General features: G+C 71.2%; 52 protein-coding genes, 2 rRNA genes, 4 pseudogenes and 1 riboswitch (1 of these 59 running past the window's edge). Of the genes and pseudogenes, 35 read left to right on the top strand and 23 right to left on the bottom strand.

The annotated features are described in order from the left end of the window. The 12 genes and pseudogenes from AC5L3C_RS31965 to AC5L3C_RS32020 all read left to right on the top strand — a co-directional run. Positions 1–2,510: ribosomal RNA gene (locus AC5L3C_RS31965) — 23S ribosomal RNA — on the top strand (it extends 614 nt beyond the left edge of the window). Positions 2,511–2,603: 93 nt separating this feature from the next. After that, positions 2,604–2,720, top strand: a 5S ribosomal RNA gene (rrf, locus tag AC5L3C_RS31970). A gap of 108 nt (positions 2,721–2,828) precedes the next feature. Next, positions 2,829–3,437, top strand: coding sequence for a cardiolipin synthase ClsA (gene clsA / locus AC5L3C_RS31975; RefSeq protein ID WP_125508345.1), 609 nt, complete (start codon positions 2,829–2,831; stop codon positions 3,435–3,437). 114 nt (positions 3,438–3,551) lie between these two features. Beyond that, positions 3,552–6,047, top strand: coding sequence for a sugar phosphate nucleotidyltransferase (locus AC5L3C_RS31980; RefSeq protein WP_493652577.1), 2,496 nt, complete (start codon positions 3,552–3,554; stop codon positions 6,045–6,047). 129 nt (positions 6,048–6,176) lie between these two features. Beyond that, positions 6,177–7,073: a DUF881 domain-containing protein gene (locus tag AC5L3C_RS31985; protein ID WP_493652578.1), complete on the top strand. Its 897-nt coding sequence runs from the start codon at positions 6,177–6,179 to the stop codon at positions 7,071–7,073. Beyond that, positions 7,070–7,402, top strand: a complete 333-nt coding sequence (locus AC5L3C_RS31990) for a small basic family protein (protein WP_003988855.1) — start codon at positions 7,070–7,072, stop codon at positions 7,400–7,402. The genes AC5L3C_RS31985 and AC5L3C_RS31990 overlap by 4 nt, the downstream gene beginning before the upstream one ends. Before the next feature lie 5 nt (positions 7,403–7,407). After that, positions 7,408–8,313: a DUF881 domain-containing protein gene (locus AC5L3C_RS31995; protein WP_493652579.1), complete on the top strand. Its 906-nt coding sequence runs from the start codon at positions 7,408–7,410 to the stop codon at positions 8,311–8,313. A gap of 61 nt (positions 8,314–8,374) precedes the next feature. Continuing rightward, positions 8,375–9,307: a double zinc ribbon and FHA domain-containing protein gene (locus AC5L3C_RS32000; RefSeq protein WP_493652580.1), complete on the top strand. Its 933-nt coding sequence runs from the start codon at positions 8,375–8,377 to the stop codon at positions 9,305–9,307. Between the two features lie 38 nt (positions 9,308–9,345). Continuing rightward, a complete protein-coding gene (gene ftsR / locus AC5L3C_RS32005) occupies positions 9,346–10,095 on the top strand; it encodes a transcriptional regulator FtsR (protein WP_493652581.1) in 750 nt (249 codons plus the stop codon). An 83-nt stretch (positions 10,096–10,178) separates the two neighbouring features. Continuing rightward, positions 10,179–10,652 (top strand): bifunctional nuclease family protein, encoded by a 474-nt coding sequence (locus AC5L3C_RS32010; RefSeq protein ID WP_004934251.1) that lies wholly within the window; start codon positions 10,179–10,181, stop codon positions 10,650–10,652. Positions 10,653–10,845: 193 nt separating this feature from the next. After that, positions 10,846–11,529, top strand: a complete 684-nt coding sequence (locus AC5L3C_RS32015) for a MerR family transcriptional regulator (protein WP_493652583.1) — start codon at positions 10,846–10,848, stop codon at positions 11,527–11,529. A 62-nt stretch (positions 11,530–11,591) separates the two neighbouring features. Further along, positions 11,592–13,081, top strand: a pseudogene (locus tag AC5L3C_RS32020) (DNA polymerase IV). Here the strand turns inward: AC5L3C_RS32020 and AC5L3C_RS32025 are convergent. After that, a complete protein-coding gene (locus tag AC5L3C_RS32025; protein ID WP_493652584.1) occupies positions 12,994–13,374 on the bottom strand; it encodes a PRC-barrel domain-containing protein in 381 nt (126 codons plus the stop codon). The pseudogene AC5L3C_RS32020 and the gene AC5L3C_RS32025 overlap by 88 nt on opposite strands. Positions 13,375–13,487: 113 nt before the next feature. Continuing rightward, positions 13,488–13,582, top strand: a riboswitch (glycine riboswitch). A 174-nt stretch (positions 13,583–13,756) separates the two neighbouring features. On the opposite strand from AC5L3C_RS32025, the gene gcvP reads away from it, so the two are divergent. Next, positions 13,757–16,642, top strand: a complete 2,886-nt coding sequence (gene gcvP / locus AC5L3C_RS32030) for an aminomethyl-transferring glycine dehydrogenase (protein WP_493652585.1) — start codon at positions 13,757–13,759, stop codon at positions 16,640–16,642. Between the two features lie 131 nt (positions 16,643–16,773). Here gcvP and AC5L3C_RS32035 read toward each other — a convergent pair whose 3' ends face one another. The 7 genes from AC5L3C_RS32035 to AC5L3C_RS32065 all read right to left on the bottom strand — a co-directional run bounded on the left by AC5L3C_RS32035 (position 16,774) and on the right by AC5L3C_RS32065 (position 22,497). After that, the gene (locus tag AC5L3C_RS32035) at positions 16,774–17,862 is read right to left on the bottom strand and encodes an ABC transporter ATP-binding protein (protein ID WP_493652587.1); all 1,089 of its coding nucleotides are present in this window, start codon (positions 17,860–17,862) and stop codon (positions 16,774–16,776) included. A 4-nt stretch (positions 17,863–17,866) separates the two neighbouring features. After that, positions 17,867–18,694, bottom strand: a complete 828-nt coding sequence (modB, locus tag AC5L3C_RS32040; protein WP_125508367.1) for a molybdate ABC transporter permease subunit — start codon at positions 18,692–18,694, stop codon at positions 17,867–17,869. Beyond that, a complete protein-coding gene (modA, locus tag AC5L3C_RS32045; RefSeq protein ID WP_493652588.1) occupies positions 18,691–19,503 on the bottom strand; it encodes a molybdate ABC transporter substrate-binding protein in 813 nt (270 codons plus the stop codon). The genes modB and modA overlap by 4 nt, the downstream gene beginning before the upstream one ends. Before the next feature lie 165 nt (positions 19,504–19,668). Continuing rightward, a complete protein-coding gene (locus tag AC5L3C_RS32050; protein WP_125508370.1) occupies positions 19,669–20,064 on the bottom strand; it encodes a TOBE domain-containing protein in 396 nt (131 codons plus the stop codon). A 47-nt stretch (positions 20,065–20,111) separates the two neighbouring features. Beyond that, entirely contained in the window at positions 20,112–21,143 is a 1,032-nt protein-coding gene (locus tag AC5L3C_RS32055; RefSeq protein WP_493652589.1) for a LacI family DNA-binding transcriptional regulator, read from the bottom strand. Positions 21,144–21,381: 238 nt separating this feature from the next. Next, the gene (locus tag AC5L3C_RS32060; RefSeq protein WP_125508374.1) at positions 21,382–21,582 is read right to left on the bottom strand and encodes a DUF5999 family protein; all 201 of its coding nucleotides are present in this window, start codon (positions 21,580–21,582) and stop codon (positions 21,382–21,384) included. 330 nt (positions 21,583–21,912) lie between these two features. Further along, a complete protein-coding gene (locus AC5L3C_RS32065; RefSeq protein ID WP_493652590.1) occupies positions 21,913–22,497 on the bottom strand; it encodes a hypothetical protein in 585 nt (194 codons plus the stop codon). A gap of 568 nt (positions 22,498–23,065) precedes the next feature. Here AC5L3C_RS32065 and AC5L3C_RS32070 point away from each other — a divergent pair. Then, the gene (locus AC5L3C_RS32070) at positions 23,066–24,583 is read left to right on the top strand and encodes a glutamate-cysteine ligase family protein (RefSeq protein WP_493652592.1); all 1,518 of its coding nucleotides are present in this window, start codon (positions 23,066–23,068) and stop codon (positions 24,581–24,583) included. An 80-nt stretch (positions 24,584–24,663) separates the two neighbouring features. Continuing rightward, positions 24,664–25,464 carry a CPBP family intramembrane glutamic endopeptidase gene (locus AC5L3C_RS32075; protein ID WP_493652593.1) on the top strand — a complete coding sequence of 267 codons (801 nt, stop codon included), beginning with the start codon at positions 24,664–24,666 and terminating at the stop codon, positions 25,462–25,464. Between the two features lie 59 nt (positions 25,465–25,523). On the opposite strand, the gene AC5L3C_RS32080 is transcribed toward AC5L3C_RS32075, so the two are convergent. Continuing rightward, positions 25,524–26,333 (bottom strand): PhzF family phenazine biosynthesis protein, encoded by an 810-nt coding sequence (locus AC5L3C_RS32080; RefSeq protein WP_493652594.1) that lies wholly within the window; start codon positions 26,331–26,333, stop codon positions 25,524–25,526. 244 nt (positions 26,334–26,577) lie between these two features. Between AC5L3C_RS32080 and AC5L3C_RS32085 the strand changes: the two genes are divergently transcribed. The 4 genes from AC5L3C_RS32085 to AC5L3C_RS32100 all read left to right on the top strand — a co-directional run bounded on the left by AC5L3C_RS32085 (position 26,578) and on the right by AC5L3C_RS32100 (position 30,181). Then, positions 26,578–27,210: a PadR family transcriptional regulator gene (locus tag AC5L3C_RS32085; protein ID WP_493652596.1), complete on the top strand. Its 633-nt coding sequence runs from the start codon at positions 26,578–26,580 to the stop codon at positions 27,208–27,210. Positions 27,211–27,418: 208 nt separating this feature from the next. Beyond that, on the top strand, positions 27,419–27,952 hold the full coding sequence (locus tag AC5L3C_RS32090; protein ID WP_493652597.1) for a Clp protease N-terminal domain-containing protein: 534 nt from the start codon (positions 27,419–27,421) through the stop codon (positions 27,950–27,952). Between the two features lie 46 nt (positions 27,953–27,998). Then, positions 27,999–29,000, top strand: coding sequence for an EamA family transporter (locus AC5L3C_RS32095; protein ID WP_493652599.1), 1,002 nt, complete (start codon positions 27,999–28,001; stop codon positions 28,998–29,000). Positions 29,001–29,224: 224 nt separating this feature from the next. Further along, on the top strand, positions 29,225–30,181 hold the full coding sequence (locus AC5L3C_RS32100) for a DMT family transporter (protein WP_493652601.1): 957 nt from the start codon (positions 29,225–29,227) through the stop codon (positions 30,179–30,181). Positions 30,182–30,223: 42 nt separating this feature from the next. Here AC5L3C_RS32100 and AC5L3C_RS32105 read toward each other — a convergent pair whose 3' ends face one another. Together AC5L3C_RS32105 and AC5L3C_RS32110 are read right to left on the bottom strand one after the other, a co-directional pair. Beyond that, the gene (locus AC5L3C_RS32105) at positions 30,224–30,856 is read right to left on the bottom strand and encodes an FMN-binding negative transcriptional regulator (RefSeq protein WP_493652603.1); all 633 of its coding nucleotides are present in this window, start codon (positions 30,854–30,856) and stop codon (positions 30,224–30,226) included. Then, positions 30,856–31,545 (bottom strand): pyridoxamine 5'-phosphate oxidase family protein, encoded by a 690-nt coding sequence (locus AC5L3C_RS32110; protein ID WP_493652604.1) that lies wholly within the window; start codon positions 31,543–31,545, stop codon positions 30,856–30,858. The genes AC5L3C_RS32105 and AC5L3C_RS32110 overlap by 1 nt, the downstream gene beginning before the upstream one ends. A 35-nt stretch (positions 31,546–31,580) precedes the next feature. Here AC5L3C_RS32110 and AC5L3C_RS32115 point away from each other — a divergent pair, with 35 nt between their 5' ends. Continuing rightward, positions 31,581–32,915: an aminotransferase class I/II-fold pyridoxal phosphate-dependent enzyme gene (locus AC5L3C_RS32115; RefSeq protein ID WP_493652606.1), complete on the top strand. Its 1,335-nt coding sequence runs from the start codon at positions 31,581–31,583 to the stop codon at positions 32,913–32,915. 46 nt (positions 32,916–32,961) lie between these two features. On the opposite strand, the gene AC5L3C_RS32120 is transcribed toward AC5L3C_RS32115, so the two are convergent. Further along, positions 32,962–33,906, bottom strand: a complete 945-nt coding sequence (locus AC5L3C_RS32120) for a DMT family transporter (protein WP_493652608.1) — start codon at positions 33,904–33,906, stop codon at positions 32,962–32,964. Between the two features lie 75 nt (positions 33,907–33,981). Between AC5L3C_RS32120 and AC5L3C_RS32125 the strand changes: the two genes are divergently transcribed. Further along, positions 33,982–34,899 carry a LysR family transcriptional regulator gene (locus tag AC5L3C_RS32125; protein WP_493652609.1) on the top strand — a complete coding sequence of 306 codons (918 nt, stop codon included), beginning with the start codon at positions 33,982–33,984 and terminating at the stop codon, positions 34,897–34,899. A 19-nt stretch (positions 34,900–34,918) separates the two neighbouring features. Here AC5L3C_RS32125 and AC5L3C_RS32130 read toward each other — a convergent pair whose 3' ends face one another. Further along, a complete protein-coding gene (locus tag AC5L3C_RS32130) occupies positions 34,919–35,389 on the bottom strand; it encodes a pyridoxamine 5'-phosphate oxidase family protein (RefSeq protein ID WP_125508403.1) in 471 nt (156 codons plus the stop codon). A 41-nt stretch (positions 35,390–35,430) separates the two neighbouring features. Then, positions 35,431–35,928, bottom strand: coding sequence for a Rieske (2Fe-2S) protein (locus tag AC5L3C_RS32135; RefSeq protein WP_493652611.1), 498 nt, complete (start codon positions 35,926–35,928; stop codon positions 35,431–35,433). A 199-nt stretch (positions 35,929–36,127) separates the two neighbouring features. Here AC5L3C_RS32135 and AC5L3C_RS32140 point away from each other — a divergent pair, with 199 nt between their 5' ends. Continuing rightward, the gene (locus AC5L3C_RS32140; protein WP_493652612.1) at positions 36,128–36,892 is read left to right on the top strand and encodes a HipA family kinase; all 765 of its coding nucleotides are present in this window, start codon (positions 36,128–36,130) and stop codon (positions 36,890–36,892) included. Further along, on the top strand, positions 36,889–37,272 hold the full coding sequence (locus AC5L3C_RS32145; protein ID WP_493652614.1) for a DUF3037 domain-containing protein: 384 nt from the start codon (positions 36,889–36,891) through the stop codon (positions 37,270–37,272). Before AC5L3C_RS32140 ends, AC5L3C_RS32145 begins: the two co-directional genes overlap by 4 nt. 53 nt (positions 37,273–37,325) lie before the next feature. On the opposite strand, the gene AC5L3C_RS32150 is transcribed toward AC5L3C_RS32145, so the two are convergent. Beyond that, a complete protein-coding gene (locus AC5L3C_RS32150) occupies positions 37,326–37,865 on the bottom strand; it encodes an excalibur calcium-binding protein (protein WP_493652616.1) in 540 nt (179 codons plus the stop codon). A 291-nt stretch (positions 37,866–38,156) separates the two neighbouring features. Here AC5L3C_RS32150 and fabG point away from each other — a divergent pair, with 291 nt between their 5' ends. From fabG to AC5L3C_RS32165, 3 genes are all read left to right on the top strand, one after another. Beyond that, a complete protein-coding gene (gene fabG, locus AC5L3C_RS32155; protein ID WP_125508413.1) occupies positions 38,157–38,918 on the top strand; it encodes a 3-oxoacyl-ACP reductase FabG in 762 nt (253 codons plus the stop codon). A 13-nt stretch (positions 38,919–38,931) separates the two neighbouring features. Next, complete coding sequence (locus tag AC5L3C_RS32160; RefSeq protein WP_493652617.1) at positions 38,932–39,690, top strand: SDR family oxidoreductase; 759 nt, start codon at positions 38,932–38,934, stop codon at positions 39,688–39,690. Positions 39,691–39,923: 233 nt separating this feature from the next. Then, entirely contained in the window at positions 39,924–41,510 is a 1,587-nt protein-coding gene (locus AC5L3C_RS32165; RefSeq protein WP_493652619.1) for an ABC transporter substrate-binding protein, read from the top strand. 46 nt (positions 41,511–41,556) lie between these two features. Here AC5L3C_RS32165 and AC5L3C_RS32170 read toward each other — a convergent pair whose 3' ends face one another. Together AC5L3C_RS32170 and AC5L3C_RS32175 are read right to left on the bottom strand one after the other, a co-directional pair. Continuing rightward, positions 41,557–42,372 (bottom strand): transposase, encoded by an 816-nt coding sequence (locus AC5L3C_RS32170; RefSeq protein ID WP_493654110.1) that lies wholly within the window; start codon positions 42,370–42,372, stop codon positions 41,557–41,559. Between the two features lie 91 nt (positions 42,373–42,463). Continuing rightward, positions 42,464–42,772: pseudogene (locus AC5L3C_RS32175) on the bottom strand (IS110 family transposase); the annotation flags it as partial. 320 nt (positions 42,773–43,092) lie between these two features. Here AC5L3C_RS32175 and AC5L3C_RS32180 point away from each other — a divergent pair. The 5 genes and pseudogenes from AC5L3C_RS32180 to AC5L3C_RS32200 all read left to right on the top strand — a co-directional run bounded on the left by AC5L3C_RS32180 (position 43,093) and on the right by AC5L3C_RS32200 (position 46,741). After that, a complete protein-coding gene (locus AC5L3C_RS32180) occupies positions 43,093–44,127 on the top strand; it encodes an IS110 family RNA-guided transposase (RefSeq protein WP_493650086.1) in 1,035 nt (344 codons plus the stop codon). A 209-nt stretch (positions 44,128–44,336) separates the two neighbouring features. Further along, positions 44,337–45,020: a uracil-DNA glycosylase gene (gene ung / locus AC5L3C_RS32185; RefSeq protein WP_493652621.1), complete on the top strand. Its 684-nt coding sequence runs from the start codon at positions 44,337–44,339 to the stop codon at positions 45,018–45,020. A gap of 154 nt (positions 45,021–45,174) precedes the next feature. Further along, a complete protein-coding gene (locus AC5L3C_RS32190) occupies positions 45,175–45,690 on the top strand; it encodes a hypothetical protein (RefSeq protein WP_493652622.1) in 516 nt (171 codons plus the stop codon). Positions 45,691–45,700: 10 nt separating this feature from the next. Beyond that, positions 45,701–46,000, top strand: a pseudogene (locus tag AC5L3C_RS32195) (hypothetical protein); the annotation flags it as partial. A 276-nt stretch (positions 46,001–46,276) separates the two neighbouring features. Beyond that, a complete protein-coding gene (locus AC5L3C_RS32200) occupies positions 46,277–46,741 on the top strand; it encodes a cupin domain-containing protein (RefSeq protein WP_493652623.1) in 465 nt (154 codons plus the stop codon). A gap of 367 nt (positions 46,742–47,108) precedes the next feature. Here AC5L3C_RS32200 and AC5L3C_RS32205 read toward each other — a convergent pair whose 3' ends face one another. The 3 genes from AC5L3C_RS32205 to AC5L3C_RS32215 all read right to left on the bottom strand — a co-directional run bounded on the left by AC5L3C_RS32205 (position 47,109) and on the right by AC5L3C_RS32215 (position 48,842). Next, a complete protein-coding gene (locus AC5L3C_RS32205) occupies positions 47,109–47,594 on the bottom strand; it encodes a hypothetical protein (protein ID WP_493654111.1) in 486 nt (161 codons plus the stop codon). A 103-nt stretch (positions 47,595–47,697) separates the two neighbouring features. Further along, on the bottom strand, positions 47,698–48,210 hold the full coding sequence (locus AC5L3C_RS32210; RefSeq protein ID WP_493652624.1) for a DinB family protein: 513 nt from the start codon (positions 48,208–48,210) through the stop codon (positions 47,698–47,700). A gap of 29 nt (positions 48,211–48,239) precedes the next feature. Next, the gene (locus AC5L3C_RS32215) at positions 48,240–48,842 is read right to left on the bottom strand and encodes a TetR/AcrR family transcriptional regulator (protein ID WP_493652625.1); all 603 of its coding nucleotides are present in this window, start codon (positions 48,840–48,842) and stop codon (positions 48,240–48,242) included. A 102-nt stretch (positions 48,843–48,944) separates the two neighbouring features. Between AC5L3C_RS32215 and AC5L3C_RS32220 the strand changes: the two genes are divergently transcribed. Next, complete coding sequence (locus AC5L3C_RS32220) at positions 48,945–50,132, top strand: FAD-dependent monooxygenase (protein ID WP_493652626.1); 1,188 nt, start codon at positions 48,945–48,947, stop codon at positions 50,130–50,132. Positions 50,133–50,145: 13 nt separating this feature from the next. After that, positions 50,146–51,054: a Gfo/Idh/MocA family protein gene (locus AC5L3C_RS32225; RefSeq protein ID WP_493652627.1), complete on the top strand. Its 909-nt coding sequence runs from the start codon at positions 50,146–50,148 to the stop codon at positions 51,052–51,054. Here the strand turns inward: AC5L3C_RS32225 and lnt are convergent. After that, the gene (gene lnt, locus AC5L3C_RS32230) at positions 50,975–52,543 is read right to left on the bottom strand and encodes an apolipoprotein N-acyltransferase (RefSeq protein ID WP_493652629.1); all 1,569 of its coding nucleotides are present in this window, start codon (positions 52,541–52,543) and stop codon (positions 50,975–50,977) included. The genes AC5L3C_RS32225 and lnt overlap by 80 nt on opposite strands. Positions 52,544–52,611: 68 nt before the next feature. Next, a complete protein-coding gene (locus AC5L3C_RS32235; RefSeq protein WP_493652630.1) occupies positions 52,612–53,097 on the bottom strand; it encodes a nuclear transport factor 2 family protein in 486 nt (161 codons plus the stop codon). 16 nt (positions 53,098–53,113) lie between these two features. Here AC5L3C_RS32235 and AC5L3C_RS32240 point away from each other — a divergent pair. Further along, positions 53,114–53,353 (top strand): annotated as a pseudogene (locus AC5L3C_RS32240) (DUF4291 family protein); the annotation flags it as partial. 64 nt (positions 53,354–53,417) lie between these two features. Here the strand turns inward: AC5L3C_RS32240 and AC5L3C_RS32245 are convergent. Next, complete coding sequence (locus tag AC5L3C_RS32245) at positions 53,418–54,569, bottom strand: hypothetical protein (protein ID WP_493652631.1); 1,152 nt, start codon at positions 54,567–54,569, stop codon at positions 53,418–53,420. Positions 54,570–54,596: 27 nt separating this feature from the next. On the opposite strand from AC5L3C_RS32245, the gene AC5L3C_RS32250 reads away from it, so the two are divergent. Further along, positions 54,597–55,115 carry a DUF4291 domain-containing protein gene (locus tag AC5L3C_RS32250; protein ID WP_493654113.1) on the top strand — a complete coding sequence of 173 codons (519 nt, stop codon included), beginning with the start codon at positions 54,597–54,599 and terminating at the stop codon, positions 55,113–55,115. Positions 55,116–55,125 lie beyond the last annotated feature (10 nt).

The raw sequence follows: 55,125 nt of genomic DNA on the forward strand, positions 1-55,125 counted from the left end.
AGCCGTGGGAGCGTCGCTGATGGGCTTGCCCATCAGTCGTGACTGCGTGCCTTTTGAAGAATGAGCCTGCGAGTTTGCGGTGTGTTGCGAGGTTAACCCGGGTGGGGTAGCCGTAGCGAAAGCGAGTCCGAAGAGGGCGATCTGAGTAGCACGCTCAAGACCCGAAGCGGAGTGATCTAGCCATGGGCAGGTTGAAGCGGAGGTAAGACTTCGTGGAGGACCGAACCCACCAGGGTTGAAAACCTGGGGGATGACCTGTGGTTAGGGGTGAAAGGCCAATCAAACTCCGTGATAGCTGGTTCTCCCCGAAATGCATTTAGGTGCAGCGTCGTGTGTTTCTTGCCGGAGGTAGAGCACTGGATAGGCGATGGGCCCTACCGGGTTACTGACCTTAGCCAAACTCCGAATGCCGGTAAGTGAGAGCGCGGCAGTGAGACTGTGGGGGATAAGCTCCATGGTCGAGAGGGAAACAGCCCAGAGCATCGACTAAGGCCCCTAAGCGTACGCTAAGTGGGAAAGGATGTGGAGTCGCAGAGACAACCAGGAGGTTGGCTTAGAAGCAGCCATCCTTGAAAGAGTGCGTAATAGCTCACTGGTCTAGTGATTCCGCGCCGACAATGTAGCGGGGCTCAAGCGTACCGCCGAAGTCGTGTCATTGCGATATGTACCCCCAACGGGGATCGTGATGGGTAGGGGAGCGTCGTCTGCCGGGTGAAGCAGCCGCGTAAGCGAGTTGTGGACGGTTGACGAGTGAGAATGCAGGCATGAGTAGCGATTCACACGTGAGAAACGTGTGCGCCGATTGACTAAGGGTTCCTGGGTCAAGCTGATCTGCCCAGGGTAAGTCGGGACCTAAGGCGAGGCCGACAGGCGTAGTCGATGGATAACCGGTTGATATTCCGGTACCCGCTGTGGAGCGTCAAACATCGAATCCAGTGATGCTAAGCCCGTGAAGCCGTCGGCTGAGTCTTCGGACGAGGTCGGAGTGGTGGAGCCGGTGACCCGAGCTGGTAGTAGGTGAGTGATGGGGTGACGCAGGAAGGTAGTCCATCCCGGGCGGTGGTTGTCCCGGGGTAAGGGTGTAGGACGTCAGGTAGGTAAATCCGCCTGGCAATAGTCTGAGACCTGATGCCGAGCCGATTGTGGTGAAGTGGATGATCCTATGCTGTCGAGAAAAGCCTCTAGCGAGTTTCATGGCGGCCCGTACCCTAAACCGACTCAGGTGGTCAGGTAGAGAATACCGAGGCGTTCGGGTGAACTATGGTTAAGGAACTCGGCAAAATGCCCCCGTAACTTCGGGAGAAGGGGGGCCACGCTCGGTGATCCGATTTACTCGGTGAGCTGGGGGTGGCCGCAGAGACCAGCGAGAAGCGACTGTTTACTAAAAACACAGGTCCGTGCGAAGCCGTAAGGCGATGTATACGGACTGACGCCTGCCCGGTGCTGGAACGTTAAGGGGACCGGTTAGCTCACTTTCGGGTGGGCGAAGCTGAGAACTTAAGCGCCAGTAAACGGCGGTGGTAACTATAACCATCCTAAGGTAGCGAAATTCCTTGTCGGGTAAGTTCCGACCTGCACGAATGGCGTAACGACTTCTCGACTGTCTCAACCATAGGCCCGGTGAAATTGCACTACGAGTAAAGATGCTCGTTTCGCGCAGCAGGACGGAAAGACCCCGGGACCTTTACTACAGTTTGATATTGGTGTTCGGTTCGGCTTGTGTAGGATAGCTGGGAGACTGTGAAGCCTGGACGCCAGTTCGGGTGGAGTCGTCGTTGAAATACCAGTCTGGTCGTGCTGGATGTCTAACCTGGGTCCGTGATCCGGATCAGGGACAGTGTCTGATGGGTAGTTTAACTGGGGCGGTTGCCTCCTAAAGAGTAACGGAGGCGCCCAAAGGTTCCCTCAGCCTGGTTGGCAATCAGGTGTTGAGTGTAAGTGCACAAGGGAGCTTGACTGTGAGACCGACGGGTCGAGCAGGGACGAAAGTCGGGACTAGTGATCCGGCGGTGGCTTGTGGAAGCGCCGTCGCTCAACGGATAAAAGGTACCCCGGGGATAACAGGCTGATCTTCCCCAAGAGTCCATATCGACGGGATGGTTTGGCACCTCGATGTCGGCTCGTCGCATCCTGGGGCTGGAGTCGGTCCCAAGGGTTGGGCTGTTCGCCCATTAAAGCGGTACGCGAGCTGGGTTTAGAACGTCGTGAGACAGTTCGGTCCCTATCCGCTGTGCGCGTAGGAGTCTTGAGAAGGGCTGTCCCTAGTACGAGAGGACCGGGACGGACGAACCTCTGGTGTGCCAGTTGTTCTGCCAAGGGCATGGCTGGTTGGCTACGTTCGGGAGGGATAACCGCTGAAAGCATCTAAGCGGGAAGCCTGCTTCGAGATGAGGACTCCCACCCACTTGATGGGGTAAGGCTCCCAGTAGACGACTGGGTTGATAGGCCGGATATGGAAGCACGGTAACGTGTGGAGTTGACCGGTACTAATAGGCCGAGGGCTTGTCCTCAGTTGCTCGCGTCCACTGTGTTGGTTCTGAAACCACGAACAACCCCATGCCATGGTCACGGCGTGGTGCTGGTTGTTGATTGTTTCATAGTGTTTCGGTGGTCATAGCGTAGGGGAAACGCCCGGTTACATTCCGAACCCGGAAGCTAAGCCTTACAGCGCCGATGGTACTGCAGGGGGGACCCTGTGGGAGAGTAGGACGCCGCCGAACTTCTTTTGGAGCTCCGGCTCTTGGGCGTACAGCCCGAGAGCCGGAGCTTTTTTGCGTTGAGGTAAGGTCGGGGAGCATCGTCGACACGTTTCCACAGGAGGATCCCGGGTGGAGGTCCAGGAGACGCGGGTCCAGACAGACCGCGTCCTCACCATCCCGAACATGCTCAGCATGGCGCGGCTCGTTGGCGTACCCCTGTTCCTGTGGCTGATCCTCAGGCCGGAGTTCGGCGGCCCCAAGAGTGACGGCTGGGCGCTCCTGGTGCTGGCCTTCAGCGGCGTCAGCGACTACCTGGACGGCAAGCTCGCGCGACGATGGAACCAGATCAGCAGCCTCGGCCGGCTGCTCGACCCGGCCGCCGACCGGCTCTACATTCTTTCCACTCTTGTAGGTCTCACCTGGCGGGAGATTCTGCCGCTCTGGCTGACGATCGTGCTGCTCGCCCGCGAGCTCGTTCTGCTCGTCATGGTGGGCATCCTCAGACGGCACGGCTATCCGCCACCACAGGTGAACTTCCTGGGGAAGGCCGCCACGTTCAACCTGATGTATGCCTTCCCGCTGCTCCTGCTCAGTGACGGAAGTGGCTGGATCTCGTCACTCGCTGCTATTTTCGGCTGGGCGTTCGCCGGATGGGGTACAACCCTCTATTGGTGGGCAGGAGTGCTCTACGTGGTCCAAGTCCGCCGCTTGATCCGTGCGGACGCCATGGCCGATTGACCTCGCTGATTGTTTTGCGCATTGTGGCGCGATGCCCGCAGTGGAAATGTGCGGGACAACCAGGGCGGGTGAAGTCGGTCAGACCGTCGTCTCTTCGAGGAGGACGCTTCCGACATGAAGGCCGTCGTGATGGCCGGAGGCGAAGGCACCCGTCTTCGCCCCATGACCTCTAGCATGCCCAAGCCGCTCCTGCCGGTGGCCAACCGGCCGATCATGGAGCACGTACTGAGGCTGCTCAAAAGGCATGGGCTCAACGAAACCGTTGTGACTGTCCAGTTCCTTGCGTCACTCGTCAAGAACTACTTCGGTGATGGCGAAGAGCTCGGAATGGAGCTCACCTATGCCAACGAGGAGAAGCCGCTCGGTACCGCCGGGAGCGTGAAGAATGCCGAGGAGGCGCTCAAGGACGACGCCTTTCTCGTCATCTCCGGCGATGCCCTCACCGACTTCGACCTCACCGAGCTGGTCAATTTCCACAAGGAAAAGGGCGCCCTCGTCACGGTCTGCCTGACCCGGGTGCCCAATCCGCTGGAATTCGGCATCACCATCGTGGACGAGGAAGGAAAGGTCGAACGCTTCCTCGAGAAGCCGACCTGGGGGCAGGTCTTCTCCGACACCGTGAACACCGGCATCTACGTCATGGAGCCGGAAGTCTTCGACTACGTCGAGGCCGATGTGCCCGTCGACTGGTCCGGTGACGTCTTCCCGCAGCTGATGAAGGAAGGCAAGCCGATCTACGGCTATGTCGCCGAGGGCTACTGGGAGGACGTGGGCACCCACGAGAGCTATGTGAAGGCCCAGGCGGACGTCCTGGAAGGCAAGGTCGACGTCGACATCGACGGCTTCGAGATCTCCTCGGGCGTCTGGGTCGCCGAGGGCGCCGAGGTCCACCCCGACGCCGTACTGCGCGGACCGCTGTACATCGGGGACTACGCCAAGGTCGAGGCCGGGGCGGAGATCCGCGAGCACACGGTCGTCGGGTCCAACGTCGTCGTCAAGAGCGGTGCCTTCCTGCACAAGGCCGTCGTCCACGACAACGTCTACGTCGGACCGCACAGCAACCTGCGCGGCTGTGTCGTCGGCAAGAACACCGACATCATGCGGGCCGCGCGGATCGAGGACGGCGCCGTCATCGGCGACGAGTGTCTCATCGGTGAAGAATCGATCGTCCAGGGCAACGTGCGGGTGTACCCGTTCAAGACGATCGAGGCCGGTGCCTTCGTCAACACCTCGGTGATCTGGGAGTCCCGGGGCCAGGCGCACCTTTTCGGTGCCCGCGGGGTCTCCGGGATCCTGAACGTCGAGATCACGCCCGAACTCGCGGTGCGGCTGGCAGGCGCCTACGCCACGACCCTGAAGAAGGGCTCGACCGTCACCACGGCCCGCGACCACTCCCGAGGCGCCCGCGCGCTGAAGCGGGCGGTCATCTCCGCCCTCCAGGCCAGCGCCATCGACGTACGGGACCTGGAGAACGTGCCGCTGCCCGTGGCGCGGCAGCAGACCGCGCGGGGCAGCGCCGGCGGCATCATGATCCGCACCACCCCCGGGGTGCCGGACTCCGTCGACATCATGTTCTTCGACGGCAACGGCGCCGATCTGTCGCAGGGCAGCCAGCGCAAGCTGGACCGGGTGTTCGCGCGGCAGGAGTACCGGCGTGCCTTCCCGGGTGAGATCGGGGATCTGCACTTCCCGGCGAGCGTCTTCGACTCGTACACCGGTTCGCTGCTGCGCAATGTCGACATCACCGGCATCGCGGAGTCCGGGCTCAAGGTGGTCGTGGACGCGTCCAACGGAAGTGCCGGCCTGGTGCTGCCGAGCCTGCTCGGCAAGCTGGGTGTCGACTCACTGACCATCAACCCGGGCCTCGACGAGTCCAGGCCGACCGAGACGGCCGACATGCGCCGCTCCGGGCTGGTCCGGCTCGGGGAGATCGTGGCGTCCTCCGGAGCCGCGTTCGGCGTGCGCTTCGACCCCGTCGGCGAGCGGCTGTCCCTGGTCGACGAGAAGGGGCGCATCGTCGAGGACGACCGGGCGCTGCTGGTGATGCTCGACCTCATCGCCTCCGAGCGGCGCAGCGGCCGGGTCGCGCTGCCGGTGACCACCACGCGGATCGCCGAGCAGGTGGCGGCCTACCACGGCACGCAGGTCGAGTGGACGACCACCTCGCCCGACGACCTCACCCGCGTGGGCGGCGAGGAAGGGACGATCTTCGGCGGTGACGGCAAGGGCGGCTTCATCGTCCCGGAGTTCAGCAGCGTCTACGACGGCACGGCCGCCTTCGTGCGGCTCATCGGACTGGTGGCGCGCACCCAGCTCACGCTCAGCCAGATCGACGCGCGCATCCCGCGGGCGCATGTGCTCAAGCGGGACCTGGCGACCCCGTGGGCCGTCAAGGGCCTGGTGATGCGCCGGGTCGTCGAGGCGGCCGGGGACCGCTCCGTGGACACCACCGACGGCGTGCGGGTGGTGGAGGCCGACGGCCGCTGGGTGATGGTGCTGCCCGACCCCGCCGAGGCGGTCACCCACCTGTGGGCCGAGGGCCCCGACGACGCCTCCGCGCAGGCGCTGCTCGACGAATGGTCCGCCGTCGTGGACAGCGCCGGACGGTAGGCGGCCGGCGCCCGCAGGGCGGAACCAGCAGTACGGGTGCGTGCCGGACAAGTGTCCCCAACGGGGCCTGTCCGGCACGCCGGTAGGGCCGTTCGGAGGTGGTGGCCGCGGCGTGCGACGATGTGCGGCATGCCGCAGCAACCCCCCGTTCGGAGCACACCGTCGCGGCCCGCGCGCCCGGACGCCTCCATGTCGTTGATCACCAACGTCATGGACCACAGCCTCGACGACGGTTATGCCGAGGCCGCCGCGCGGAGGAAGGCCGACGGGGAGGGCGGTCTGCCGAAGACCCTCAGGGCGAAACTCGGCCTCGCCGTCGGCCTGGTGCTGGCCGCGCTGATCGTGACCGTCGGGGCCGCGCAGGCCCGGGTGGAGGCTCCCGTCGTCGCCAAGGAGCGCGAGGAGCTGATCGACCGGATCGATGAGGAGACCGAGGCCGCGGACCGGCTCGAGGAGCGTGTCGACGAGCTCCGCGCGGACGTGGGCGCACGGCAGCGCGAGGCGCTCAGGGACAGTGGAGGGGACGACCGGTCGGCGCTGGTGGGCATGCTGTCGGGTGCCGTCGCCGTGCACGGGCCCGGGGTGCGGCTCGTGGTGAACGACGCCGAGGACGCGAGCGTGGGCGGTGACGGCGACGCCCGGTCGACCTCGGGGTTCTCCGACACCGGGCGGGTCCGCGACCGTGACATGCAGCGGGTGGTCAACGGTCTGTGGGAGTCCGGCGCCGAGGCCGTCTCGATCAACGGGCAGCGGCTGACCGCCCTGTCGGCGATCAGGGCCGCCGGGGACGCGATACTGGTGGACAACAAGCCGCTGGTGCCGCCGTACACGGTGCTCGCGGTGGGGGACGGCAAGCGGCTGAGCGAGCGCTTCCAGAACAGCGCAGACGGGCTGTATCTGCATGCCCTGCAAGAGAACTACGGCATCCGGACCGCGATCTCCGCGGAGGACGACGTCCGGCTGCCCGCCGCACCGAGTGTGACCGTACGTACCGCACAGCCGATAACTGAGAAGGGCACATCGTGATCGCCGTACTGGGGCTCGTCGTGGGGGTCGTGGCCGGACTGCTCGTCCGGCCCGAGGTTCCGGCGGTCGTCGAGCCTTACTTGCCGATCGCCGTCGTCGCGGCGCTCGACGCCGTGTTCGGGGGACTGCGGGCCATGCTCGACGGGATCTTCGACGACAAGGTCTTCGTCGTGTCGTTCCTGTCCAACGTGGTCGTCGCCGCGCTGATCGTGTTCCTCGGCGACAAGCTCGGCGTGGGGGCCCAGCTGTCCACCGGCGTCGTGGTCGTCCTCGGCATCCGCATCTTCTCCAACGCCGCGGCGATCCGCCGGCACGTGTTCCGGGCGTGAGGCCGATGAGCGAGCCCGAGCGCGAGCAGGAGCACGAGGAGTCCGCACGCCCGGCGGTGTCCCCGCCCCGGACGGCCCCCAAGGAGCAGCCCCGGGCCGGGCTGCGCCGTGAGCTGCCCGCGGAGGTGCCGGTGCCCGCGCCCGCGCCTCCCGAGGAGGACGTGGTGCCGGAGCCGGCCCCTCCGGAGCTGACCGGCCGGCAGCGCCTGGCGAAGGGGCTGTGGCCGCCACGGGTCACCCGGGCGCAACTCACCGTCGCCCTGCTGCTGTTCGGTCTGGGCTTCGGCCTGGCCGTCCAGGTGGCCTCCACCAGCGACACCGACAGCGCGCTGCGCGGGGCCCGTCAGGAGGATCTTGTGCGCATCCTCGATGAACTCGACGACCGCACAGAGCGTCTTGAGGACGAGAGGCGGGGTCTCGAGAAGCAGCGGGACGAGCTGGAGAACAGCTCCGACCAGGCGGAGGAGGCCCGGAAGCAGACGATCGAGAAGGAACGGCAACTCGGCGTCCTCGCGGGCACCGTGGCCGCGCAGGGGCCGGGGATCACGATGACCATCGAGGATCCGAAGGGAACGGTCGAGGCGGACATGCTGCTCGACGCCGTCCAGGAACTGCGCGCGGCCGGTGCCGAGGCGATCCAGGTCGACGGTGTGCGGGTGGTGGCGAGCACCTATCTGACGGATTCGGACGGCGCGATCGCCGTGGACGGGAACAAGATCACCGCGCCCTATCGTTTCAAGGTCATCGGCAAGCCGCAGGACCTCGAGCCGGCGCTCAACATCCCCGGAGGCGTGGTGCAGACTCTCGAGAAGGAACAGGCCACCGTTACCGTGGAGCGGTCGAGCAAGATCGTTGTGGACGCCTTGCGAGCGGTGAAGCGGCCTGACTACGCTCGGTCGTCCTCCCAGTGAACCGGGGGCGCATGGGGGACGTTGAGCCGGGGCAAGTGGTTGCGGGGGGTCGGCGCACCGATTGGGTGGTGCGTGGTGGAAACTGTCTGGCGGAGGCGGACGTTGTAAAGATGTCCGGGTCGGCCAATGTGTTCAGTCAGGGTTCGTCCTGCCCCACGGGCGGGTCTGTTTCGGTCAAGGGGAATCGCCCGTGAAGTTGTTTGCGAAGTTGTTCGGCAAGAGCGCGCGGCGAGAGGACAGCGACAACGCGACCGCTCGTCATCGCGCACAGCCTGAGGCGGAAGGTCAGCGTCCGCTGTTCCGGGACCAGCTCGGTCAGGGCGCGCCGTCCGTTGACGCTGCGCAGTCGGGCGGCATAGGTTTCGGACAGCCGTCGACCTCAGGTACGGGCGGAGGGTACTCCGAGCCGTACGCGTCCCAAGCCCCCGGTGGGCAGCCGCGGCAGGAGGATCCGTCCATGTCGGCCCTGGTGTGTTCGAGGTGCGGTAACCGCAACGCGGAGAACAGCCGCTTCTGCTCCAACTGCGGCGCGCCGCTGAAGCCCGGAGTGACCCCGGAGCGCCCCTCGGAGACGACGTCCACGATCTCGATCTCCGGTCTCGAGGCCTACGACGCCGAGGCAACCGGCCAGACGCCGATGCCGACGCTCTCTCCCGAGGCGCAGGCGGCCGTCGACGCGCTGCCGATGGGTTCGGCGCTCCTGGTCGTGCGCCGGGGGCCGAACTCGGGCAGTCGCTTCCTGCTGGACGGCGACCTGACCACGGCCGGGCGCCACCCGCAGAGCGACATCTTCCTGGACGACGTCACGGTCTCCCGGCGGCACGTGGAGTTCCGCCGCAACCCGGACGGCTCGTTCACGGTCGCCGACGTCGGCAGCCTGAACGGCACCTACGTCAACCGTGAGCGGATCGACCAGGTCGCCCTGTCCAACGGCGACGAGGTGCAGATCGGCAAGTACCGGCTGGTCTTCTACGCGAGCCAGCGGGGCTACTGACCTCCCCGGATCCGTCCGGGGGACTTCAGGGAAGGTCCATGCTTCAGACACCGAGCGGCGGTGCCGGCGACGGTGCCGCCGCCGCGGGCACCGGACTGATGAGCATCGGCGCGGTGCTGGGCGTGCTGCGCGAGGAGTTTCCCGAAGTCACCATCTCCAAGATCCGTTTCCTGGAGTCGGAAGGGCTGATCGAGCCGCAGCGGACCCCGTCGGGGTACCGCAAGTTCAGCGCGGGCGACGTCGAGCGCCTCGGCCATGTGCTGAGGATGCAGCGGGACCACTATCTGCCGCTCAAGGTGATCCGGGAGCATCTGGCGGCGGTGGAGCGCGGGGAGGCCGTCCGGCTGCCGGCCCTGAGCCGTCCGGGTGACACGGGTGACGCGGGCACCGGCGGGGAGCCGGCGGCGGCCGACCCCACGGCGGCCCGCGTCGGGCGCGGCCAGCTGCTCGCGGCCGTCGGTGCCGGTGAGCGCGAGCTCGCCGAGTGGGAGTCGTACGGGCTGCTCGCCCCGGTCGAGGACGGGGTGTACGACGCCGAGGCGGTCACCGTCGCCGGTCTCATCACCGAGCTGGGGCGGTTCGGTATCGAGCCACGTCATCTCAGGGCCATGAAGGCCGCCGCGGACCGGGAGGCCGGTCTGGTGGACCAGGTGGTCGCCCCGCTGCGCCGCCACCGGAACCCGCAGACCCGCGCCCATGCCGAGGCCCGGACGAAGGAGCTGGCCGGGCTCGCGGTGAAGCTGCACGCGGCCCTGGTGCAGTCCGCGCTCGGGGTGCGGCTGCCCTGATACCGCCGGCTCGGAAGGCCGGATCGGGCACCCGTTCCCTGCCCGACTACCCAAACGTCCCGGGCACGGCCTAGGGTTGCTGTGTGAACGAGCTCGATGTCGTAGGTGTCCGGGTCGAGATGCCCTCCAACCAACCGATCGTGCTGCTGCGCGAAGTGGGAGGCGACCGCTACCTCCCCATCTGGATCGGACCGGGGGAGGCGACGGCGATCGCCTTCGCCCAGCAGGGCATGGCCCCCGCCCGGCCGCTGACCCACGACCTGTTCAAGGACGTGCTGGAAGCCGTCGGACAGGAGCTCACGGAAGTGCGTATCACCGACCTGCGCGAGGGCGTCTTCTACGCCGAGCTGGTCTTCGCCAGCGGCGTGGAGGTCAGCGCCCGCCCGTCCGACGCCATAGCGCTGGCCCTGCGCACGGGCACGCCGATCTACGGCAGCGACACGGTGCTCGACGACGCCGGGATCGCCATCCCGGACGAGCAGGAGGACGAGGTGGAGAAGTTCCGCGAGTTCCTCGACCAGATCTCGCCGGAGGACTTCGGAACCAGCAACCAGTGAGGGAGGGCGCTCGGCGCCGCGTCACCGGCCGCCGGGGCCGTGACAGAGGCCATTCGGCTAGCCTTTCCCCGCGGTGAGGCACGGGAAACCACTCTTAGGGTGATTATCACTCGGCGTGCCGAGTGTGGCGATCGTTGACGCACCCTTGGTGACTGCCTACCGTCGAGGAGGCAGGTCAAGGACGGAGGTCGGCGTGAGAAGCAGCGGCGACGGTACGGCTGGGGGTGTCCCCGAACCCTCTTCCGGGGCGAGCGGGCCGTATCCTCCCCAGGGCTCGCGGCTCCGCTTCGGTGGGGCGTATCCGGTGCAGAGCGGCCCGATCGATCACGTTCCGCAGTGGCCGACGGCAGTGCCGGACGGTGGAGGGGCGGCGGCCATGGCGTCCGAGGAGATCGGTTACCGGGGGCCCACGGCCTGCGCAGCCGCCGGCATCACCTACCGGCAGCTCGACTACTGGGCCCGTACGGGACTGGTCGAGCCCAGCGTGCGGCCGGCCCATGGATCGGGGACACAGCGGCTGTACAGCTTCCGCGACGTCGTCGTTCTGAAGATCGTCAAACGGTTCCTGGACACCGGCGTCTCGCTCCAGAACATCCGCACCGCCGTGCAGCACCTGCGCGAGCGCGGCTTCAGCGACCTGGAGCGCATGACGCTGATGAGCGACGGCGCCACGGTCTACGAGTGCGCCTCGCCCGACGAGGTGCACTCCCTGCTCCAGGGCGGCCAGGGCGTCTTCGGCATCGCCGTGGGCGTGGTGTGGCGGGACGTCGAGAGCGCGCTCTCACAGCTGCACGGGGAGCGCATCGACACCGGCGAGACCCTGGTCGGCCACAACCCGATGGACGAGCTGGCGCGCCGGCGCAACAAGGCCGTCTGAGCCCGCCCCTCCCGCCCCTCGCGAAGAGGGAAATGTCAGTGCCATAGGGCAGCATCGGACATGTGAGATCCGCGCCCACGATCCTGCATCTCGACATGGATGCCTTCTACGCCTCGGTGGAGCAGGCGTCGAAGCCGAGCCTGCGCGGGAAGGCCGTGATCGTGGGCGGGCTCGGTCCCCGCGGAGTGGTGGCCACGGCCTCGTACGAGGCCCGGGTCTTCGGCGTCCACTCGGCGATGCCCATGTCCCAGGCCCGGCGGCTCGCGCCGAACGCCGCCTGTCTGGTGCCGCGGTTCGCCCTCTACCGGTCGGTCAGCGAGCAGGTCATGGAGCTGCTGCGGGCCCTGTCGCCCCTGGTGGAGCCGCTCAGCCTGGACGAGGCGTTCGTGGACCTGGAGGCCGGTGGCAGCGCCTGGGACCAGCGGTCGGCCCGCCTGGCGGGGGCCAAGCTCCGGGCGGACATACGGGAGGTCACAGGGCTCACCGGCTCGGTGGGCCTCGCGGCCTCCAAGATGCTGGCGAAGATCGGGTCGGAGCAGGCCAAGCCGGACGGGCTGGTGCTGATCGAGCCGGGGACGGAGCGGGCGCTGCTGGGGCCGCTGTCGGTGCGGACCCTGCCGGGCGTGGGCCCCGCCACCGGAGACCACCTGCGCCGGGCCGGCATCCACACGGTCGACGAACTCGCCGAGGCGGGGGAGGACGAGCTGGTACGGCTGCTGGGCCGGGCCCATGGGCACGCGCTGTACGCGATGGCGCTGGCCCGGGACGAGCGGCCCGTGGTCGCCGAGCGGGAGACCAAGTCGGTGTCGGTCGAGGACACCTACGACATCGACATCCACGACCGGGTGCGGGTCGCCACGGAGGTGCAGCGGCTCGCCGACCGGTGTGTGCGCAGGCTGCGGGGAGCGGGCCTGTCGGGCCGCACCATCGTGCTGAAGGTGCGGCGGTACGACTTCTCCACGCTCACCCGGTCGGAGACCCTGCGGGGCCCCACGGACGACCCGGCCGTCGTGCGGGAGGCCGCGGCGCGGCTGCTGGATGCGGTCGACACCACGGGCGGGGTCCGTCTGCTCGGCGTGGGGGTCAGCGGACTGGCCGACTACACGCAGGAGGACCTGTTCGCGCAGGCCGCCGGCGGGAACGAGGAGGACCCCGTCCACGACGAGACGGAGGCCGCGCCCGCCGTCGAGGTCCCCACGCCCGCCGAGCGGCGCTGGCCGGCGGGACACGACGTACGGCACGCCGTGCACGGACACGGGTGGGTGCAGGGCAGCGGTCTCGGCCGGGTCACGGTGCGGTTCGAGACGCCCGACTCGGGCCCGGGCCGGGTACGGACCTTCCGCGTCGACGACCCGGCCCTGGAGCCGGCGGACCCGCTGCCGCTGGTGTCCCGCGCGCCCAAGGAGGGCGAGGGCGTGCAGGCGGGCGGCGGGGCGGGACCGGCCAACGGGTGAGCGGCGCGGGTCAGCCCTGCTGGTCCTTGCCCTTGCCGGCGAGGTCACCGAAGTCACGGTCGTCGAGCGGTGGAGGGGCGGCGATGTCCAGACCGTAGTGGTGGTAGAGCTGGAGCTCCTGCTCGGGGGAGAGGTGGCGGCCCACGCCGAAGTCGGGGGCGTCCTTGATCAGGGCGCGCTCGTACGGCACGTGCAGGGCGCCGTCGATCAGCTCGCTGGGTTCCAGCGGGACGAAGGCGTCCCTGCTGAACAGTCCGGTGCGTATCGCCGCCCACTCCGGTTCGCCGGTCGCGTCGTCGAGGTACACCTCGTCGATCGTGCCGATCCGGTGTCCGTTGCGGTCGAACGCCTTGCGGCCGATCAGGTGGCGCGGATCGATGTCGGTCTGCACGGGCCCTCCACTGGTCACACACTCATCCGTAAGTACTACAAAAAGGCACAATCGGTGGTGCGGCCACTCGAAGCCCCCGTCCCATGCCCGCTGGTACCCTGGCAATCGGCCGTTGACCCCGTGCGGGAGAGTCCTCCGGGCACATCGGAGGCGCCGAAGGAGCAAATCCTCCCCGGAATCTCTCAGGCACACGTACCGCACGGACGAGGTCACTCTGGAAAGCAGGGCGGGTGTCGACGGCTTCCGCTCTCACCGACGGTGAAAGCCGGATCCCCGCGGGCGGTCCGGTGAAGCTCTCAGGTTGAGATGACAGAGGGGGAGGCCGTCCGGGCATCCGCACCGTGGTGCCCCTCGAAGGTCGTCGGACCAGGAGGCCTCCTCAATGACCGCCCCTCGCACCCCGCTCTCCGCGCTCGAACAGGGAATCCCCTTCGAGCAGCGTCACATCGGCCCCGACCACGAGGCCCGGGCCAAGATGCTCGCCCAGGTCGGGTACGGCTCGCTGGACGAGCTGACGGCCGCCGCCGTGCCGGAGGTCATCAAGAACACCGAGGCGCTGGACCTTCCGGGTGCGCGCACCGAGGCCGAGGTGCTGGCCGAACTGCGCGCGCTGGCCGACCGCAACGACGTGCTGAGCTCCATGATCGGGCTCGGGTACTACGGCACGTTCACCCCGCCGGTCATCCTGCGCAACGTCATGGAGAACCCCGCCTGGTACACGGCCTACACGCCGTACCAGCCGGAGATCTCCCAGGGCCGGCTCGAGGCGCTGCTGAACTTCCAGACCGTCGTCGCCGAGCTCACCGGTCTGCCCACCTCCGGTGCCTCCCTGCTCGACGAGGGCACCGCCGCCGCCGAGGCGATGGCGCTGTCCCGGCGCATGGGCAAGAACAAGAAGGGCCTGTTCCTGGTCGACGCGGACGCGCTTCCGCAGACCATCGCCGTGATCGAGACCCGTGCCGAGCCGACCGGCGTCGAGGTCGTCGTGGCCGACCTGAGCGACGGCATCCCGGCCGAGCTCGCTGAGCGCGAGATCAACGGCGTACTGATCCAGTACCCCGGCGCCTCCGGTGCCGTCCGTGACATCAAGCCGGTGATCGACCAGGCGCACGAGCGGGGCGCGCTCGTCACCGTCGCCGCCGACCTGCTCGCCCTCACGCTGCTGAAGTCGCCCGGTGAGCTGGGCGCGGACATCGCCGTCGGCACCACCCAGCGTTTCGGTGTGCCCATGGGCTTCGGCGGACCGCACGCCGGCTACATGGCCGTCCAGGAGAAGATGGCGCGCAGCCTGCCCGGACGGCTCGTCGGCGTCTCCGTCGACGTGGACGGACACAAGGCCTACCGCCTTGCGCTCCAGACCCGTGAGCAGCACATCCGCCGCGAGAAGGCGACCAGCAACATCTGCACCGCCCAGGTGCTGCTCGCCGTCATGGCCGGCATGTACGCCGTCCACCACGGCCCGGAGGGGCTGCGGCTGATCGCCCGGCGCACCCACCGGTACGCCACGATCCTCGCCGAGGGGCTGCGGGCCGGCGGGGCCGAGATCGCGCACGGCTCCTACTTCGACACGCTGACCGTGCGCGTTCCCGGTCGGGCCGCCGAGGTCGTCGCTGCCGCCCGCGACAACGGCGTCAACCTGCGGCTCGTCGACGCCGACCACGTCTCCGTCGCCTGCGACGAGACCACCACCCGGGACCGGCTGGCCGCCGTGTGGAGCGCCTTCGGCGTCGACGGCGACGTCGAGGCGCTGGACGCGGCCGCGCGGGACACGCTGCCGGACGCCCTGCTGCGCGACGACGAGTACCTGACCCACCCCGTCTTCCACCAGTACCGGTCGGAGACCGCGATGCTGCGCTACCTGCGCCGGCTCGCCGACCGCGACTACGCGCTGGACCGCGGCATGATCCCGCTGGGTTCCTGCACCATGAAGCTCAACGCGACCACGGAGATGGAGCCGGTGACCTGGCCCGAGTTCGGGCAGCTGCACCCCTTCGTGCCGGCCGAGCAGGCGCAGGGCTACCTCACGCTCATCCGCGAGCTGGAGGAACGTCTCGCCGAGGTCACCGGCTACGACAAGGTCTCCCTCCAGCCCAACGCGGGCTCCCAGGGCGAGCTGGCCGGCCTGCTCGCGGTGCGCGGCTACCACCGGGCCAACGGCGACGAGCAGCGCACCGTCTGCCTCATCCCGTCCTCCGCGCACGGCACCAACGCCGCGAGCGCCGTGATGGCCGGCATGAAGGTCGTCGTCGTCAAGACGTCCGACGACGGCGAGGTCGACGTCGCGGACCTGCGGGCCAAGATCGCGCAGCACCGCGACGAGCTCGCGGTGCTGATGATCACCTACCCCTCGACGCACGGTGTGTTCGAGGCGCACGTCGCCGACATCTGCGCCGAGGTCCACGAGGCCGGCGGGCAGGTGTACGTGGACGGCGCCAACCTCAACGCGCTGGTGGGTCTGGCCAAGCCGGGCCACTTCGGCGGCGACGTCTCCCACCTGAACCTGCACAAGACCTTCTGCATCCCGCACGGCGGTGGCGGCCCCGGTGTCGGCCCGGTCGGCGTACGGGCGCACCTCGCCCCCTACCTGCCGAACCACCCGCTCCAGCCCGAGGCCGGGCCGGAGACCGGCGTGGGGCCCGTCTCGGCGGCGCCATGGGGCTCGGCGGGCATCCTGCCCATCTCCTGGGCGTACGTCCGCCTCATGGGCGGCGAGGGCCTGAAGCGGGCCACGCAGGTGGCCGTGCTCAGCGCCAACTACATCGCCAAGCGCCTCGAGCCGCACTTCCCGGTGCTCTACACCGGCCCCGGCGGGCTGGTCGCCCACGAGTGCATCATCGATCTGCGTCCGCTGACCAAGGCGACCGGCGTCAGCGTGGACGACGTGGCCAAGCGCCTGATCGACTACGGCTTCCACGCGCCGACCATGTCGTTCCCGGTGGCCGGTACGCTGATGATCGAGCCCACCGAGTCCGAGGACCTGGCCGAGCTCGACCGCTTCTGCGAGACGATGATCGCGATCCGCGCCGAGATCGAGAAGGTCGGCTCCGGTGAGTGGCCCGCAGACGACAACCCGCTCCGCAACGCGCCGCACACCGCCGCCGCGCTCGGCGGGGAGTGGGAGCACGCGTACGACCGCGAGGAGGCGGTCTTCCCGGCCGGGGTGAGCGCCGCCGACAAGTACTGGCCCCCGGTCCGCCGCATCGACCAGGCCTACGGCGACCGCAACCTCGTCTGCTCCTGCCCCCCACTGGACGCCTACGAGGACTGACCCCCACCCCAGGGCCCCGCTCCACCCTTGGGAGCGGGGCCCTCACCATGCTCCCGAACGCCACGTCCGGCCGACCCGCGTCCCGGCCCCCGGCCGCCCCACCCGCTCGGCGGGACCGGCCGTCGGCGTTGTCAGGCCGGGTAGGCGTGGGTTTGGGTGGCCTTCAGTGCTGCCCAGACTGTGGTGCCCGGGTGCAGGTCGAGGTCGGCTGCGGCGGCTGTGGTGAGGTCGGCGGTGAGGGAGAGTTCACCGGTGAGTTCCGCGCGGATCTGGTCGCCGTGGCTCTCCAGCCCGGCGACCGAGCAGCGCCAGAGGTTGCGGGCGCTGGACCCCGTGGGCCGTTCCCGGTGGAGCGTCACCGCGCCGGGCGCGAACGCCACGAACGCCGGCCCGGAGAGGTCCTCGGTGGTGTGCACCGCCGGGCCCGCGTCGAGCCGTACCGTGTGGCCGTCCGCCCGCCCTCGGTAGAGGTTGAGGCCGACCAGCTGGGCGATGTACTCGGTGCGGGGGTGGCGGGCGATGTCGGACGGGCTGCCCTGCTGCACGAGCCGGCCCTGTTCCACGACCACCAGACGGTCGGCCAGCACCATGGCGTCCAGCGGGTCGTGCGTGACCAGGACCGCGACGGCCTCGAACGCGGCCAGATGACGGCGGAGCTGTGCGCGCACCTCCAGCCTCGTGCGGGCGTCCAGGGCGGCGAGCGGTTCGTCCAGGAGCAGCAGCCGGGGGTGCGTGGCCAGGGCGCGGGCGAGGGCCACGCGCTGGGCCTGGCCGCCGGAGAGGTGCCGGGGCTTGCTGCTGGCGTGCTCCGCCAGCCCCATGCGGTCCAGCCATCCGGCGGCACGGGCCCGCGCCTCCGCCTTGCCGGCGCCCCGGCAGCGCGGCCCGAAGGCCACGTTGTCGAGTGCGGTCAGATGCGGGAAGAGCAGGTAGTCCTGGAAGACGACGCCGACCGGACGGGCCTCCGGCGCCGTCCGGTGCAGCTCCGCGCCGTCCAGCCGCAGGTGCCCCTCGGTGAGGGGAGCGAGCCCCGCCAGGGCGCGCAGGGCCGTGGTCTTGCCCGCGCCGTTCGGGCCCAGCAGGGCGACGACGTCGCCGGGAGCGGCGGTCAGCGCGAGGTCGAGGCGGAAGGAGCCGCGGTCCACGACGAGACGCGCGTCCAGTCCACCGTCGGCGGGTCCGGGTGCCGCGCCCGTGGTCTCGGGATTCCTCGTCGGCATACCGTCACACCGCCCTCATCCAGCGGTCCCGCAGCCCGGCAAGGACGGCGATGGACACCGCCAGCAGGACCAGGCTGAGCGCGATCGCGGCCGCCGGGTCGCTCTGCAGGGCGAGGTAGACCGCGAGCGGCATGGTCTGCGTGCGGCCGGGGAAGTTCCCGGCGAAGGTGATCGTCGCCCCGAACTCCCCGAGCGCGCGCGCCCAGGCGAGCACCGCGCCGGCCGCGACACCGGGGGCGATCAGCGGCAGCGTGACGCGGCGGAAGGCGGTGAAGCGGGAGGCGCCCAGCGTGGTGGCCGCCTCCTCGTAGCGCGGGTCGGCGGCCCGCAGCGTGCCCTCCACGCTGATGACGAGGAACGGCATCGCCACGAACGTCTCGGCGAGGACGACCCCCGTGGTGGTGAACGGCAGGGTGATGCCGAACCACGCGTCCAGCCACTGGCCCACGACGCCGTTGCGGCCCAGCGCGAGCAGCAGGGCGACGCCGCCCACCACCGGAGGCAGCACGAGCGGGAGCGTCACCAGGGCGCGGACCAGGCCCCGGCCGGGGAAGTCCGTGCGCGCCAGCAGCCACGCCAGGGGGACGCCGACCACCAGGCTCAGCGCGGTCGCCGTGGTGGCGCACACCAGCGACAGGCGCAGCGCCTCCCACACCTGCGGGCTGGTGAGCTGCTCCGGGAGGCTGCGCCAGGGGGCCCGCAGGAGCAGCGCGAGCAGGGGCACCAGGAGGAACGCCAGGCCGAGCAGCGCGGGCAGGAGGAGCGCGGGCGGGACACCGCGGCCGGGGGCACGCGGGCGGGTCTTCCGGGGAGTAGCCCGGCGGATGCTCATGGCGCGAGGAACCCCGCCTCGCCCAGCACCTTCCGGCCTTCCGCGGACGTCACCAGCTGCACGAACGCTTCGGCGGCACCCGGGTTCGGTGCGTTGTCGAGCACGGCGAGGGGATAGTCGTTCACGGCTCGCCCGGCCTCCGGGAACTCCACGCCCTCCACCGTGTCACCCGCAGCCCGTACATCGGTGCGGTACACGACGGCGGCGTCGGCCTCCTTCAGCCGCACCTTGGTCAGGGCGCTCTTGACGTCCCGCTCGTAGGAAGCGGGTGACACGTCGACGCCGCCGGCCGTGAGCGCGGTCCGCGCGGCCGCCCCGCAGGGGACCGTGGTGTCGCACAGCACGACCTTCAGACCGGGGTCGGCCAGGTCCTGGAGGGAGTCGATCCGGTGCGGGTTGCCCGGCGCGGTGGCGATCTCGAGCCGGTTGCGGGCGAAGGTGCTCGGGTCGCCGTCCGTGAGTCCCTGATCGGTGACGAGCTTCATGGGGGTGGGGCCGGCCGCCGCGAACACATCGGCCGGGGCGCCGTTTCCGATGCCCGCGGCCAGGGTGTCGCTGCCACCGAAGTTGAAGGTGACCCGGGTGCCGGGGTGTGCCTTCTCGAACCGCTTGCCCAGCTCCGTGAAGCTCTCCTTCAGCGAGGCGGCCGCGAACACCGTGACCGTGCCGGCGGGGTCCGCTCCGTCCGCCCCGGCGCCCGGACCGGCCTCGGAACCGGGCGCGGAGCAGGCGCTCAGCGCGAGGAGGGCACCGGCGGCCGGAGCGCCGATCCGGCGCAGCCGGCGTGTCCACGCGGCGGAACGGGGCATCTCCACGCACTCCCTCGGCGGCTGGGGGAGGGGCCACGGAGCCCCATCCGATACGCCGATCATACCCGCGCAAGTGCGAGGCGGAAGTCCCGTATCGCATCGCACAAGCGAGGCAGTCAAGCACACAGGCCGGTAAGTGCGGCCCCGTAAGCGCCGCCGTCCCGCTCAGGTACGGTCGATATGGACGTTTGTCGACTTCACCCGGGCGGTGGCCTCCATGCCGACCTCCAGGCCCAGTTCCTCCACGGCCTCCCGGGTGAGCAGTGAGACGAGGCGGTGCGGTCCGGCCTGGATCTCGACCTGGGCGGCGACATCGCCGAGCTTGATCGCCGTGACGATGCCGGGGAAGGCGTTGCGGGCGGAGGTGTACGGCGTGTCCTCCTCGGTGTTGCCCGCCTTGGCGAGTTCGACGGAGAAGGCGGCCAGGTCCCGCCCGTCGATGAGCCGCCGCCCGCCTTCGTCCCGATGGGTGACGATGCGACCCGCGTCGGCCCAGCGGCGGGCGGTGTCCGGGCTCACTCCGAGCAGTCTCGCTGCCTGACCGATCGTGTAGGACTGCATGCAGGTCACCCTAGGCTGCAGGGGCCCGGGAGACGGGCCCGGCCCGGTCAGTCCCGGCCGGCGGGCGGCGCCGTGCTCGACCGGACGACCAGCTCGGTGCCCAGTTCCACGCGGGGCGAGTCCGGCTGTTCGCCACGGGCGAGGCGGAGCACCGTGCGGACGGCGAGTCTGCCCATGTCGGAGAGGGGCTGGCGGACCGTGGTCAGCGGCGGGGCCGACCAGCGCACTTCCGGAAGGTCGTCGAATCCGACCACGCTCAGGTCCTGCGGGACCCTCAGCCCCCGGCCGCGCAGGGCCTCGACCGCTCCCAGGGCCATCTGGTCGCTGGCCGCGAACACCGCGGTCGGCGGCTCCGGCAGGTCCAGCAGGGCGTTGCAGCCGGCGAAGCCGGCCTCCGGGCGGAAGTCGCCGGGGGCGATCAGCGACGGGTCGGGCGTGAGGCCGGCGCCCTCGAGCGCCGCCCGGTAGCCGTCCAGCCGCGCCCGTGCGCAGAGCAGTCGCGTCGGCCCGGCGATCAGCCCGATCCTGCGGTGGCCCAGCGTCAGCAGGTGCTCGGTCGCGGCCATGCCGCCCGACCAGTTGGCGGCGCCGATGGTCGGGATGTCCGCGGCGGGGGAGCCGGCCGGGTCCACGACGACCAGCGGGACGCCCAGGATCCGCAGCTCCTCGTGCAGGGTGCTCATCGCGGAGGTGACCAGGATGACGCCGTCGGACGCCCGCGCCCGCAGATCGCGCATCCACTCCCGGGCGTTGCCCGAACGCCCGTGGATCGACGACACCACCGTGCCCGCCCCGGCCGCGTGGGCGGCCTCCTCGACGCCGCGGATGATCTCCATGGCCCACGGGCTGCGGAGGTCGTTGAAGACCAGGTCGAGCAGGACCGCGCGCGAGGCGGAGGAACTGGTGCGCTTGCGGTAGCCGTGGCGGCGCAGCAGCTCCTCGACCCGGGCGCGGGTCCGGGGGGAGACGTCGGAGCGGCCGTTGACGACCCGGGAGACGGTCGGTACGGAGACGCCGGCCTGCCGGGCGATGTCCGTGATCGTGACCCTGCCCTCGGCATCGGCCCCTTGCGCTGCCACGTGTCCTCCCTGTGCCGGAAATCCATGAAACTTCCAGGAGTCTTCCGGAAGAAGGGCGCCCGTGGGAAGGCGTGGCGGGAGGAAGATCGCCGGGAGTGGGAAGCCCGTCACTCCCGTCCCGGTCCGGGACTACGGTGAGTGAGGGGGTCCGGACACGCGTCGGGGCCGGTTCGCAGGCGGTGATCCTGCGGTCCGGCCCCCTGTTCTGCCCGGGCGGTCCCGTCGCGCCCGGTCGTGCTCAGGCGGTGGTGAGGTAGGCACCCCGCGGACGCTGCGGGGCGATGATCCTGCCGTCGGGCAGGAGCTCACCGGTGTCCTCGAAGAGCACGACACCGTTGCACAGCAGGCTCCAGCCCTGCTCCGGGTGGTGCGCCGCGAGACGGGCGGATTCCCGGTCGGCGGAGTCGGCTGAGGGACACGGTGGCTGGTGCTGGCACATGGGTGGGATCTCTCGCTCGGTGGTGACCTGTGAGTCGGCTGTTGTCTTGGTTCCGCGGCGTGAAGCCTCGTTCATGACCGCCCCCCGTTGTGATAAGTCGGTCGGAAACCAGTGTTGCCCCACGAACGGCGATCCGCAGGGATTTCGCGGCACCGCCCCTCACAGGTTGATGACGCATCACCCGCGCGGACGGTTCAGTCCAACTGCACTGTCACTTCGGGTGGTTCGCCGTGGCCGGATAGGGCTAGTCCGTGCGCGCGGCCCGGCGCACCGCATGCGTGTGCCCCGCCGTCCGGCTCCCGGACGGCGGGGCACACGGCCGTATGGGGCTCAGGCGGGTGAGCCGAGCAGCTGGGTCGGGGTCGCCCGGTGCGTCAGTACCGGAAGCAGCTCGGTGACCCGGTGCGGGCGGTGCGCGGCGATGCCGGGCGGCGCCGGGGCGAGCGGGACGAGCAGGTCGGTGGGCGCGGGGTCACCGCCGGCGCCGTCCGCGGTGGGGTCGCCGTGCAGCCACAGCGTCAGCATGTAGAGGCCGGGGACCGACAGCAGCCGCGGCTGGTAGGCCTGGGGCAGGGCCTCCGCCTGGCGCAGTGCCAGCTCGGTGGAGGTGATGTACGGGCCCTCGAAGAAGCGGGAGAAGGTCCATCCGTCGGCGGTGAGCACGGTGTCCGCGGCGGCCACCGCGCGGTCGCCGGTGCGGATCAGGAAGCGCCACCCGGCCAGCCGTGTCGCGGTCCCGCCGTCGGCGGTGACCCGGTCCAGGACGTGCACGGGGAGGGGAAGCTCGGGCGAGGCGGGCCCCTGGGCGCCGAGCAGTGAGGGAGTTCGGGCCTCGCTGACCGCGGTCGGTGAGGAGAGCGCGGTCAGCACGGAACGCAGTGCGGGCGCGGGAGCCGGGGGGACATGCAGCGGCATGGTGGGTCGCCTCTCATTCGAAGGCACAGTGGCGCGAGGGCGGGGCAGGGCGTGGCGGGGCGGACGGCGCTGTCAGCTCGCGAAGGCCAGAGAGGCAGGGACCCGGGGGTCCGAACGCGGGGGACGGGGCGGAGAACTGCCGTACGCCGTCTCCCGGCTGGATCGCTCGACCGTGGGCGCCAACCTTCTGCCTTGTGGGCGAAGTTTATACGACACGTGTTCAGACTATGTTTCGTCTAGCCGTTCTCAGCCGGGCGAACAAGGGTACTTTTGGCCGGTGAAATGCGAAAATCATCCCGATTCCGGACCGGGTGTGCGCCGATGACCTCGGGGAATGGCCGCGAAGTGGTCGGCCCATTCTCGTCGGCGTTTTTCACGAGTTCGTAACCGCCGTGTGCCGGGCGTTCCGTGCCATGCCCAGTGAATGTGCCACAGGTCACTTCGACCAGACTAGCGGCCGGCGGGCGGCCGCGGGACGTTATCGATCGCATCCGCGGGGCATCCTCCCTTGTGGACCGGGACCCCGGCGGCCGTTCTTCGGTCCGCCCATCCGAGGAGGGACGCTTCGATGGGGGAGAAGGTCGTGGCAGGTCAGTTCGACCTGTCCGATCGCCAGCGCTACCGCGAGAAGCTGCGCAGGTGCCTGACGGGCCTGGAGCGGCTCCTGGCGGAGAAGCGGTTCGACCGCCCCAGGAACCTGATGGGGCTGGAGATCGAATTGAATCTCGCGGGCGCCGACGGCATGCCGAAAATGTTGAATGCGCAAGTCCTCGAGCGGATCGCCAGCCGGGACTTCCAAACAGAACTCGCCATGTTCAATCTGGAAGTGAACATCGCCCCGCACCGATTGAGCGGGCGGGTATTCGACCGGCTCGACGAGGAACTGCAGACCTCGCTCGCCTACGCCGACCGAAAGGCCGGTGAGGTCGACGCGGGCATCGTGATGATCGGCATCCTGCCGACGCTGGACCGGGACGACCTGGTCTCCTCCAACCTTTCCGACGTGGACCGCTACGCATTGCTCAACGAGCAGATCGTGGCCGCGCGCGGGGAGGACTTCACCCTCGACATCGACGGCGTGGAGCGGCTCACCTGCACCTCCAAGTCCATCGCCCCCGAGGCCGCCTGCACCTCGGTGCAGCTGCACCTCCAGGTCACCCCGGAGCGCTTCGCGAGCGTGTGGAACGCGGCGCAGGTCGTCGCCGCCGCGCAGATCGCCGTCGGCGCCAACTCGCCCTTCCTGTTCGGCCGGGAACTGTGGCGCGAGTCCCGGCCCCCGCTGTTCCAGCAGTCCACCGACACCCGCCCGCCCGAACTGCAGGTCCAGGGCGTGCGGCCGCGCACCTGGTTCGGGGAGCGGTGGGTGACCTCGGCGTTCGACCTCTTCGAGGAGAATCTGCGCTACTACCCTGCCCTGCTGCCCATCTGCGACGACGAGGACCCGCTGGAGGTGCTGGACAGCGGCGGCATCCCCTCGCTCGCCGAACTCGTCCTGCACAACGGCACCGTCTACCGCTGGAACCGCCCCGTCTACGGCATCGCCGACGGCCGGCCCCACCTGCGCGTGGAGAACCGGGTACTGCCCGCCGGCCCCACCGTCACGGACGTCATCGCCAACGCGGCCTTCTACTACGGAGTGGTCCGTGCCCTCGCCGAGGACAGCCGGCCGGTGTGGTCCCGGCTGCCCTTCGAGGCCGCCGCCGCCAACTTCGACACCGCCTGCCGCTACGGCATCGACGCCCGCCTCACCTGGCCGCGGCGCGGACGCCTGGGCGGTCTGGGCGAGGTGGACGCGGTCACCCTCGTACGGGACGAGCTGCTGCCGCTCGCCGAGGCCGGGCTGGACGCGTGGGGGATCGAGCCCGCCGACCGCGACCTGTACCTCGGGGTGATCGAGGAGCGGTGCCGGCGGCGGGTCAACGGGGCCACCTGGCAGGCCGCGACCTTCCACCGCGCCCTCGACCTGGGCCTCGGCCGGGAGGCCGCCCTGGCCGCCACCACCCGCCGCTACCGGGAGCTGACCCAGCAGGGCGATCCCGTGCACACCTGGCCGGTGGGCCTGCCGGAACCGGTGCCCACCGCCTGACCCGCGGTCCGGCCCCCCCGACGAGGCACACGGCCGCTGCCCTCATACTGATCGGACCGATCGGTGAAGTGGAGGCAGGTGTGCAGGCGGAGGCGGGCCCGGGAGCCGATTCCCTTCCCGAGCGGAGGCCGTCACGGACGACGCTCCGCAACGAGACGCTGCTGGTGCTCGCGCTGTCCCTCGGCGCGAGCGGGGTGTCCGCGCTGATCAGCTTTGTCGGCTCGGTCACCGAACCGGGCGGACTGAAGGACCAGGCGGCCACCCTCAACGCCTCGGCCGCGCCCGGCCGCCCCTGGCTGGACCTGGCCTGGCAGCTCTTCGGGATCACCACGTCGCTCGTGCCGGTCGCGCTGGTCGCCCACTTCCTGCTGCGCGAGGGCGCCGGGCTGCGCGTCCTCGGCTTCGACCGCACCCGCCCCGGGTCCGACCTCGGGCGCGGAGCGGCGGTGGCGGCGGTCATCGGCAGCAGCGGCATCGCCTTCTACCTGGCCGCACGCGGCCTCGGCTTCAACCTCACCGTGGTGCCGGAGGCGCTGCCCGAGGTGTGGTGGAAGTTCCCCGTGCTCATCCTCTCGGCGCTGGAGAACTCCGTCCTCGAAGAGGTCATCGTCGTCGGCTACCTGCTGCGCCGGCTCGATCAGCTGGGGTGGACGCCGGGCGCCGCGATGGCCGGCAGCGCGGTGCTGCGCGGCTCGTACCACCTCTACCAGGGCATCGGCGGCTTCATCGGGAACATGGTCATGGGCGTGGTCTTCGTGTACCTCTACCGCCGCTGGGGCCGCGTCGGACCGCTGGTGGTGGCGCACACGCTGCTCGACATCGGCGCGTTCGTGGGTTACGCGCTGCTGGCCGGCAAGGTGGACTGGCTGCCGACCGCCTGAACCGGGGTGCGAGGGCGTACGGCGGACGGATGCCGTACGCCCCTTCGTTCGTGCCGGGGTCAGACGAGCAGCCGGCCCTCGATGACCGTCACGGCGCGTCCGCCGAGCAGCGTGCGCTCACCGCGTAGCTCCGTGCGGACGCGGCCGGAACGCGATGAGGCCTGCAGGCCGGTGAGGACGGGGCGGCCGAGCCGCTCGGACCAGTAGGGGGCCAGCGCGGTGTGCGCGCTGCCGGTGACCGGGTCCTCGTCGATGCCGACGTTGGGGAAGAAGCAGCGGGAGACGAAGTCGTACCCGAGGGCCGGGTCCTCGGCGCGGGCGGTGGCGATGACGCCGCGCCGGGAGTGGGCGGCCAGGGCCGGGAGGTCAGGGCGCAGGGCGTGCACGGTCCGCTCGTCGGAGACCTCCACCAGCAGGTCCCCGATGTCCGGGCCGGTGTCGAACGCCGTACGGGGCTCGGCCCCCAGCGCCTCGGCGACGCCCGCCGGGACGTCGACCGCGGTGAGCGGGGCCGTGGGGAAGTCCAGGGTGACGGCGCCGTCCTCACCGGGGGTGGCGACCAGGACGCCGCCGCGGGTGGCGAACCGCACCGGGCCCCGGTGGGCGCCGGTGCTGTGCAGGACGTGCGCGGTGGCCAGCGTCGCGTGGCCGCACAGGGCGACCTCGGTGGCGGGGGTGAACCAGCGCAGCGCCCAGTCGGCCTCGCCGCCGTCGGGGAGCGGGTGGGCGAAGGCCGTCTCGGCGTGGTTGACCTCCTGGGCGACGTTCTGCATCCAGTCGTCGTCCGGGAAAGCGTCGAGGAGCAGCACTCCGGCGGGGTTGCCGGAGAAGGGCCGGTCGGTGAAGGCGTCGACGATTCGAATCCGCATGCCCCGACGCTACGGGCCGCGCACAGCCGCAGACCAAGGCCAATGGCCAGGTGGCGGCCCGGTCGCATCCGGTGTCTGTCCTGTCTCAACGAACAGCCAGCAGTTGCTGAGGGGTTTCGCCATGCGGGTTCCCCTCATCCGGGCCCGGTCCGAGCGACTCGTCGGCTCGGGTATTGCCGAACGAACTTCTCCGATATATCGTTGAAGCATCGCGACAGATCAACGATGGAATGGAGTGGTTGCGATGCGTACCCATGGACACGAGCACGAGCACGGCCATGGCGGCCCGCGCGGCGGCTGGGGCGACTTCGAGAAGCTGCGCGCCGCCTTCGGGCCCTTCGGACCCGGTGGCCCGGGCGGTCCCGGCGGCCCCTTCGGACCGGGCTTCGGCCACGGCGGGCCCTGGGGCGGACGAGGGCGCGGCGGACCCAGGGGAAGGGCACGGCGCGGTGATGTGCGGGCCTCGATCCTGGCTCTGCTGAAGGAGCGCCCCATGCACGGCTACGAGATGATCCAGGAGATCGCCGAGCGCAGCGGCGGGGCGTGGAAGCCCAGCCCCGGTTCGGTCTACCCGACCCTTCAGCTGCTGGAGGACGAGGGGCTCATCCTCAGCGAGTCGGAGGGCGGCAAGAAGCTGTTCTCCCTCACCGAAGCGGGTCGCACGGCGGCCGAGGAAGGTCCCGAGGCTCCCTGGGAGGAGGCCTCGCGCGGGGTCGACTGGGAGGCGCTGAACGAGATCCGGCAGGCCGGCTTCGGTCTGATGGAGGCCTTCGGGCAGGTGTGGAAGACCGGCAACAAGGAGCAGCGCGCCAAGGCCCTCGCCGTCATCAACGAGACGCGCAAGAAGCTGTACCTGATCCTTGCCGACGACGACTGACGAGCCGTGCCACGATACGTCCCACGCCACGTAGGGCGTGCCACGATACGTAGGGCGTGACGCGAACCGGCGCACGCCCTACGGTGCGGAACGCCCTGATCTCCTTCGCAAGGAGGATATTCCGGCGCGGGCGTCCGCTTCGCGTGGGACGCCGAGATGCTTCCCGCCGGGGATGTGCCGCTGCCGGGGGGCTGATGGGGTGGGAGTCGTGCAACCCCGTATCCCCCGGCAGCAGGCCCATGAGCTCCAGGAGCAGGGCCCGAAGCGGGCCGACAGCGATGCCAGGCTCAGCGCCGAGCTGGCAGCGGTGGTGGACGGTGCCCGCCGCAGGGCGGTCCGCAGCGGGGACGACCGGATCGACACCGCACACCTGTTGCACTCGCTTCTCGAGTCCGACGGCGAGGTGCGGGCCGTCCTCGGCGAAGGGCCGCGGGTCGCGCGGCTGCTCGGCTATCTGGTCCAGCGGAGCATCGGCTACGGCCTGCGCTGGCAGGGCGCCGTGGAGGACTCCGGCAGCGTCCCGGTGGTGACCGACGCGGCGGGGTTCTCGCCGCTGGCCGCGGGCTGTATGGAGTACGCCCATGAGCGCGCCGGCCGCAACGGCGCGGGGCCGGCGCGCGGCCCCGACCTGCTCGCCGCGCTCGTCGCGGACCCGCAGGCACGCGCCGCCGAGGTGCTCGAACGCGCCGGAATCGACCCGCGCGCCCTGTTCACCCGGCTCGAGGCGCAGTCCAGTCGGTGAGACAGGTGCCATAGGGGGTGACGCTCCTGTCGCCGCCTGTCATCATGTGCCGGTGCCTACCTCTGTCCGTCCCCGCCATCACGCCGGCAAGGGCGTGGGACTCGGTCTCGCGCTGCTGTCCGCCATCGCCTTCGGCGGATCCGGTGTGGCTGCCAAGCCGCTGATCGAGGCGGGCCTCGACCCGCTGCACGTCGTCTGGCTGCGCGTCGCGGGCGCGGCGCTCGTCATGCTGCCGCTGGCGGTGCGCCACCGCGCGCTGCTGCGCCGCAGGCCGGGGCTGCTCGCCGGATTCGGCCTGCTCGCCGTGGCCGGCGTCCAGGCCTGCTACTTCGCCGCCATCGCCCGCATCCCCGTCGGGGTCGCGCTGCTGGTCGAATATCTGGGGCCCGCGCTCGTCCTCGGCTGGGTGCGGTTCGTGCAGCGGCGGCCCGTCACCCGCGCCGCCGCGGTCGGCGTGGTCCTGGCGGTGGGCGGGCTCGCCTGCGTCGTGGAGGTGTGGGCCGGACTCGGATTCGACGTCTGGGGCCTGCTGCTCGCCCTCGGCGCGGCCTGCTGCCAGTGCGGCTACTTCGTCCTGTCCGACCAGGGCAGCGGCGACCGGCAGGCCCCCGACCCGCTCGGTGTGATCGCCTACGGACTGCTGATCGGTGCCGCCGTCCTCACCGTCGTCGCCCGGCCCTGGTCCATGGACTGGTCCGTGCTCGCCGGCAGCGCGCGGATGGACGGCACGCCGGTCGCCGCCCTCGTGCTCCTCGCGTGGATCGTCCTCATCGCCACGGTCGCCGCGTACGTCACCGGCGTGCTGGCCGTGCGCCGGCTCTCGCCGCAGGTGGCGGGCGTCGTGGCCTGTCTGGAGGCGGTCCTCGCCACCGTGCTCGCCTGGATCCTGCTCGGCGAGCACCTGTCGGTACCGCAGCTCGTGGGCGGCGTGCTGGTCCTCACGGGTGCCTTCATCGCGCAGTCCTCCGCCCCGGCGAAGGGTTCCCCGACGCCGGTGGCAGGCGGCGGACCGGAACCCGCATTGTCCAGGCCCGGCACAACGGCATAAGGTGCTGATCATGCATGCGCGCGCGCTCGTTCTTCCGCCACCGGCCGCCTGAGGCGGGCCCTCCGGTACATCCGCCCGGCAGGTCGCCGGGCGTAACGGTGCTGCCCGCAGACGAAGTCCGCGGATCCCGCCGCCCCGGTCCCGGCCGGGACTGATCCGGGGTCCTTTCCCGAACTTCCGTGCCCACGCCCTGCGCGTGGTGCGCGCATCTGCGGAGAGAACACGTGTCGAACGCCGTATCCGGCCTGCCCGTCGGGCGAGGCCTCCTCTATCTGATCGTCGCAGGCGCCGCCTGGGGCACCGCGGGCGCGGCCGCGTCGCTGGTCTACCGGACCAGCGACATGGGCCCCGTCACCCTGTCCTTCTGGCGCTGCGCCCTCGGCCTGCTCCTGCTGCTGGCCGCCCGGCCGCTGTCCCGCCGCTCCCGGACCGCCACCCCAGAGCCGAGGGGCCGCAGGGCGCTGCGGGCCACGGCCACCGGGGTGGGGCTCGCGGTCTTCCAGACCTCCTACTTCGCGGCCGTCTCCGCCACCGGACTGGCCGTCGCCACCGTGGTCACCCTCGGCGCCGGACCCGTGCTGATCGCGCTCGGTGCCCGGCTCACCATGAGCGAACGGCTGGGGCGCGGCGGAGTGATCGCCGTCGCCGGTGCCCTCGCCGGGCTCGTCGTCCTCGTCCTGGGTGGTGGACAGACGAGCGTGGACCCGTGGGGCGTGCTGCTCGCCCTGCTGTCCGCGGCCGGCTACTCGACGATGACCCTGCTCACCCGCTGGTGGGGACGCGACGGCGACGCGGACGCCTCCGGTACGACCGTGGGGGCGTTCGCCGTCACCAGCCTGGTACTGCTGCCGTTCGCCGCGTTCGAGGGCCTGGTGCCGCACACCGACGCCCCCGGCACGCTGCTGTGGCTGCTGGCCTACGTCGCCTCCGTGCCGACGGCGCTCGCGTACGGCCTCTACTTCGCCGGGGCCGCCGTCATCCGCGCGGCCACCGTGTCCGTGATCATGCTGCTGGAGCCGGTGAGCGCGGCGGTGCTCGCGGTCGCCCTGCTCGGTGAGAGGCTCACGGCGGCCACCCTGGTCGGCACCCTGCTGATGCTGGGTTCCGTCGCGGGGCTCGCGGTGGGTGAGGCGCGCGGTGCGCGGGCCCGCGGGGGCGAGCCGGAAGCCGTACCCGCCTGACGCGGCGGGGGTTCTCCGTCCCGGGAGGGCCCCCGCTCCCGGTCAGACCGTGCGCCGGCGCAGGACGTGCGCGCGGGCCTGCGCGTCACGCGCGCCGTCCCGCTCCGCCAGCCCGGCCGCGATCCGGTCACGGACCGCCTCGGACCGCTTGCCCGCGTACTTGAACTTCGCCCGTACGCCCGTCACCTCCAGCCGGAGACCGCGGATCCCGGACAGCAGCCTCCCGTACGGGGCCTCGCCCGCGGCGGCCCGCGCGGAACCGCCCTCCGGCTGGAAGTGGCCCGTCTGCCGGTTCAGCAGTGCGGCCTTCTCCGCCGGATCGTCCACGACGTGGGCGTGGCACCGCAGCTGAACAGCGGCGTAGAGGCTGGTCGGGACGCCGTGCTCGGGCGGGGTGCCGGGCTCGGCCTGCCAGGGGCCGGGCACGTAGACATAGTCGTCGACCACGCTCAGCACGACCTCGGGGTTCGCCTCGACGGCGGGCCAGAGCGGGTTGGGCCGTGCCAGGTGGGTGACCGCCTCGCCGCGCCCGGCGTCGTACGCGAAATGCAGCGGCTGGACACAGGGCGGTTCGCCCGGCGGGCCGTTGACCGCGAGCTGGCCGAAGTCGTGCCCTGCCAGCCACTGCTGCCACTCGTCGGCGTCGTGGGGCGTGTCCCAGGGGTGGATCAGCATCACAGGGCAGCCAGATAGGCGGGCACTTCGGTGCCGGGGGCGAGCCGCGGGTCGGCGACCGGGGTGTCGTAGCCCTTGCGCAGCGGAACGACTCCGGCCCAGTGGGGCAGGGACAGGTCCTCGGGCTCGTCGTTGACACCGCCCGTGCGCAGTTTGGCGGAGACCTCGTTCAGGTCCAGGCGGATCACCGCGGTCGCGGCCAGCTCCTTCTTGTCGGCCGGGCGGGAGTCGGCGGCGCGGCCCGGTACGACGTGGTCGACCAGCGCGTCGAGCGCCCGCCGCTTCTCGTCCTCGTCGGTCACGTCGTACGCCAGGCCGTGCACCATCACGGAGCGGTAGTTGACCGAGTGGTGGAACGCGGAGCGGGCCAGCACCAGCCCGTCGACGTGGGTGACCGTCAGGCAGACCGGGAGACCCGGGTCGGCCTGACCCGCCGCGCGCAGCGGGCGCGACCCGGTCGAGCCGTGGACGTAGAGGACCTCGCCGACCCGGCCGTAGAGCGTGGGCAGGACCACCGGCGCGCCGTCCCGGACGAAGCCGAGATGGCAGACGTAGCCCTCGTCGAGTATCGCGTGCACCTGGTCCTTGTCGTAGGACGCGCGCTGGGGGGAGCGGGTGGGGACGGTGCGCTCGGTGGGCGGGTAGGTGTCGGTGCCGGCGGGCCGCTGTGGCGGCTGGGTCCCCTGCATGGCGTTCTCCATTGCACTAGTGCATACTTGGCTTTGTGCTAGGAGAGTATCGGATCAGTGGACGGCGCGCAGCGGAGATTTCCGCGAGCATCGAGCGAGCGGTCGGGGACGGCGCGCTGCAGCCGGGTGAGCTTCTTCCTCCGCTGCGGCAGCTTGCCGAGCGGCTCGGGGTGAATCCGAACACCGTCGCGGCCGCGTACCGGACCCTGCGGGAGCGCGGGGTCATCGAGACCGCGGGCCGGCGGGGCAGCCGGGTGAGGCCCAAGCCGGCCACGACCGCGCGTGACCTCATGCGGGTGGAGGTGCCGCCCGGCGTGCGGAATCTGGCCGAGGGCAACCCGGACCCCGCGCTGCTGCCGTCCCTCGCGGCGGCCTTCGCGGCGGCGGCCGCCGAGGGCGACCGGGAACCGGTGCTCTACGGGCAGGCGCCCGTGGAGCCCGAACTGGCGCGTCTGGCGCGGGCCGGACTGGACGCCGACGGGGTGCCCGACGGGGACGTCGTCGTCACCTCGGGCGCGCTGGACGCCATTGAGCGGGTGCTCATGGCCCACCTCAAGCCCGGGGACGCCGTCGCGGTGGAGGACCCCGGGTGGGGGAGTCTGCTGGACCTGGTCCCGGCGCTCGGCCTGCGCACCGTCCCCGTCGGCGTCGACGACGAGGGCCCGCTGCCCGACGACGTGCGCCGGGCGCTGGCGGGCGGTGCGCGGGCACTGGTCGTCACCGACCGCGCGCAGAATCCGACGGGTGCCGCGGTGAGTGCCGGCCGCGCGGGAGAACTGCGGGCGGTGCTGTCCGGGCATCCTGGGACGCTGCTCGTCGAGGACGACCACGGGCACCACATCGTGGACCTCCCGCTGCACCCGCAGGCCGGGGTCACCCACCACTGGGCCTTCGTCCGCTCGGCGGCCAAGGCGTACGGTCCCGATCTGCGGCTCGCGGTGCTCACCGGCGATCCGGTCACCCTCGACCGGGTGCGCGGGCGGCAGCGGCTCGGGCCGGGGTGGGTCAGCCGGATCGTGCAGCGGGCGGTGGCGCGGCTGTGGCGCGAGGGGGCGGTGGATCCGGCGGAGGTGGCGGCGCGGTACGGGCGGCGGCGTGAGGCGTTGATCTCGGCGTTGGCGGGGCACGGGGTGGTGGCGCACGGGGTGAGCGGCATGAATGTGTGGGTGCCGGTGCCGGAGGAGACGGGGGTGGTGGCGCGGTTGTTGCACGCGGGGTGGGCGGTGGCGCCGGGGGCGCGGTTCCGGATGCGGGCGGCGCCGGGGGTTCGGGTGACGGTGTCGGGGCTTCGTGAGGAAGAGGCGGGGGCTCTGGCGAGGGCGGTTGCGGAGGCGGTCGGGGGCGGGGGGCCTTTGCGGACGTACGTTTGAGGTGGCCGGCGTGGGGGCCGGCCGGGGGTGGTCGCCCAGCCCGGAGTCAGCGGGGCTTCGGTTTGGCCTGGGTCAGGGCCGCGCCGGCCAGGACTATGGCTGCGCCTGTGGGGATTGACCAGGTCAGGGTTTCGTTCAGGAGGAGGATGCCGGCCGCGGCGGCGATCACCGGGACGAAGTAGGTGACCATCTGGCCGGTCGTCGGACCGACCTCGGCGACCAGGCCGTACTGGATGAGCACGGCCAGGCCCGTGCCCAGCGTGCCCAGTGCGGCGACGGCCAGCAGCGGTCCCACGGCGAACGACGTCGGCAGGGACGTGAACAGCGGGGTCACGACCGCCAGTTGGACCGTGGCGAGCAGCAGCTGTCCCCCGGTCAGGGAGAGGTTCGAGTGGCTGCTGCCCGCCAGGGTGCGGCGGACGTAGATCCAGCCGACGGGGTAGCTCAGCGAGGCCAGCAGGGCCAGTGCGGTGCCGCGGGCGTCCAGGCCCTCGAAGCCCTGCCAGGCGCCCAGCACGGTCAGCACGCCGACGAAGCCCACCCCGAGCCCCGCCACCCGCACCCGGGTGGGCCGGTCCTCGGACAGGGCCACCAGGGACAGCGCCATCCCCCACAGCGGCGAGGTGGCATTGCAGATGCCGGCCAGGGTGGACGGGATGGTCAGTTCCGCGAAGGCGAACAGGGAGAAGGGCAGGGCGTTCAGCAGAAACCCGGCGACCGCCAGATGACCCCAGGTGCGGGCGCCGCGCGGCAGCCGCTCCCGCCGGACCACCATCGCCACGGCGAGGACGGCCGTCCCGAAGGCCAGCCGCCCGAAGGTGACCTGGAACGGGGCGTATCCCTGGGTGCCGACCTTGATCAGGAGGAAGCTGAATCCCCAGATCAAGGACAGGGCGCCGAAACGCAGCCGCCAGTCCAGGCGGGGGCGTGGGCCGTCGGGGGCGGTACCGGCCGGGCCCGGTGCGGTGGTGGTCGCGGGGACGCTGCTCATGGAGGCAACGATGATGGACACACATCTCGTAGCACAATCGAGATTTCGCACGCGATATCTCGTAGCATCGCTTACATGTTGAACCTGGAGCGCCTGCGCACCCTGGACGCCTTCGCCCGGCACGGCTCGGTCACCGGGGCCGCCGAGGGACTGCACATCACCACGTCGGCCGTCTCGCAGCAGATGTCCAAGCTGGAGCGCGAGGTCGGCCAGCAGCTGCTGGTCAAGAACGGGCGCGGGGTGCGGCTCACGGACGCGGGCCGGCTGCTGGCCGAGCACGCCGCGCGGATCCTCTCCCAGGTCGAGCTCGCCCAGTCCGATCTTGAGGCGCAGCGCGGACAGGTCGCCGGCGAGCTGCGCGTCTCGGCGTTCCCGACCGCCGCCCGCGGGCTGTTCCCGGTCGCGCTCGCGGATCTGCGCGTACGTCATCCCGCGCTGCGCGTACGTTCCCGCGAGCTGGAACCGGAGCAGGGCATCCGGGGCGTGGTCCGCGGGGACCTCGATCTCGCCGTCGTACTCGACTGGTACAACAAGCCGATGCCGCTGCCCGACGGCCTGGTCAAGGCATTGCTGCTGGACGACCCGGCCGACGTGGCGCTGCCCGTCGGCCATCCGCTGGCCGGCCGCGACGAGGTGGATCTCGCGGAGCTCGCCGAGGACGAGTGGATCACCTGGGGCGAGGGCGAGTTCTGCCACGAATGGCTCATGTTCACCCTGCGTTCGAAGGGTGTCGAGCCGGTCGTCGGCCACCGCGCCGCCGAGAGCCACACCCAGCTCGGCCTGGTCGCGGCGGGGCTCGGTGTCTGCATCGCCCCCCTGCTGGGCCGCAATCCGCTGCCCGACGGGGTGGTGACCGTGCCTCTGCGCCAGCGCGTGCGACGGCACGTCTTCGTCGTGTGGCGCGCGGACGCGGACCGCCGCCCGTCCATCCGCGCGGCGGTGCGGGCGCTGCGGGCAGCCGGGCAGCGCGTGGGAGGACCGGTGGACGCGTAGCGCCGGGCGGGCGGACGCCCTACGACGGCTTCGGCAGCTTTCTGAAGTCCCAGGACACGATCTTCTCCGGGGTCAGCCGCAGCCAGGCATGCCGTCCGTCGTGGGGCATCTCGTCCAGGCCGAAGTTCTTGCGGGCGAACAGTGTCTCGGGCACGTCGAGTTCCGCGCGCAGCTCGCCGGTGCGCGGAATCTCGCCCACGAACTCCACACGCCCGGACAGCTCCGCGCCCCGCAGCTCGTCGTACTCCTCACCCGTGTCGACCACGATCGCCACGCGGGGATCGCGCCGCAGATCGGTCCAGCGCTTGCTGCGCACCACGGAGTACAGCCACAGCGAGGTCCCGTCCCAGGCGAACCAGAGCGTGCTCACGTGCGGCGAGCCGTCGGCGGACACCGTGGCGACGCGGCAGGTGCGCTGGACGGTCAGGAAGTCGTCCAGCTCCCCCGGTGTCATCATGATCTTCCGGCCCCGGCGCTGCGTGGCGGTCATACGGCCTCTTCTTCTCTCATGTCGTGCAGGGTGCCGGCACCTCAGGCGAGGGTGATCGAGTCCCCGCTGACGCTGATCTCCACCGCGGGCAGCGGCTGGGTCGCCGGACCGCTCTGCACACTGCCGTCGCTGATGGAGAAGTTGCTGTTGTGGCAGGGGCAGTTGATGACGCCGTCGGAGATGCTCTTCACCGCGCACCCCTGGTGGGTGCAGGTCGCCGAGAACGCCTTGAACTCGCCCGCCGTCGGCTGGGTGACGACCACCTCGCGGTCGGCGAAGACCTTCCCGCCGCCCTCGGGGATGTCGGCGGTCGAGGCGAGCGGCTCGGCACCGCCGTTGGCGCCGGCCGAGCCGCCGTCGGAACCGGAGCCCGCATCCGAGCCGGAGGCGGAGGTGGAGCCGGAGTCGGCGGAGGAGCCCGACGCGTCGTCGTCGGAGCTCCCGCACGCGGTCAGCGCGACGGCGAGGCCCGCCGCTCCGGCTGCCGCCACGACGGCGCGACGGGCGGGTCCGGACGCGGACTGAAGCGATGCGGTCATGCTGATGTGTCCCTTCGGGGAGAGCAGATGATCTATCGAGAGGTACGGTCGGCGGGCCCGCGCCGTTCAGGAGATGCCGAGAGCTTGTCGTGTCCGCGGTCGGAGGGGCGTAAATCACGGCTGTCGTTTCGCTGTCGGGTGCCGCGCCTTCCGCCCGGCCCGTCTCCGACGTGCGATGACACGCCAGTAACCTGGGGCGATGCTCAAGGAAGTCATCGCGACCCGCTTCATCGCGCCCCTGCGCGAGGGCGGCTCGCTGCCCGGACTGATCGAGGCCGACGATCTCGGAACCTACGTCCTGAAGTTCACCGGTGCCGGGCAGGGCCGCAAGACGCTGGTCGCGGAGGTGGTCTGCGGGGAGCTGGCCCGCCGGCTGGGGCTGAGGGTGCCGCGGCTGGTCACCGTCGAGCTCGACCCCGTGCTGGGGCTCGGGGAGCCCGACCAGGAGGTGCAGCAGCTGCTCAAGTCCAGCGGCGGCACCAACCTGGGCATGGACTTCCTCTCCGGCGCCCTCGGGTTCGATCCGCTCGCCTTCGAGGTGAGCCCGGAGGAGGCCGGGCGGGTCGTCTGGTTCGACGCGCTGGTGAACAACGTCGACCGCTCCTGGCGCAACCCCAACCTGCTCCGGCGGCGCGACGGACTCTGGCTCATCGACCACGGCGCCACCATGATCTGGCACCACAACTGGCCGGGCGCCGAGGCCTCCGCCGCCCGCCCCTACGACGCTTCCGACCACGCCCTGCGGACCTTCGCACCGGACGTCGCGGCCGCCGCCGCGGACCTCGCCCCACGGGTCACCGAGGACCTGCTGGCCGAGGTCACCGCGGAGATCCCCGACGTCTGGCTCCGCGAGGAGAAGGGCTTCGACTCGGCGGACGAACTCCGGCTGGCCTACGCGCGGCCGCTGATCGCCCGCGCCGCCACCGTCCACCAGCGCATCCACGGCATCGAGGGGGACCGGTGAGCGACCGGCACGTCTACGAGTACGCGCTGCTGCGGGTGGTGCCGCGGATCGAACGCGGCGAGTGCGTCAACGCCGGGGTGCTCGTGTACTGCCGCGCCAAGTCCTTCGTCGCGGCCCGCACTCACCTCGACGAGGCGCGGCTGCTCGCGCTCGACCCGGGAGCCGATCTGCCCGGGGTGCGGGCCGCGTTGCGTGCGGTCGAGGGGGTCTGCGCCGGCGGGGCGGCGGCCGGGCAGGCCGCGGGGGACGACGCCGGACGGCGTTTCCGCTGGCTGATCGCGCCCCGGTCGACCGTCGTCCAGCCCGGTCCCGTGCACACCGGGCTCACGGCCGACCCGGCGGCGGAGGTGGAGCGGCTGCTCGATCTCCTCGTGCGCTGACCGGGGGGAGCATCCGTGCGGCCCGACAGGGCCGTCCGCGCGGGGTGGGCTCGTCAGGGCCGGCGGCGTCTCACCAGGTGCCCGGTGGCGAGTACGGCACCCGTCACGAACGCCGCGCCGATGCCCATCTCCAGGCCGCTCGGCCCGGACTCCGAGGCACCGCCCACCCCGCCCTGCACACCGCGGGTGGGCGCGGCGGAGGACGGCGTCGCGGGCGCGGTGGTCACGGGCGCCGTCGTGGCGGGCGGGGTCCGCGTCGGCGGCGCGGACGTGGGGGCCGCGGTCCGGCTGGGCGAAGCGGTGGTCGGCGAAGGTGACGGTGACCGGGCGGGGGCGGGCGAGGACGGCGCGGGCCGGAACGTGGACGAGGTGAGGCCACGCCGGGGGAGCGCCTCGCAGGCCAGGCCGTCGTCCGGACCCGGGTCCTCGTCGAGCCGGTGCGGATCGCTGCGGTCCAGGTCGAAGAAGGCCTGCGCGTCCTCCTGGTAGGTGAAGTCGCTGCAGTCGAGGTCCTGGGCGTGAGCGGGGTCGGCCAACGGCACGATCGCGGCGAGCGCGATCAGCGTGCCTATGGCACCGGTGCGACGGCGCATGGGACGCCTCCTTTCCGGCTGCGGGTGGCTCGCGCTTCGACGCTAGGCGCGGACGGCCGTGCGGGCGCGCAGCGCTGGGCCGATCGGGTACTCGGCACCACCGGCCGCGCCCGCCGCGCGGAGCGTGCGCGGCGGGGTCCCCGCACGGGGAATGGATCACACACGCGCGGTGTGCCGTTGACACCGCGTGCCAGGGCTTCTAGCGTCACGTCTGCTGAAGGTACTAAGCGGTCGCTCACTCCACTGGGCCGAGCCGCAGGAGCCGCATCCCAAGGGCGAGGAGAAGCAGCAATGTCCACCACTGAGCAGCGGGTCGCGGTCGTCACCGGCGCCGCGCGCGGTATCGGCGCCGCCACCGCCGTACGACTGGCCGCCGAGGGCCGCGCGGTCGCCGTGATCGACCTCGACGAGGCCGCCTGCAAGGACACCGTCGAGAAGATCACCGCCGCGGGCGGGAAGGCTCTCGCGGTCGGCTGCGACGTCTCCGACGAGGCGCAGGTCGAGGCGGCCGTCGCGCGGATCACCGAGGAGCTCGGCGCGCCCACGATCCTGGTGAACAACGCGGGCGTGCTCCGTGACAACCTGCTGTTCAAGATGAGCGTCTCCGACTGGGACACGGTCATGAACGTGCACCTGCGCGGCGCGTTCCTGATGTCGAGGGCCTGTCAGAAGCACATGGTGGACGCCGGTTTCGGCCGGATCGTCAACCTGTCGTCCTCCTCCGCCCTCGGCAACCGCGGCCAGGTCAACTACTCCGCCGCCAAGGCGGGGCTGCAGGGCTTCACCAAGACCCTCGCCAAGGAGCTCGGCAAGTTCGGCGTCACCGCCAACGCCGTCGCCCCGGGGTTCATCGCCACCGAGATGACCAAGGCCACCGCCGACCGCGTCGGCATGGGCTTCGAGGACTTCAAGGCCGCCGCCGCGACCCAGATCCCCGTCGCCCGGGTGGGCGAGCCCGAGGACATCGCCAACGCGATCGCCTTCTTCACCGGCGAGGCCGCCGGCTTCGTCTCCGGCCAGGTGCTGTACGTCGCCGGCGGACCGCTCGACTAGGAAGACCGGGAACATGACCGCTGTGGAACTCTCGGGCAAGGTAGCCCTCATCACCGGCGCCAGCCGCGGCATCGGCTACGGCGTCGCCGAGGCGCTCGTCGCGCGCGGCGACCGCGTCTGCATCACCGGCCGTACCGAGGACACCCTCAAGGAGGCCGTCGAGAAACTCGGCACCGACCGGGCCGTGTACGTGGCCGGCAAGGCGCACGACGAGGCCCACCAGGGGGTCGCCGTCGAGCGCGCCATGGAGGCCTTCGGCCGCATCGACTACCTGGTCAACAACGCCGGTACCAACCCGGTGTTCGGGGCGATCGCCGACCTCGACCTGAACGTGGCGCGCAAGGTGTTCGAGACCAACGTGATCTCGGCGCTGGGCTTCGCGCAGAAGACCTGGCACGCCTGGCAGAAGGACAACGGCGGCGCGATCGTCAACATCGCCTCCGTCGCGGGCCTCGCGCCCTCGCCGTTCATCGCCGCCTACGGCGTCAGCAAGGCCGCCCTGATCAACCTCACCCAGCAGCTGGCGCACGAGTTCGCGCCCAAGGTGCGGGTCAACGCCATCGCCCCGGCGGTGGTGAAGACCAAGTTCGCGCAGACCCTGTACGAGGGCCGCGAGGCGGAGGCCGCCGCGGGCTACCCGCTGGGCCGTCTCGGGGTGCCGTCCGACATCGGCGGCGCCGCGGCCTTCCTCACCTCCGACGAGTCGGACTGGATCACCGGTCAGACCCTGGTCGTCGACGGCGGTATCTTCCTCAACGCCGGCGTGTCCTGACGCACACGCCCGCGCGGGGTGCGAGCGCACCCCGCGCGGGCCCCGGAAGATCCATCCGACACGGGCGCGAGTTGACGAAAACGGCGCCCGTGTCGGCGTATCCGGACCGCGACGCCGAGTGACAACGTAGTCATCACGCAGTTATCTCAAGCGCTGTACACAGGAGGGTCAGCAGGGGTGACACTGCGGTAAGGTCTGCCGACCCTTGGCATGGCAGATCGAGGAGCGTGCGCGTGTTCAACCGGAACCTATGCCTGCGGCGGGCGGCGGCCATCGCGGCCATATCGTCCTTGGTGACCGGATGCGGCGTCCTGTCGTCCGACAGCTCGGACGACCAAGGGCCCATAGTCGTGGGCACCACGAGTTCGCCCAGCACGCTGGACCCCGCCGCCTCCTGGGACAGCTCGTGGGAGCTGTTCCGCAACATCTACCAGACCCTGCTGAGCTACCCGGTCGGCGCCAGCACGCCCCAGCCGGACGCCGCCGAGAACTGCGAGTTCACCGACAACTCCAACCGCGTGTTCCGCTGCGAACTGCGCGAGGGCCTGAAGTTCTCCGACGGCGGCACGCTCGACGCCAAGGCGGTCAAGCACTCCATCGACCGGATCCGCGCGATCAACGTCAACGGCGGTCCCGCCGGTCTTCTCGGCAGCCTCGAACGGGTGCAGGCACCCAGCGAGCGCGAGGTCGTCTTCCACCTCAATAAGCCGGACGCCACCTTCCCCTTCGTGCTCGCCACCCCCGCCATGTCGATCGTCGCCCCGGACTCCTACCCGGCCGACGCCCTGCGCGAGGACGGCGGCGTCGTCGGTTCGGGCCCCTACACCCTGCAGTCGTACGACGAGGGCAAGAAGGCCGAACTGGTGCGCAACGAGCGGTACAAGGGCTACGCCGACCGCCGCAACAACGCGGTGACCATCCGCTACTTCCAGGACTCCGGCACCATGGTCGAGGAGCTGCGCGCCGACCGGATCGACCTGACCTACCGCGGCCTGGCCGCGAGCGACGTCATCGAGTTCCAGGGCAGGGCCGCCAAGGAAGAGGAGATCCAGCTCGTCGAGGGCAGCGGGACCGACATCAACTACCTGGTGTTCAACCCCAAGGACCCGTGGGCCGGCAAGCGGGAGGTGCGCCAGGCCGTCGCCCAGGTCGTGGACCGCGCGGCGATCGCGCACAAGGTCTACAAGGACACCGTCGACCCGCTGTACTCCATGGTCCCCAAGGGCCTCACCGGGCACACCACCGGCTTCTTCGACGACTACGGCGAGCCCAGTGTCGACAAGGCCCGGGAGATCCTCACCGACGCGGGCATCACCGAGCGGGTCCCGCTCACCCTCTGGTACACCACGGACCGCTACGGGTCCGAGACCGCGCTGGAGTTCAAGGAGATCGAGCGGCAGCTGGAGGCGTCGAAGCTGTTCGACGTCACCCTCAAGAGCCGCCCCTGGAAGACCTACGTCGAGGGCTACCAGAAGGGTCAGTACCCGGTGTTCGGCCGCGGCTGGTTCCCCGACTTCCCGGACGCGGACAACTTCATCGCCCCCTTCGTCGGCAAGCAGAACGCGCTCGGCACGCCCTACGAGGCGAAGAAGATCACGGCCGAGCTGCTGCCCAGTTCCCGCCGGGAGAGCGACCGCGGCAACGTGGTGAAGCAGTTCGAGGAGGCCCAGCAGATCCTCGTCGACGACGCGCGGCTGCTGCCGCTGTGGCAGGGCCGGCAGTACGTGGCGGCGAGCCGCGACATCTCGGGAGCGGAGCGGGCGCTGGACCCCTCCACGATCATGATGATGTGGCAGCTGTCCCGGAAGACCAGCTGGTAGCGCCGGGAACGGCCGTCCGCGGGGCGGTTGATGCTCCTATTGGTCGTTAAGCGGTCTGGAGCCAGGCGCGGTAGTTGTCGGTGAGGTCGTCGTCGCGGCGGATGCCGCGTTCGAGGGTGGAGATCACGGCGGGCCAGACTCCGAAGTGGCGGGCTGCGGCGGTGAGGGTGATGTTCTTCGACCGCCGCAGTGGCCGCAGGTCGGTGGTGTCCGGGACGGTGACCGTGGTGGTGAGGCAGCGGAAGATCTCGCGGGCGATGGCCCGTTTCAGCAGCCGGATGACCTCCTTCTTCGTCCGGCCCGCGGCGGTCTGGCGTGCCACGTATGCGCGGGTGCGGGCGTCGCCGGCCATGCGGACGAGGGCGATGCGGTAGAGGGCGGCGTTGGCCGCCCGGTCGCCGCCTCGGGAGAGGCGGTGCCGGTTGGTTCTGCCGCTGGAGGCGGGGACCGGGGCGACGCCGCAGAGGGCCGCGAAGGACGCCTCGGTCCGCATGCGTTCGGGGTTGCCTCCGGCGGTGACCAGCAGCTGGGCCGCGGTGTCCGGGCCGACCCCGTAGGCCGCGCGAAGGCCCGGGTTGTGCGTCGTGACGTCGGCGTCCAGGGCCTTGGTGAGCGTCTCGTACTCGCAGGTGAGTTCCCGGACGCGGCGGGCAAGACTCTTCAGCGCGGTCAGGACCGCGGCATGGACCGGGTCGCCGGAGGGGCGCAGGCGGGCCAGGGCTTCGGTGCGGGCCGTGCCGGTGAGCCGCTCGTACTTGGCGCGGATGGCCTCGGGTGCGGTGACGAGAAGGTGGCTGATCTGGTTCTGGGCGGCGGTGCGGGCCTTGACGGCGGAGCGGGCGGCGTTGTGCAGGGCGCGTATGCCGGCGACGGTGTCGTCCTTGGGGGGCGGCGTGGGCGCGTCCGGACAGGGCGGCGCGGGCGGCGGCGTAGGCGTCGATGGGGTCGGACTTGCCGATGCGGCGGCGTTCGGCCCGGTCGGGCCGGTTGACCTCGATCACACGGTGCCCGCAGGAGCGGGCGGCGCGGGTGAAGCCCGCCCCGTAGGAGGCGGTTCCTTCCACGCCGATGGCGACGACGTGGCCGTGGGCGGTGAGGAAGGCCAGAGCTGCGGCGTATCCGGCCGCGGTGGTGGCGAACTCGGCGTCCGCGAGATGGCCGCCGTTGTCGCTGATGACCGCGATATGGATGGTGTCGGCATGGGAGTCGACCCCGCCGAGCACGTCCTGGTCCGCTGTGTCCTGGGCCGCCGCTGATGTCATGCTGAGGGTGCCTTCCTAGCCGGAGGTGAGGCGCCGGCCGGGTGGCGCAGACAGGACATTGAGGGGGCTTCTGACCAAGCTCCTGACTTGTTGAATCAACCCCAGACGCTCGGTCTGCAGCCGTAGCGTCCAGGGTGTCGGTCGGCACGGGCCCGCAGTGCTCCTTGCCGCCCTCGGGCTGGCTCACTGATAGCGTGCCGCCGCCGGCCGACACCCGCGCGGTGTGGCTCGACAGAGGCATGAAGGCGACACGGTGACTTCAAGTCAGGGTGCCCACCGCACTCCCCTTCCTGTCTCATCGAGTGCGAGGGCAGCAGCCTGTGATCCTGATCGGTGTCGATCCCCACAAGTCGTCCCACACCGCCGTCGCCGTGGACGCCGCCGGCCACCAGGTGGCCCAGCGCCGGTTCGTCGTCAACGCCGGAACCTTCCGCCAGCTGATGCGCTGGTGCGAGCAGTGGCCCGACCGTCGTTTCGCGGTCGAAGGCGCCGGCGGCCTGGGCCGCTCCCTCGCCCAGCAGCTGGCCGCCGCGGGCGAGAACGTGGTCGACGTGCCCTCCACCCTGTCGGCCCGGGCCCGGCTGCTGGCCACCGGCGGAGACCGCAAGACCGACGCGAAGGACGCCCTCCACGTCGCCCAGGCCGCCCTCTTCCGCCACGACCTGCGACCCGTGGTCCCCGAAGACCAGACCACGATCCTGCGGCTGCTGACCGAGCGCCGGGACGACCTGGTCCACGAGCGCACCCGCGTCCTCAACCGGCTCCACGCCGTCCTGCGTGATCTCCTGCCCGGCGGAGCCCCCACCGGCCTGTCGGCCGACAAGGCCGCCGCCTTGATGAAGGGCGTCCGGCCGGTCACGGCCACCGACAACTGCCGCCGGGACATAGCCCGTGATCTGCTGGCCGACCTGCGCAGACTGGACCGGCAGGTCAAGGACAACGAAGCCGAAATGCGCGAGGCCGTCGCCGCGACCCGCACGACGCTGACCACCCTGCCGGGCCTGGGCACCGTGCTGGCCGCGAAGGTCCTCGGCCACATCGGGGACGTCGCCCGGTTCCCCACCGAGCATCACTTCGCCAGCTACACCGGCAGCGCGCCCCTGGACGCCTCCAGCGGCAACAACGTCCGCCACCGGCTCAACACCGGTGGCAACCGCGCGCTGAACTCGGTGCTGCACACGATCGCCGTCTGCCAGATCCGCGACGGCGGGCGCGGGCAGGACTACTACCTCCGCAAGATCAGTGAGGGGAAGACCCCTTCGGAGGCCCGCCGGGCCCTCAAGCGACGCCTGTCCAACGTGGTCTACCGGATCATGAAACGAGATCAACGGAACCACCTCGCTCAGGCCGCTTGACACACAGAGGCGCTATCAGGTCATGTTCCGCCCGGCCGGAGCCGTGAGAACAGGTCCCGGCAGCCGGACAGAACAACCGGAAGACAGCCCAGCAGGACGTCAGTCAGTGGTGGAGCCACGACCACCGGAACCTGCGTACCACTATCAATGTCAGTGGTCGGCTGTAGGTTCGGTGACCTGGAAGCGACCGCACACGTAAGGACATTGACGTGACCGACATCGCCATGCTGCCCGAGTCCTGGCGCGGGGTTCTGGGCGACGAGCTGCAGCAGCCCTACTTCAAGGAGCTGACCGAGTTCGTCGAGGAGGAGCGGGCGAACGGTCCCGTCTACCCGCCCCGCGAGGAGGTCTTCGCGGCGCTGGAGGCCACGCCGTACGACAAGGTGAAGGTCCTGGTCCTCGGCCAGGACCCCTACCACGGCGAGGGCCAGGGGCACGGGCTGTGTTTCTCCGTGCGGCCCGGTGTGAAGATCCCCCCGTCCCTGCGCAACATCTACAAGGAGATGCACGCCGAGCTGGGCACGCCCATCCCGGACAACGGCTATCTGATGCCGTGGGCCCGGCAGGGCGTGCTGCTGCTCAACGCGGTGCTCACGGTCCGCGCGGGAGAGGCCAACTCGCACAAGGGGCGCGGCTGGGAGCAGTTCACCGACGCGGTGATCCGCGCGGTGGCGAACCGGCCCGACCCGGCGGTCTTCGTGCTGTGGGGCAACTACGCGCAGAAGAAGCTGCCGCTGATCGACGAGAGCCGCCACGTGGTGGTCAAGGGGGCGCACCCCTCGCCGCTGTCGGCGAAGAAGTTCTTCGGTTCGCGTCCCTTCACGCAGATCAACGAGGCGGTGGCCGCGCAGGGCCACGAGCCGATCGACTGGACCGTCCCGAACGTGGGCTGACACCGCTCCGGCCAGGCGCCGTGCCGGGTGCGGACCGCGGTCCCGCGGCCGCATCCGGCACGCTCGACATGTCCCGGAGCGGCCTGCCCGGTGTCGGCCCCGTCCGCGGTTAGCGTCGGGGGACGACAGCCGGCGACCGGGTGCGGAGGATGTGGTGGCGGAGCGACAGGGGCAGACGGCGCCGGACGCCGTGCTGACACGGATCGGTCAGGTCGTGATGCTGCACCACGCGGGCGACCGCGAGGAGGCCCGGCACCGGTTCCTCGGCCTGTGGGCGGAGATCGGCGAACACGGCGATGCCCTGCACCGCTGCACCCTCGCCCACTACCTCGCCGACACCCAGGACGACCCCGAGCACGAACTGGCCTGGGACCTGCGGGCGCTGACCGCGGCGGAGGAGGCCGCCGACGGGCGGCCCGGTGCCGGCGGGAACTCCCCCGCGGTGCGCGCCCTCTACCCGTCCCTGCATCTGAACCTGGCCGCCGACTACGCCCGCCTCGGCCGCCCCGACGCCGCCCGCGCCCACCTCCGCCGGGCGCGCGGGGCGGCCGTCACCCTCGCCGACGACCGCTACGGCGAGGGCGTACGGGCCGCCATCCGACGGCTGGAGCTCCGCCTGGGCGAGGACGGGGCCTCCGGGGGCGGGCGGCCACCGGGCCTGCGCCCTTGAGGGAAACACCACCGACGTCGAGGGCCGCCGCCGTCTGGACTGCCTCGCGGACTACTCAACGCTGAACTCCGGGCACGGTCCCTTACCTGCTCACCGCGCCCGTGAAGAGCTCGGCCGCGCGATGCTCACCAGCCGTGCCTTCCCCAACGACCGGCTCGGCCCGTTCTGCCGCGACCCCGCCGAGCCGTACGGCGACGCCTGCGCGCCGGCCGACGCGATCATGCCGGACACGGTCGCCGTGGTGCTGGAACCAGTGCAGGGAGAGGCGGGCGTGATCGTTCCGCCCGCGGGCTACCTGGCCGAGGTCCGGCGACGGTGCCCGACCGCGCCCTTCTCCTGGCCGAGGCGGCCCTCGTCCCGCCGAAGTCCACGACGCCCGGCACGGGGCAGCTCGACGCATGAGGAGACGGCCACGCCCGGAACCGGAGAGGACCCCCTCAGGGGATGCGCATAAACAAGCCAAACAAACCCAAATCTCTTGCACGGCCCGCCACTTGGAAAGATAGTTGAACCGTAAACCAATTGGGGGCCGGTCGGCGCCTCGTGACGGCTCGGGGCATCTCGCCGCCGAGCGAAGGAGGACACCGTGAGCATCGCGCTCGTACGCAATCCGGGCGAAGGCACTTTCTACCGCTACTACGACAGCGACCAGGAGCAGGTCGTGTCGAATGCCGAGACGCAAGGAGTGGTCAGCGTCGTGCGCCTGGCCATGCGTCCGGCGGACGCACCGCCCCTGCACACCCACAGCCGGGAGGACGAGAGCTGGGTGGTCCTGTCCGGCCGTGTCCGATTCTGGGTCGGGTCGGCCACACTCGACGAGTGCGACGTACATGACGCCGGGCCAGGTGCCTATGTCTTCGGCCCCCGGCTGGTCCCGCACACCTTCCAGACGCTCACCCCGACGGCAGACGTGCTGGTCATCAACAACCCTGGGACCATCGAAGACTACTTCCGGTCGATCGGTAGCGCCGACGCGCGTCGCGATACCGACCACGTGGACCTGCTGGCCCAATACGGGGTGACGCTCCTGGACAGCCCGCCACGCGCCTGAACACTCCGGTGCGAAGCCGTCGTTGCTCCAGCCGGATGCGCGGGGACGATCTCTGCTCCACCGCAGCCTGACCCTCGACGGCGAAATCCCACCCGCTCCAAGAGTGTGGGGTGTCCGGCCATGACCGACCCTCAGGGCCGGACACCCCACGGGCAAGCTCGACCGCGCGGAGGCGGGCGAGCGTGGCAGGGCCTCTCGGCATGGGTTCAGGTGTTCCCACCGATGACCGGGCTCAGGCCCCGTCGCCGGTGTCGATGCCGTCCCGGGCCGTCTCGTGAGCCGAAAGGCAGGCCCCAGCCGTCCGCCCGGCGGCGGAGCGGGCGTACCGGAGCCGGCGCTTCACCGCGTCCGTGCCGGCACGGATCGTTCAGCGGCCGTAGGTCTCCTGGCAGATGGCCGCCTCCGGGCTGTCCGCGCGCCAGCCGCCGTACTGCCGGCCCAGGGCACACAGGTCCGCCCCGCCCGAATCCTGCCCCGACCCGCCGATGCCGGGCACGTTCATCGAGGGCCTCTGCGTCGGCACGCGCCGCTCCGGTTCGGGCCGGGCCGGGCGCGTCGGCTGCCCTGCGGGTCCGCTCCGCTCCGGCCGGGGCGTCGGGACGGCGCTGTGCGAGGGCGACGCCGTCTTCTCCGGGGGTCGGGACGGGCCGACCATCTCCAGGGCCTCGCGCGCCGGCGCCTGCACGACCTGTGTCCCGTCGCGCCCGTCCGGGCCCGGCCCGGTCCGCTGGGACGGTGCCGTCGCCGGACCGGGTGCGAGGGGACGCTGGACGGTCACACAGCCCGAGAGGGCGGAGACCGCCACGGTCACCAGAAGCGTTGCTGTGGTCGTCGTTCGTTGCACCCGGGCCACTCTGCTGGCTCCGGCCGTCCGGGAGGGGGCGGACAGGCGCAGCTTGCCCCGCACGGGTGATCTCCCGCCCCGTACGGACGCCCCGGCGGCGTCGGAGGTGACGTCACTCGCCCGTCGCGCCGTCGAGCCGTTCGCGGATCAGGTCGGCGTGCCCGTTGTGCCGCGCGTACTCCTCGATCATGTGACTGTAGATCCAGCGCAGGGTGTACGGCTCGTCGGTGAACCTGCTGCGGCCCCGGGACCGGTCGTCCAGGGCGAAGCCCGCCGCGTTGCGCCGGGCGGCGTCGATCTCGGCCTGCCAGGTGGCGTACGCCTCCTGCCAGGTGTCCGCCCCGGTCAGGTGGAACTCGCCGTCCCGGTCGGCCTCGCTGTAGTACAGGGGCCCGGCGTCCTCGTCCGCGAGCACCCTGCGGAACCAGCTCCGCTCCACCTCCGCCATGTGCCGCACCAGACCCATCAGGGACAGCTCCGAGGGCGGAACCGACGCGGTGCGCAGCTGTTCGTCGGTCAGCCCCGCGCACTTCCGGCCGAGGGTGCTGCGGTGGTAGTCGAGCCACCCCTCCAGCATGGTGCGTTCGTCGGCGTCCAGGGCGGGTACGGTGCGCTCGATTGTCATGCCCTCATCCTGGCTCAGTGCAGGCCCCTTCACCAGCGCATTTCCTCGCCGAACATGCCCGTCAGCAGTTCCCGCAGATCCGCGCGGATCTCCTCGAGGCCCGGCATGTGGGCGCTGAAGGAGCCGGCCACACAGGAGAACATCAGGCCGTCCGCCCAGGCGATCAGGGACAGCGAGTGGCGCTCGGGGTCGGTGGAACCGAGCCCGGTCACCAGGGCCGTCAGCTGATCGCGGAAGCGCGCGCCGGCCGCGTCGAAGTAGGTGCGCAGCTCGGGCCGGCGGGTGGCCTCCAGGGCCAGCTCGTAGCGGGCGAGGGTCAGCTCCCGGTTCCGGGTGAGCGCGCGGTGGGCGGCCAGGGTCAGGGCGTCCAGCAGGGCGGCGGCCCCGGCGCGCGGACCGGGCATCTCGTGCAGCGCGAGGACCCGTGCCTCCCGCTCGGCCAGCCGCCGCACCGCGAGTTCCAGCAGCGCCTGCCGGGTCCGCGCCAGGTTGGACGTGGATCCCTGGGGGAGTCCGGCCGCCTCGTCGACCGCGCGGTGGGTCAGTCCGCGCATCCCGCGCTCGGCGAGCAGGGCGAGGGCGGTGTCGGCGATGAGATCGGCGCGGGAGGCGCCTGCGGTGCGTACGGACATGGAGGTCAAACTACCCGCCGCACTACGGCTGTAGTACGGTGGAGCCATGCGCTCACTACAGATGTAGTGAGCGAGAGGGTGGATCCGGTGCGAGGAGGAGCCATGGCACGGGTCGGACGGGCCATCGTGATCGGCGGCGGAATCGGCGGCCTGACCGCCGCCGTCGCCCTGTTCCAACGCGGGGTGCGGGTGACGGTGCTGGAGCGCGCCGACTCCTTGGAACCGGTCGGCGCGGCCATCTCCCTGTCGCCCAACGCGCTGCGCGCACTGGACGTCATCGGGCTCGGCGACGACATCCGCGCCCTGTCGGCCTTCCAGGGCGAAGGCGGGCTGCGCGCGCCGGGCGGACGGTGGCTGTCCCGGACCGACGCCGCCGCCGTCGCCGAGCGCTTCGGCGGACCCCTCGTCCTGCTCCACCGCGCCACCCTCGTCGACCGCCTGGCGGCCCGCCTCCCGGACGGCGCCGTCCGCACGGCCGCCCCCGCCCGTCTCCTCGACCCCGGCGTCCCGGGCGACCCGGACCGGCCCGCCCGCGTCGGCACCCCCGACGGAGAACTCGAGGCCGACCTGGTGGTGGCCGCCGACGGCATCCACTCCGCGGTGCGCCGCGCGCTCTTCCCCTCCCACCCCGGGACCGTGTACTCGGGGTTCACCACCTGGCGACTGGTGATCCCGCTGCCCGGCGTGGAGTTCGCCTCGCACGAGACCTGGGGGAGGGGCCGCATCTGGGGCACGCACCCGCTCAAGGACGGCAGCGTCTACGCCTACGCCGCCGCCGTGGCGCCCGCGGGGGAGCGCGCCCCCGACGAGCGCGCCGGACTGCTGCGGAGGTACGGCGACTGGCACACCCCGGTTCCCGAGGTCCTGGCCGCGGCCCGCCCCGAGGACGTGCTCCGGCACGACGTCCACCACATCGCCGAACCGCTGCCCGCCTTCCACCTCGGACGCACGGCCCTGGTCGGCGACGCCGCCCACGCCATGCCGCCCACCCTCGGCCAGGGCGGCAACCAGGCCGTCGAGGACGCCGTCACTCTCGCCCACCACGCCGACGACCTGCCCGCCTACACCGCCGCCCGGCTGCCCCGCACCACCGCGATCACCCGCCGCGCGGTGCGGGCGGCCCGCCTCAACCTGATGACCGGCCGCGTCGGCACCGCCGTACGCGACAACGCGCTCGCCGCGGTGTCGCGGGCCGCCCCCACGCTGCTGCTGCGCGGCTTTGCCGGAATCGCGGACTGGCACCCGCCACAGCAGCCGTATGCTTCCCGGACCAGGGCAGGCAAGGGGTAGAGGAGAACACACCGTGAAGGTCGGCTGCATCGGACTCGGTGACATCGCGCAGAAGGCCTATCTTCCGGTGCTCGCCACCCTGCCCGGAGTGGACCTGCACCTGCAGACCCGCACCCCCGCGACCCTCGAACGGGTCGCCGACGGGCTCCACCTCCCGGCCGGCCGGCGCCACCCGGACCTGGACTCCCTGCTCGCCCAGGACCTCGACGCCGCCTTCGTGCACGCGCCGACCGGGGCCCACCCCGAGATCGTGACCCGGCTCCTCCAGGCGGGCGTGCCGACCTACGTCGACAAGCCGCTCGCCTACGATCTCGCCGACTCCGAGCGGCTGGTGACGCTCGCCGAGGAGCGGGACACGAGCCTCGCCGTCGGCTTCAACCGCCGCTTCGCCCCCGGCTACGTCCAGTGCGCCGACCATCCGCGCGAGCTGATCCTCATGCAGAAGAACCGGGTCGGGCTGCCGGAGGAGCCGCGCACGATGATCCTCGACGACTTCATCCACGTCGTGGACACCCTGCGCTTCCTGGTCCCCGGCCAGGTCGACGACGTGACCGTGCGCGCCCGCACCGAGGACGGGCTGCTGCACCACGTGGTGCTCCAGCTCTCCGGGGACGGCTTCACCGCGCTCGGGGTGATGAACCGGCTCAGCGGCTCGGCCGAGGAGATCCTGGAGGTCTCCGGCCAGGACACCAAGCGTCAGGTGGTCAACCTCGCCGAGGTGATCGACCACAAGGGCCAGCCGACCGTGCGGCGCCGCGGTGACTGGGTGCCGGTGGCCCGGCAGCGGGGCATCGAGCAGGCGGTGATCGCTTTCCTCGACGCCGTGCGCGCGGGCAAGGTGCTCAGCGCCCGGGACGCTCTGGCGACCCATGAGCTGTGCGAGCGGGTGGTGCGAGCGGTTCACGAGCGCCCCGCCGGCTGAACCGCACCGCCTCGGTCGCGCCCCAGGCCGCGAGCACCAGCAGCGCCGCGTACAGCGGCCAGTCGCCGAAGCGGATGTAGAGCGTGGTGCCGTGCGCCAGCGGTACCTCGTAGACCTCGGCGGCGGCGGTGTCCGTGCCGAGCCGGGGGCCGACGGCCGCGCCGTCCGGGCCGTACACGGCGGAGACGCCCGTCAGGGTCGCGTGCACCATGGGGCGGCCGGTCTCCGCGGCGCGCAGCGCGGCCAGCGAGGCGTGCTGCGCGGGCGCCCAGCTCTGCTGGAACGTCGACGTGGAGGACTGGGCGAGCAGCACATCGGCGCCGTCCTGCGCGAGGTGCCTGCTCATGTCGGGGAACGCCGACTCGAAGCACACCATGGGACCGACCCGCAGCCCGCTCCCCGCGTCCATCACCACCTGCTCGGACCCCCGCCCGCGGTCCTCACCGGCCGCCTCGCCCACGGAGGTCGCCCAGCCCAGCAGGGAGCGGGCCGGGACGTACTCGCCGAACGGAACCAGCCGCATCTTGTCGTACCGGTCGCCGGTCGGGCCCTCCGGGCCGATCAGCACCGAGCTCTTGTAGATACCGGGCTTGTCCGAGCGGTGCGCGTCCACGTTGACCAGGATCCGCGCGTCCGTCCCCCGGGACAGCGCGGCCAGCCGGCGCGCCAGGTCGGGACGCTCCACGAGGTCGAAGCCGACGCTGCTCTCGCCCCAGACGATGAGACCGACGCCCTGGCCGGCCAGCTCGCGCGTCAGCCGTTCCTCGCGGTCGAACCGGCGGTCGGCGCTGTCCGGCCCGGACACGACGCCTGGCTGCACGAGCGCGATCCGCGCCCTGTCGTGGGTCTCCGGGCGGGGCGCCCAGACCCACGCGGCGGAGGTGGCCGCGGCGGCGGCCACCAGCCCGGCCACGGCCGGCACCCGGGCCCGGCGGACCGCGACGAGCACGGCCACGGCGACGTTCACGGCCACGATCAGGACGCTCGCCAGCCACACCCCGCCCACCGACACCAGCCGCAGCGCGGCCTCCACCTCCCACTGGCTGGCCCCGAGCACACCCCAGGGACCGCCGAGCCCCTGCCAGGACCGCACCAGCTCGATCGCCAGCCACCCCGCCGGAACGACGACGAGCGCGGCGGCGACCCTCCCGCCCGAGGGCACTCCGCCCAGCAGCCGCCGCACCAGCCACCCCCAGGGCGCCCACAGCGCGCCGAGCAGGGCGGCGATGACGAAGGTGAACACATGCAGGTTCGGCAGCAGCCAGTGGTGCATCGCCAGCATGAAGCCGAACCCGCCCCACCAGCCGTCGACGGCCGCCCGCTTCCCCGTCGGAGCGGTGCGCATCAGCAGGATCCAGGGGACGAGGGCGACGTAGGCGAACCACCACAGGGACGGGGCCGGAAACGCCGGCACGGGCAGGGCGCCCGCGGCCGCGGCGACGGCCGAGCGGCGCCACGGTGAGGCGAGCCAGTGGCCGAGCGACTTCATGGACGCCTCCCTACCCCGTGCTGCCTCCAGTGTGCGTCCGGGGACCGGCCGGCACCGGGCACGTCGGTTCAGTTGATCACATCGGCCGCCCGTCGCTCCGCAGAACGCCGCCACTTCTCCCGGACAACCACCTCGCTCAGCCGCCAGCCCTCCTCCGTGCGCAGCATCGCGAAAAAGCACCGCCCGCCGCACACGAACTCCGGCGCCGCGGACACGCCGTCGTCCCCGGCGCGCACCATCGGATTCACATAATCGGACTGCACCTGTGCCGTGTCGCCGGTGTCCTGCTCCCAGGTGCCGAACCGCACCCGCCGGTTGACGAACAGATGCTGCCGCAGGGGGAACGCGGCCAGGCTCTCGGCCAGCCACGCCGCCACCGCCCCGGCGTCCCCCTCGATCCCGCCGGCCGAGCGGTAGTCCGCCCGCCCGTCCGGGGTGAACAGCCGCCGGTACGCCTCCCAGTCACCGTCGTCCACGGCCACCGCGTACTCGGTGACGAGTCCGTCGACGGCCAGCCGGTCCCTCACGGTCGCGAGCTCCACACGCTGCGTCATCGGCTCAGTGTTGACCATGGGACGAGCGGCGCCAAGGGGGCGTGCGCGAATATTCACTGGCCGCCGTCCCCTCCCGGGGCCGAGGCTGTACGCCGTGAACCGTCAGCCGGACCGGCGCCCCCAGTTCGAGGTGCGCGCCCGCCACACCGAGTCCACCGTCACCGTCTACCAGGCCTACCGCCCCGAGATCGGCCACACCGCGGCCCGCCGCGGCCGCTTCCCGTCGTCCTGGAGCCGGGAGCGGATGACGTGGGTCATCAATCCGCGTTCGCAGACCTCTGTCGGTGCCTGGCGGCGAGCAGACGGCGTGCCTCGCGGTGTCAGCCGTCGAAGTGTTCCCACTCGACCGCGTCGGCCAGGGGGGTGAGAGCACTGCGGTGGGTGGCGCCGACCCAGGCGCTGAATCCGTTGTCCTCTCCTTCGTCTGTGACATGTAGGACGAGTCCGGGAGCGGTGTAGAAGCGCGTGGGAGCCGCGGGCCAGAACGGGCGCAAGGGCACAGGGAGGAGGTCCTCGGCGAGCCGGTCGATCTGCCGTGCGGTGAGCTGGAGGGAGTGTGCCACGTAGTCGGCGCCCATGGAGGCTTCGTAGAGCGAGAACTGGAGGAGGAAACCGCTGAGTGGTTCCTGCTCCGCGATCGCAGATTCGTCGTCCTCGCTGAACCAGACGGTCGGATCCGCTTCGGGGCCGTCGAGCGTCCACCGCAGCGACCAGACGAAGCCTCCCTGATTCTCTTCGCCGAAAACGAGCATCTCCCCATTGGCGTCGGTATGAAGCTTGGAGAGGGGAAGGACCCGGTTCTGCACTCCCAGGCAGCGTGGGCGGTGCTGTGCCAGCCGGTAGAACTGCCACAGTCCCTCGGGCGGATCCAAGAGAGGTGCCACCACTGACGGTGGCTCGACGGTCTCAGACTCAGCGGGATACCAGCCGGTGACGAACTGTGCGAGCGCCGTCGCTCTGTCGCCGTTCACGTTGCTCAGCCACTTCAGGTCCGGTAGAGCCGGCGGAGGGAGGGGAGGGCGGACACGGTCCAGGTTCGGCCCGCTCAAGGGGGTGCCGAGCCGAAAGACGCATTCGGTGAGAGCGTGCTCGGTATGACCAGGGCGCAGTTCCGTTGCGGACCGGGACACGCTGCCGGTGCCGAGGTAGATGAGGCCTTCCGGTACCCGGACCGCCAGATGGACAGGTAGCCTCATGTCGGCTGCGCCCCACTCCCCGAGCTGACCCACAAGCCGTTGCCTGACCGGCATCGGTGCCGGCCCGAGGAGACGGACCTCCTCGGTGCTCCACACGCTGCTCCTGTCGAGCGCGTCCCCCGCTTCCACGATGATCACCGTCCCGGCGTCGCCGATGACGGCGGTGGCGCTGCCGAAGGTGTAGTCGTCCCGGGTCGCCGCGTCACCGGCCAGCTCGAACGCCTGCATGTCGTTCAGGAGCGACATGAGAGGTATCGCGGAAGAGTGATCAACCATGCGCACATCCTCCATGACGACCGGGTGCTGCTTGCTGCTGTGTGGGTGGTTGGCAGCCCGCAGCTCGGTGAGGGTTGTGAGCGAGGCTTGACTTGGATCAAGCCGTCCTTCCTGTGGATGATGTACCGCTGCGGGTGGGCCACCAAGCCGGACCAGGAGACCGTGCTGGCTGTGGAGATCAGCCGGGAGGGGTTCGTCTGGGCGCTGCGGAACGCGTGCCTGTCACACTACGTCCCCGCGCTGCACGGTGACGCGGCGGCCTGGAAGCGGGAGCTGCGGCGGGCGCCCGCGCGGGTGCAGTGGGATCCGGAGCGGGACCTGCGGCTCGCTCCGCTGCCGTACCGCTCCCTCCAGCTGGGGCTCGCCGGGGAGGCGGCCGCCCGGTACGCGGACGAGTGGATCGTGGGCATCGAGGACGTGACGCCGCTCGCCCGGGAGATCCACGCCCTGGTGCGGGAGGGGAGCCTCGAGGAGGCGTCCGGGCTGTTGCCCGAGGAACACCCCTGTGCCCTGGGCGACGGCGTGCTCGCGCATCTGGGAGCCTGAGGATCTTCGT

Source organism: Streptomyces speibonae (assembly GCF_984686075.1).

Coding starts and splice junctions, on each gene's coding strand:
- AC5L3C_RS31980 (WP_493652577.1), top strand. CDS start 3,552: ATGAAGGCCGTCGTGATGGCCGGAGGCGAAGGCACCCGTCTTCGCCCC.
- AC5L3C_RS31985 (WP_493652578.1), top strand. CDS start 6,177: ATGCCGCAGCAACCCCCCGTTCGGAGCACACCGTCGCGGCCCGCGCGC.
- AC5L3C_RS31995 (WP_493652579.1), top strand. CDS start 7,408: ATGAGCGAGCCCGAGCGCGAGCAGGAGCACGAGGAGTCCGCACGCCCG.
- ftsR (WP_493652581.1), top strand. CDS start 9,346: ATGCTTCAGACACCGAGCGGCGGTGCCGGCGACGGTGCCGCCGCCGCG.
- gcvP (WP_493652585.1), top strand. CDS start 13,757: ATGACCGCCCCTCGCACCCCGCTCTCCGCGCTCGAACAGGGAATCCCC.
- AC5L3C_RS32035 (WP_493652587.1), bottom strand. CDS start 17,862: ATGCCGACGAGGAATCCCGAGACCACGGGCGCGGCACCCGGACCCGCC.
- modB (WP_125508367.1), bottom strand. CDS start 18,694: ATGAGCATCCGCCGGGCTACTCCCCGGAAGACCCGCCCGCGTGCCCCC.
- modA (WP_493652588.1), bottom strand. CDS start 19,503: ATGCCCCGTTCCGCCGCGTGGACACGCCGGCTGCGCCGGATCGGCGCT.
- AC5L3C_RS32050 (WP_125508370.1), bottom strand. CDS start 20,064: ATGCAGTCCTACACGATCGGTCAGGCAGCGAGACTGCTCGGAGTGAGC.
- AC5L3C_RS32060 (WP_125508374.1), bottom strand. CDS start 21,582: ATGTGCCAGCACCAGCCACCGTGTCCCTCAGCCGACTCCGCCGACCGG.
- AC5L3C_RS32065 (WP_493652590.1), bottom strand. CDS start 22,497: ATGCCGCTGCATGTCCCCCCGGCTCCCGCGCCCGCACTGCGTTCCGTG.
- AC5L3C_RS32070 (WP_493652592.1), top strand. CDS start 23,066: ATGGGGGAGAAGGTCGTGGCAGGTCAGTTCGACCTGTCCGATCGCCAG.
- AC5L3C_RS32080 (WP_493652594.1), bottom strand. CDS start 26,333: ATGCGGATTCGAATCGTCGACGCCTTCACCGACCGGCCCTTCTCCGGC.
- AC5L3C_RS32085 (WP_493652596.1), top strand. CDS start 26,578: ATGCGTACCCATGGACACGAGCACGAGCACGGCCATGGCGGCCCGCGC.
- AC5L3C_RS32105 (WP_493652603.1), bottom strand. CDS start 30,856: ATGCTGATCCACCCCTGGGACACGCCCCACGACGCCGACGAGTGGCAG.
- AC5L3C_RS32110 (WP_493652604.1), bottom strand. CDS start 31,545: ATGCAGGGGACCCAGCCGCCACAGCGGCCCGCCGGCACCGACACCTAC.
- AC5L3C_RS32120 (WP_493652608.1), bottom strand. CDS start 33,906: ATGAGCAGCGTCCCCGCGACCACCACCGCACCGGGCCCGGCCGGTACC.
- AC5L3C_RS32125 (WP_493652609.1), top strand. CDS start 33,982: ATGTTGAACCTGGAGCGCCTGCGCACCCTGGACGCCTTCGCCCGGCAC.
- AC5L3C_RS32130 (WP_125508403.1), bottom strand. CDS start 35,389: ATGACCGCCACGCAGCGCCGGGGCCGGAAGATCATGATGACACCGGGG.
- AC5L3C_RS32135 (WP_493652611.1), bottom strand. CDS start 35,928: ATGACCGCATCGCTTCAGTCCGCGTCCGGACCCGCCCGTCGCGCCGTC.
- AC5L3C_RS32140 (WP_493652612.1), top strand. CDS start 36,128: ATGCTCAAGGAAGTCATCGCGACCCGCTTCATCGCGCCCCTGCGCGAG.
- AC5L3C_RS32150 (WP_493652616.1), bottom strand. CDS start 37,865: ATGCGCCGTCGCACCGGTGCCATAGGCACGCTGATCGCGCTCGCCGCG.
- fabG (WP_125508413.1), top strand. CDS start 38,157: ATGTCCACCACTGAGCAGCGGGTCGCGGTCGTCACCGGCGCCGCGCGC.
- AC5L3C_RS32160 (WP_493652617.1), top strand. CDS start 38,932: ATGACCGCTGTGGAACTCTCGGGCAAGGTAGCCCTCATCACCGGCGCC.
- AC5L3C_RS32210 (WP_493652624.1), bottom strand. CDS start 48,210: ATGACAATCGAGCGCACCGTACCCGCCCTGGACGCCGACGAACGCACC.
- AC5L3C_RS32215 (WP_493652625.1), bottom strand. CDS start 48,842: ATGTCCGTACGCACCGCAGGCGCCTCCCGCGCCGATCTCATCGCCGAC.
- AC5L3C_RS32220 (WP_493652626.1), top strand. CDS start 48,945: ATGGCACGGGTCGGACGGGCCATCGTGATCGGCGGCGGAATCGGCGGC.
- lnt (WP_493652629.1), bottom strand. CDS start 52,543: ATGAAGTCGCTCGGCCACTGGCTCGCCTCACCGTGGCGCCGCTCGGCC.
- AC5L3C_RS32235 (WP_493652630.1), bottom strand. CDS start 53,097: ATGACGCAGCGTGTGGAGCTCGCGACCGTGAGGGACCGGCTGGCCGTC.
- AC5L3C_RS32245 (WP_493652631.1), bottom strand. CDS start 54,569: ATGGTTGATCACTCTTCCGCGATACCTCTCATGTCGCTCCTGAACGAC.